Source organism: Sphingobium sp. RSMS (assembly GCF_005406185.4).
Classification (GTDB): Bacteria; Pseudomonadota; Alphaproteobacteria; order Sphingomonadales; family Sphingomonadaceae; genus Sphingobium; species Sphingobium fuliginis.
The window spans coordinates 3,468,925-3,526,595 of the sequence record NZ_CM191257.1; the positions used below are offsets into that span (position 1 = coordinate 3,468,925).

Here is a 57,671-nt window from a genome sequence, read left to right on the forward strand (position 1 = left end):
GGGCAGGCCCGCTACATCAACCTGCGCGGCGCGCCCAAGACCTGGACCACCCTGTCGTTCGACGGCATCAATGTGGTGAGCCCCGAGGGCCGCGACGCCCGCTTCGATTCCATCCCGTCCGCCATTGCCGGCAAGATCATCGTGTCCAAGGCGGTGACGCCCGACATGCCGGGCGAGACGGTCGCGGGCAATGTGAACGTCATCACCCGTTCGGCCTTCGACTATGACGGCTTCCATCTGGCGGGGAAGGGCGGCCTTGGCTTTGCCGAACTGGGCGACAAGAAGGAATATGAAGGCGCGCTGGTCGTTTCCGACCGATTCCAGACGGGCATCGGTGAAATCGGCGTGCTGCTGTCGGGCAGCTATTATGAGCGCAACATGGTCACGGACAATTTCGAGACCGACTATGAGCGGGTGTCGCAGGACCAGCGCCCCGGCAACGCCACCCGCTTCTGGGCGCATGAGGCGGAGAACAAGCTGTACCGCCTGACGCGCAAGAACTGGTCGGTTTCGGGCCGGGTCGACTGGAAACCGGACGAGGCCAACAGCATTTCGCTGCGGTCGGTCTACACCATCTTCACCGACGATGAAGCGCGGGACAATTACCGCTTCGACCTGGACGACCGCCAGTCGGACCTGTCGAACGGCTCGGCCGCCTGTCCGACCGCGGTGAACACCATGCCGACCACCACCGGCTATGCGGATGTCTGCATCGGCAACACGCCGCAGAAGGGCACGATCTATGGCATCGACATCCGCCAGCGTTCGACGCTGCGGGCCTTCCGCCAATCGATCTTCACCAACACGCTGGCGGGCGATCATGAATTTGCCGATGGCTGGAAGCTGAGCTGGGTCGGCAACTACACCGAATCCAAGGATGACCGATCGATCGTCGGTGAAGCGACCTGGGACAGCCCCAGCACGCGCACGCTGCGGCCGACCGTCGCCTATGACTTCAGCGATCCCAATCTTTCGCGCCTGACGCTCTATCGCACGCTGCAACTCGCCAGCCCGACGCGCTACACGGCGGGCGCGCAGGTCACGGCGGTCGACGATTTCACCAAGCCGCTTTCAGGCTTCACCGTGTTGGATGCGGTCGACACGACCAAGGCCTATACCGGCCGCCTGGTTGTGGCGCGCGAGCTGGAGCATGCGACATTGAAGGCGGGGTTCCAGTATGACCGCCGCACCAAGACCGCCGACGAGCAGCAGATCACGCTGAATGCCGCGCAGGCCGCGACCGTCCTGCCGACCGACTACAACCAGTTCTCGATCGACCGGAAGTTCCTGGGTAAGATCCCCATGGGCTACACCTTCCGCTATTTCGATACCGACAAGATGCGGGCGGCTTCCGAAGCGGCGCAGGCGGCTTATGCCTTCGCACCCAACACCGGAAACAACTACAGGGTACGGGAAGAGGTGCTCGCCGGCTTCCTGATGGGCACTGTCCACTACGACTGGGGCTCGGTCGTGGGCGGCGTGCGTGTCGAGCATGTCAAGAACCATGGCTTTGCGATCGCCACGGTCACGCCTGTCAGCGGACCGGCGGTTTCCACGCCGGAAACGCGGGAATCCAGCCAGACGCTGGCATTCCCCAGCCTGCACATCAATTACAATATCGACGACAGCAAGAAGCTGCGCTTCTCCTTCAACAGCGGTGCGGCGCGCGCCGATTACGATCAGATGCGGCCGAACTTCGTCGTGAACGACAGCGACCGCGTGATTTCGGGCGGCAACCCCGATGTGAAGCCGGAACGGGCCTATGGCGTCGATACCTATTTCGAATGGTATGTGAAGCCTCAGGGCTATTTGATGGTCGGCCTGTTCTACAAGCATGTCGAGGACGTGCTGTATAATCAGCGGCGCATCTATGGCCTGACCGACCTCAATTCCGGCGGGATCGACCGCTCCGACTATGGCTATACCCGTATCACCAATGGCGGTTCGGGCCGCATCTATGGCATGGAAGCCGCCGCACAGTTCCAGCTCGAACCCTGGACGGAGAATCTGGGTCTTCCTTCCTTCATGGGCGGCTTCGGTATTTCGGCCAATCTTACCCTCAATGACAGCAAGGTCGAAAAGCCTGCCGTCGAGGGCATTCCGGCGCGCAAAGTGCGCCTGCCGGGCACATCGGACTTCGTCTACAATATCGGCGGATATTACGAGAAATACGGCCTGTCGATCCGCCTGCAATATCAGAACCGCAGCAAATGGCTGGACACGGTTTCCGATACGCTGGCGGACGCTGGCGACACTTATTGGGACTCGGACGACGAGCTGGATTTCTCGGCGCGCTATGCGATCACGAAGAATTTCGAGATTTACTTCGACGCCTCGAACCTGCTCAACCATCCCGGCCGCCGCTTCTCCGACCCGGGCAGCCTGCTGCGTGCCAGCGGCGTGCAGGCGCCCGACAGCAGCAACCAGACGATCGAGTGGGAACGCTTCGGCCGCCGCTATACGGGCGGCATCCGGTTCAACTTCTGATCCGGCGGAGGCTTGAGGGAGAGGGGGCGGCCTTGAGGCGGCCCCCCCTTATTCTGTCATCCCGGTTCCCATGGGCGGGGGTAAGCTTCACCCCAAGGGGGCACTCGCCCACCGCCGCAAGCGCGCATATAGCGCTGTGATGATGCCGAAGAAGGCGATCACCGAAAGCACCACGGCCCACGGATTTTCCCCCACCAGCGCCATGGGCGCGTCGCTGTCCGTCGCCGCGACGATCCCTGCGAAGGCGACACCGAACAGGCTTTCCCCGACAATGAAGCCGGTCGCCATCAGCACGCCCATGCGCTCGGCAAATTCGGGGTTGGACTGGCGCAGCGCCCAGCGAATGTAGAGATGCCCGATCACCGCGCCGACCGGGATCAGCAGGGTGAGCGCCATCGGCAGATAAATGCCCATGCCGACGGCCAGGGGCGGCAGGCGCAGCTTGCCCGCCTTGCCCAGCAGTTCGTCAATGGCGACCACCAGCACGCCGATGCCTGCGCCGAAGCCGATCAGGCCCCAGTCGAGATCGCCGCCCAGCACGCCCTTCGCCAGGGCGGAGATCAGCGCGGCCTGCGGGGCAGGGAGGGCGGTCGCCTTGGCGCCCGGCGCGCCCGCGAAGCCGAAGGCGCTGTTGAGCAGGTCCAGTACGGGCGGGATCACCAGGGCGCCGAAGATCACGCCCAGCACCAGCGCGATCTGCTGCTTCCACGGCGTCGCGCCGACAAGCTGGCCGGTCTTCAGGTCCTGGAGATTGTCGTTGGAAATGGTTGCGACGCCAAAGACGATGGCGGTCACGAACAGCGCATAGGCGATCAGCGCCTGCGCCTGTTTCGGGTCGCCGCCCGATCCGTAGATCGCCGCCAGTATCAGCGAGGCGCCCAGCACCGCCAGAATGCCGACGCCGGAAATCGGGCTGTTCGACGCGCCGATCAGCCCCGCCATATAGCCGCAGACCGAGGCGATGACGATGCCTGCCACCAGGATATAGGCCAGCGTCAGCACGATGATCGGCACCGGGTTGGCCGCGATCGGCCCGCCCTGCGCGAAGATCCACAGCAGCACCGCGATCGGCAGCAGCGAAGCTATTATGGTGCCGCCGACGATGCCGATGGGAAGGTCGCGTTCCGTGAGGTCTAGCAGGCCGGCATTGCCCGATTTGCGGACCTTCGCGGCGGCCATGGCCGACCGGATGCCGCTGACGATCGGTCCCAATATCTTGAGCAGGGTCCAGATCGCCGCGATGCCGATGGTGCCGGCGCCGATGAAGCGCGCTTTCATCCGAAAGGTGGTGCCGACCAGATCGGCCAGATCGGCGCCGGCCGCGAGCGGCGCGGTGAGATAGGGGACAAGCCCGACCCAGCTGATCAGCAGGCCGAAGAACATGGCGATGCCGACCGACAGGCCGACCAGATGCCCGACGCCGATCAGCGCCATGGAAAAGCTGGTGGAGACGCTGGACGCGCCCGCGCCGAATTTGAAGAAGGTCGCGGCCTCCTCCGCGATCAGCTTCGTCTTGGCGAGGATGGCGAAGGCTGCGGCGGCGATCGAGCTGGCGACGATGGCGGCCAGGCCGCGCCTGTTCTCCTCCAGCCCCTCGCGCGATCCCGCGCCGACCTTCAGCACTTCGGCGGCAGCTACGCCCTCGGGATAGGGCAGGTCGGACCCCGTCACCAGCGCCCGGCGCAGCGGCACCGAATACATGACGCCCAATATGCCGCCCAGCGCGATGGTGAAGGCGCTCAGCCAATAGGGAAAACCCTGCCACCAGCCGATGATGACGAGGCCGGGCAGCACGAAGATGATGGCCGACAGCGTGCCCGCCGCCGACGCGATGGTCTGCACTATGTTGTTTTCAAGGATCGTGCCGGTCGCGAACAGCCGCAGCACGGCCATGGAAATGACGGCCGCGGGGATGGAGGTGGCGAAGGTCAGCCCGATCTTCAGGCCCAGATAGACGTTGGCCGCCGTGAACAGCAGGGTGATAAGCGCGCCCAATATGACGCCGCGAAGCGTCAGCTCCGCCATGGGGGCCGCCTTGGCCGAATCACTTGTCACTCGTCTGTCCCCTTGCCTGCGGCTGTTTTATCAGCGTCCGGTAATAATGTTGCTTGGCCTTGGATCAATCGGAAAGTGCGCGCAGAGGCGTCAGGAGGAGGCGCCGGGCTTCAGGTCGGCTGCGGCGGCGGCATCCAGATAGGCGTCGACCAGCCGCGTCCAGAGCGTGTAGCCGCGCGGGTTCATATGCAGCCCGTCGGGTCGGAACAGCGACGCATCGGGCAGGCCATCCGGGGCGAGCAGCACGCGACCGACATCCAGATAATCGAAGCGGCTCACCCGCGCCCGTGCCGCGACCGTCATGTTCACCGCGGCCATTTTCGGCCACAGCGTCCAGCGGATCGGGCTGGGCTTCAGGGACAGATAGGCGATATGCGCCTTGGGATAGTCGGATCGGAGTTGCCTGAGCAGGGTCAGGACGTTGTTCGCGACCTCGGCCGGGGTGGCGCCTGCTGCCAGGTCGTTTTCCCCGACATAGACGAGGATGGAGCGCGGCTTCGCCTTGGGCAGCAGGCGCTTGTAATAATGCAGCACATCCGGCGTGGTCGCGCCGCCGAAGCCCCGGTTGACGGTGCCGATGTCGGGGAAGCTGCCGCTTATGTCCCACAGGCGGATGCTGGAGCTGCCCAGGAACAGGGTGGCGTCGGTGATCGGGGGACCGGCCTCATTGGCCCGGGCGAATGCCTCGATCTCACGCGAGAAGGGAAAGCTGGGGTCAGGATTGACCTTCAGCGCCGGCGCCTGCGTGGCGGCGTGCAGCAGGCCGCCGGACCCCAGCAGCAGGGCAAGGCCGATCAGCGCCCGGCCCGCCTTGAGGCCGCGCCTAGTGCCGATGCAGCGGGCGGAGCTGATATTTGCCGTTCGCATAGGTGCCGAACATGCCGGAAATTGCGGGATGGTCGACAGGTTCCTCACTGTCGTCCGCGACCAGATTCTGCTGGCTGACATAGGCGACATAGCTGCTTTCGCCATTTTCAGCGAGCAGATGGTAGAAGGGCTGATGCTTGTCCGGCCGGATGTCCTCGGGAATGGCCTGATACCATTCCTCGCTATTGGCGAAGACCGGATCGATGTCGAACACGACGCCACGAAAACCGAAGAGGCGGTGCTGCACCACGTCCCCGATGCTGAAGCGGGCGTGGACGATCGGCGGGGGGGTCACATCGGGTCCGAAAATCTGAATCATATCGTTCATATGACGCAATTTAGGATGCTTGCGGTGCGAAACAAGAAAAATGCTCGTCGCTGCTTGGCAAGGGTGAAATCATTCGCTAATGGCCGCCGCTCGACCGGAACGGCATGCGCCGGACCTTCTGCGGAGAGGTGGCAGAGTGGTCGAATGCACCGCACTCGAAATGCGGCGTGCCGGCAACGGTACCGAGGGTTCGAATCCCTCCCTCTCCGCCAACTACCCTCGCCAATTGGTACCAGCTGTGGCCAGAATCCCCGGTTCTCAGCGACTTATGGCGATCATTCCTCTCCAATCATAACCACCGATATTCGGTTGATGCCACCCTAGTGGGGGTAGCGGTCGGGGTATGATGCCTCGGGTATGGGGGTATTGTAGAGGACAGCAGCGCGTGTGCTGATTCCGCGTCGCCGCCACTGGCTGCTCCCGCACGGCTGAGCAACTTTCGCCAATCAATGTCAAACGATCGCATCTGCGCTGGGGGTGATTGAGCCCAGCGAAGAGCTGAGCCTAGCTGGTCTGAATCCTGCGCAATCGCAGGCTGTTGAGGAAAATTAGTTCAATGTTGACGGACGCACAGTGCCGGGCTGCTAAGGGCAAGGACAAAGCATACAAGCTGGCGGACACCGGGGGGCTATACTTGCATGTTTCGCCGACGGGCCACCGGTCGTGGCGTCTTAAATATAGGTACGGCGGCAAGGAGAGGCTGCGCACATTGGGCACCTATCCAGAGTTGGGCCTCCGGGATGCTCGCGAGCAGCGGGATGCGGACAAGCGCCTACTCAGGGAGGGGAAGGATCCCAACACTGAAGCGAAGCGCGTCGTGCTCGCCAATCGTCTGGCTGCGACTGACACGTTCGAGCTGCTCGCCCGCGAATGGTATGCAAAGCAGACGCCGCGCTGGAAGCCCGTCCATGCCAAGGACGTCATCGAGAGCCTTGAACGGGATGTGTTCGGTGACCTTGGTGCGCTGCCCGCAACCTCCATCGATACGGCCCATATCCAAGCCACACTTAAGAAGGTCGAAGATCGCGGCGCCATAGAGACGGCGCACAGGTTGCGCCAACGCATCTCAGCCATTTTCGTTTATGGCATCGGTGAAAAGCGTGTCACTGCCGATCCTGCAGCACCTCTCGCGAAAATCCTCAAGGCCAAGCCGCCAACGCGTCGGTGGCCAGCCGAGACTCAGATCAGAAAGGTGCGTGAGGTGCTGAAGATCGTGGAAGAGGCAGAGGTGACGCCAATTGTGAAGCTGGCGTCTCGCTTTCTGGCTCTTACCGCCCAGCGGCCAGGCATGATCCGCTGGCTGCGTTGGGAAGAGATCCACGACTGCAATTTGGAAGCTGACCAAAATCGAGATGCGATCTGGATCGTGCCTGCCGAAAAAATGAAGCAGGAGATCACGCAACGGCAGGATGACAGCTTCGATCACCCTGTGCCGCTTTCGCCTGCTGCAGTTGATGTTCTGCGAGAAGCCTGGAAGTTTAGCGCTGATAGCAAATACGTTTTTCCGGGCCAGCATTCTATTCAGAAGCCGCTGAGCGAAAATGCTCTGAGCTATCTATATCTACGCGAGGGCCTTCGCCGTCGCCACGTTCCGCACGGCTGGAGGTCGGCCTTTAGCACGATAATGAACGAGTGGGTCATTGAGAATGGTGGGCCGCGTGACCCCATGATCGTTGACCTGATGCTTGCACACATCCCGACGGGCATCAGCGCCAGCGAACTTCGTTACAATCGCGCAGGCTATATAGAGCGCCGGCGTAAACTCGCGACGATCTGGTCCGAGATGTTGCTAGAAGGCGCAAAGCCGGCCCAGGACATCGTCCAGGGCCGGCGGCGACGCAAGATTTGAGCGATCAGGCCCGGCGCGAGCGGCGGCAGCTCATCACCCAAGCCATAACTTCCGCTTCGACCCACATTTTGCTTCCGCCAATATAGAAGGGATCGGGGAAGCCGTTGAGCTTGGCGTAGCGGGTCGCGCTGGTCTGGCTGCAGTTGAGCAAGGCCGCGATCTGTTTGAGGCGAATGAACTTCTGTATGGTATGCGACATGGTGTCCCCCTTTTTAATGAGGACAGACTGGTTCGCTTTGGATCAGCTGAAAACCGGCATTATTGATTTGGAACGCGGATCACGCGACCCGCGCTGCAAGGATGGTTCGCACCGTGGCTGATGAGGGTGGCCGATACCTTCTAGGATCAACATCGTGGGTAGCTGGGAATTCCTTAAATACGCAATTGACGAAGCGCACAAATGGTGAAGGCATGCCGTTTTTGGCGTCACGTCCCGAGGGTTTGCGTGCGAACACGCGCTCGTAGATCTCAGCGAGATCTCTGACGAAAGCATCACGCTCATGATCCGCTCGGTTGCCGCCGACCATCACGCTCATGCCTTCCCGCTGCATCTCCTCATTGATCCGTTCATAGTTCCTCAGGATATTGTCAGCCTCGTTGTACAGTCCGGCAAGTGAAAGGCCGTGCTGCCATCGACCATCTGAGAGAGGATTGTCGTCACGCTTCGGTATTGTCTGCAGCATAAATTCGGCCGGAGGTACAAATCGGGCCCAGCGTCCGTGAACGGCTAGCGCCATATGATGTAGCGCTCTGCCTCTCAGCTGCTCGTAGTAGCCGGTTTCACGATCATGCTTGACCAGCTGATCAGTCAGTTGGTCAGCAGCCAGTGTGATGGTGGCAGCGGCGTCACGGATCTGCCGGATCAACGCGAGAAAGCCCGTCTCTTCCAGTCTCTCGTGGCCGCTCTCGATGGAAAGGAGATAGGCCAGGCACGACCAAGCCAGATCAGCATGACCTACCTTCCCGATGAGGTCAGCAGCACTTTGCGTTATAGCGACCTTACGGTGGGGGCTCTTCCGCCCCGGTACGCCGGCACCGAAGGCGGCTAAAGCAAAATCTCTATCAAATATCATCTTGGCAGTTGCGGGGTCTACGACCCTCTTGCGGAGTTCGTAGGCTGTCGGTGCGTGCAGTGGCTTCTGTGAAGGCATGGTTTCCTCGCCGTAATCGGGGAGGCCCAATTACGGCGACGAACGTAAATCAATGATTACATTGCGGAAATCCTTTCGACCCAAGCCGCATGTGCGAGGCGATAGTCTTCGGCCGCAGAGAGCAGTCCGGACGGATTTAAATCGGCCGCAACCAACCTCCGATGAGCCTTAGAAAGTCGAGCGTTGCGCCCGATTCGATCGTCCGTGGCATCCGCGAGCTGGTCGATAGTATAACGGAGGCGTGGAACGCCTGCTGCTGCGGCTTCAAGTGTAGCGAGGCGTGCCGGATCTAGCAGGGATGCTGCAGCGAGTTGGCATGCGAAGCGGTACACTCTCGCCGCGATCATCTTCGTTGCTATTGAGTAGCCCTGCATCGGCTCAGCGATGAGGGCGCTCAACGGCGCCTTTCGCAGCAATCGAACGGCCTGAAGCCCGGGGGCGAGATGATCCAGCTTCAATTGACGGTTCTCGCGACCAGTGATGTCGGCCGGGAAGGATGCGGAACGGTCCTGATCATTGCACACGATCAAAACTTCGGCAATCCGACCATAGTCTTTTAGAATTTGGCCGATAAAGCGGCTTGTCGGGGCATTTGTGGACACGATGCAGTGGAACACAATTTTCGCCCCCTGATTGTAGAGCAAACGCCATACCGAACTTAGGAAGTCGAGAATTGGAAGGTCAGCGCTCATGAGTCCGGCGCCGAGATCGAAGATCATCGGGGCGTCACCAGAGGCGTAACGGCGGACCCAATCCGGAGCGTCTGTAGGGCCGCTGGCCCAGTTGAGCGCAACCACATGATCTTTCCCGATGCCGCGGGTCAGTCCACGATTGCCGTCATCGACGTCAATCAACACGGGACGATGACCACTCAGCGAAAGGGCCGCCTCGAGGACGTTCGCGACTTCGGTCTTGCCAGCCCCACCCTTCGGGGTGATGGTGATATGAACCGTGAAGGCTTGCGCAGGGGCTATCATAGCGCCTTTGATGAGAGGGCTGTCAGTCATCGCCACCATCCACCCAGCGCTGACCGAAGAACGTCCCGTTAGATTGTGATGGCGGCGTTGCGACCGAAACTTTAGCCGATTTCTTCCTGGAACTGTTGGGCGTCCGGCGCGGCGGGACGGCCCCGCGCTCATCGCAAAGACGGCGGAACGCGCTCTCGACCGACTCTTCCTTTACAGAGCCATCGTGTGCCAGCGCAGCCGCGATGACTGCCCAGGTCATACCGCGTCGGCGTGCTGCCATGATCGGCTCGAACCTATCGTCCACCTTGCCGATGACGCTGTTGAGTGAGCGCTTGCGCTCGACTGGCGCCGCGAGGAGGCGATCAGCATCCCGCCGCCATTTGTCTATTTCCTTCATATGACTTTCCCCTTTCGACACTGGCGTAAGTCACACGGCGGGGCGGTGAATAGTTACCCCGGTTGAGGTGGTTGCATTTGGCGGCGTTCGTTGAATTTGGTGATCACTCTCGTTGACCACTACCCCGGCGGGGATCACCTCGGCTGCATGCCCGGTCTTTCGCCCGATCCTTACAACGCTGTGTGCAACTTTGTTCGACTGACCGAACGGATAGTGCGCAGGTGCTCTGACGGCGACCAGGAACTTCTTGGCGACGGCTCACATATGGCGTTACGCGGTGTCGAGTCGTGTAGCGCTGCCCGCACCGTTGTTGCCGCGTCAGTGACGCGCTCTAGACAACGGCCTGGCGTAGAGGCCGAATGCTCGGCCGACTCTCCGCTCGCGAATGCGCGACAGCCGAATGGAGCGCCTGTTGTCTATCGGGGAGCTATCTTTCCGAGCAAGCAGCTGCCGGGAGACGCGGCGCGAGTGAATGCCTCATGCTGCAGCGGGTTTGCGGATCGTCAGACTCCCAACCCGACGGATCCGCAAGCGGGCCGACTGGCGGCACGGCGGTACGCGCATGGCGGCCGGCATAGCCTCGCTAGTGGGAGAGCGGTAACCGGAGACTGGCTGATCTCCCAGCACCTTCATGAGGCGTTGGAGGAAGTGGCGAGGACCACTCCACGAAGTTGGCAACGCATATTTAGCGCCAGTCATGTGACTTGGTATTTCGCTGATACGCGGTGCCGTTCCAAGCCGACCGGCAGCGGGCGAGCCGCCCCATATCACGCCGCGTCGGCTGATGTCCCCTTGAAGGCGAAGCTGGCAGGGCCCGAAGCGGCCCATAGACGGCTTTGCAGATCCTTCGCGTCGGGAAATGCGTCGCGCGGCCATGTGGTTGCGCGGATCAAGATTGGCGGCGTCTTAGCCCTCCCCGTGGATCACGAGAAGAACCGTCCATCGCTAGGCTTTTGCAAGGAGACCGCACGGCGCGTGCCAATGCCGGTGAACTGCAATGCGCAGATCAAAGTAGCGACGAGGGGCCTGACAATCTGGCCGCATGGCCGGCCCCGGTATGAAGGTGGGAGCGGTAGGAGCTTTGTCGGACGCCCGGCGGACGGGCTGCCGACATTTGTGGAGGAAATAGGTGAGCAGGATGGGGCCTGTAACCAGACCCATGCGCTCGGCGGGGAACCTTCTCGCGCTGAAGGGGGATTATGAGCAAGAACAAAGCTGTCGATACGCGAGTGTCGATTACCATTCACGTCACCCCGCCCGAGGCGCGGCGCCTTGAAGTGGACGCTGCGAATGTGGGCAAGACACGAAGCGCCTTGGTTCGGTCGCGCGTCTTGCGCCAGCCCGAAGACGGGGCGCCGCTGATGGCTTGTCTCGCGCAGCTTCTGCGCATCCATCACCGTCTAGATGATGTCTGCCAGCTGGACGACCCAATTCGCCGTGAGCTGCTGGTCACGGTCCGGGCGCTGACCGAGGCGGCGCGTGCCGAGGCCGCGGAATGATCGTCAAGCTCATCAAGATCGCCCGCCAGCCTGGGCTGCCGACGAAGCTGCGCGACGATGTCTATGCACTTACCAGATATGTGGTTGATGCCGATCCCTGGGCGCTGGCGATCGCCGACAAAGATCGGGTGCGGTCGCTCTCCGAATATCTCCATCATGCGGCCGAACTCGGCGTTGAGCCTGGGGAGAAAGCCGGACATGTGGGCGCGCGAAATCTGATAACCGGCACTTTGCGAGAGCAACAGATCGAGATGCTCGCCACAGCTTCCGCCGCCCCGCGTGTCGAGTACCCGATGGTTCACATCATCGTGAGCTGGCGCAGTGGCGAGGTGCCAACAACAGAACAGGTCGACGAAGCGGTAGACATTCTGCTCGAGACCGCCGGGCTGGACCGCTGCGCTGCTATTTACGCCGAGCACGTCAACACAGAAACTCGGCATGTCCACATTGCCGCGCTGCGCATCGACAAGGCTACCGGTGCCGCCGCCGGCAGCGAATGGCTTGTGGACGATCTGCACCAGGCTATCGCCCTGGTCGAGGAGAGACAGGGTTGGTCGCCAGAACCCAACGCGCTTTATTATGCACGCGGGGGTGCCGTGTTTGACGCCAAGGCGCGTCGTTGGTCCGCCGGTCAGGATGGCGTCGAGCCTCCAATACTCGATTCCGAAGTCATGATCCGCGACCCCTCCGGCCGACGCGTCCGGACACGCGACCGAAACGCCATTGCCCCTGCCATGCTCGATCAGCGCGACAATATCCTGGGGGCGCTCTCAGCCAGCGCCAGCTGGGAAGAGTTTCATTGCCGCCTCTATGCGGCCGGTCTGTCGTATGAAAAACGGGGAAGCGGGGCTCGCATTCATCTGGGGGAGCAATCGGAGAAAGCATCACGTATTGCGCGCGAGCTGTCGCTCACGCCTTTGGAGAAGCGTTGGGGCGCCTTCGTGTCAAGCGAGCGCGGTCGCAACGGTCCATTCGAAGCTTATCGCGTCGCCCACAAGGCGCAGCTTGCCCGGCTTCGAGCAGATCGCCGGGCGGCTGTCGCGTCGATCCGCGACTGGGCGGAGGCGATGATCAAAGACTTGCCTCGCCGATCGGTCACCGCAGTCGCCGAAGCTGTTCGAGGAGAGCGCGATGCGGCCATTCGCCAAGTGGATGAGGCGTTCAGAGCCGCCATTCGGTCCTGCACCGATGCGCGCTTTATCAAGTTGGAAGAATGGAAGAAAGCTGGCGCGCCGCCGTTCCCTCCAGAAATCGCCTCACCCGCCATCCTGCTTCCTTCGTCCCCTAGCCGCGAGGCCGACTGGAGGGCTCCCGCAAGCCTCCGCCCTGAGACTGAGAAGTGGCAGACCCGTTACTATGATGCCGAGGATAGGCTGATGCTGACCGACCATGGCAGCATCATCATTGTTCATCAGCCCGATATCGTCGATGCGGTTGACGCGGCGCTTTTGATGGCGGCGGAGCGATGGGGATCAATCCGGGTACGGGGATCGGACGCGTTTTTGCAGAAGTGCGCTGAACGAGGCGCTGAACTTGGTCTGTCATTAGTGGGTCCGGATGGACAGCCGCTGGTGAGCGCATCGCCTGCCGAGTCGCGCCCGGAAATCGGCGCTGAGCCAGATCAACCGGTAGAAATGCCATTTGTCAGCCACACGGAGGATCCGGTTCGAAAGGCGACGATCCGGCAGCTAATGTCTGACCTTGACGACTTCGGTTATGTCCCGGTCCGTCGGCTTGCTGATGGAAATCTAGAGGTTGAATATGAAGAGGATCAGTTCGACCCCCAGCCGGCCTTGCATATGGCGGCGCTGTTCAACGAGGACGAAGATATCCAAGCGCTTCTCCGCCGCCAACGTGAAGCCATGCTCGATTTTGTTGAACGTGAACTCTGCGTTTGGCCGGTAGCGCTTGTGAAAGACGATGTCGTGAAGTCGTTCAGCGGCAGGAAGGATCGGCTTGGCCGCGCCGTTTTCCTGGCCTTCGATGATCCCGATTTTGCTATGATGTTAAGACGGGTCGAACAGGCTCGACGTGAACGCGAACGTGAACGTGAACATGAGCGCCGGGCAACGCGAGACGCTAGGCGACAGTTTTGGCAGGCTGCTCAGTTCGAGCAGCAGCGAGATAGATCTGATAGGTTCGCAGCGATCGAACCGGAAATGCCCACGCTGCCGCCCGTCCGGGGCGGCATCGGCGATTGAGTGGGAGAAAGGGTGGAAAACATTGTCTGTTCGGGACGAATGGGTTTGCCTCTACATGCGCGCAAAGGTCGGATGAGGGCTACCAAACGAAGCGCTTGCCAGTTGGAAAGCTTTCGAGCTGCACAATCAAGAGAAACCTCGTGAGGCATTTCGTTGGTTCTGCTGCCCGATCCTTTTAGACGCGTCCGCAGGGTATACGGTCAAGTCACATCGTCCAGGAACTCGGACCCGGGCGAAACGCCAGAGAGCATCAGGTGATCGCGTGCTCGGGTCGCCGCAACATAAAGCAGATGGCGCTCGGCATCTTGGACGGCTTCTAGCTCGGCCATGTCACCGATGCCGGCCAGCCGTTCGGGATCCGGGAGGACGTCCTCATCCAACGCCATGACCACGACTGCCCTAAATTCCAGACCTTTGGCGTCGTGTATGTGAATGACGGGCAGTTCTGTGCCGGCCGCCTTGACCGCGGCGCGGCCACGGGCAAGTTGGTGCTTGCTGCGAACTAAGATTGCAATTTCGGATTCGGAGATGCCTTCTGACAATCTGGCGCGCAACCAATCCGAAACACCCGTGATCTCGTCTTCGTGAACATCAAAAAGTTTGATCAGTGGCTCTGGACCGTCAAACACTGACACCGTTCCGCACCGCTGTTCCTCATTTCCGTCTTGATCGATGATTTCTGGCGTCAGCAGGCGATCAGCGGTGCGGCGGATCTGGTGCGACGTGCGATAGCAGACCTTCAGTACCTGCGCGCGGCCGCGCACGTCTAAACCGAGCTTTGCCCAAGAAAAGGGCAGGTGGAAGATGCGCTGTCCGAGGTCGCCGGTGAAGAATAACGCATCCGGCGAACCTGACCGGCTGACGGCGGCCAGAAATCGCGCTTGGGCGACGGAAAGATCCTGCGCTTCATCGATGACCACATGGGTGAAGGGCAGTCGCCCACCTTCGCTGATCCATTGGGTGAGGCGACCATATATGTTCGCAGCTGTTACGACACCGCGCAACCTTAGTCGTTCGCGCACGAAGGCGAAAACCTTCCACGCGCTTTCTCGCTGCTTTGGACCCAGCCGAGTGCGACGACCGACCCTCGGCACTCCTGCGTAGCTTTCCAGATTGTGTAATCCCCAAGCATCGACCAATTCGTCCCACTCTTCCAAGAGGAAGGCGGGGCTATGGCCGGCACCAAGTCCAGCCTCCACTGCGGCGTTAATTGCTGCCATAACCTGAGACGCAGTCGCCAGGTTAGGTTGCCCGAAGGCATGGGTATAGAGTTCGTGGGCGGCCTGATCGATAGCCCGCACCGTCAACCGCGCACGAATTTCCGGTGATGCGTCTGCCATCAGGTTGGCCTTGTCGGCGAGACTCGCAGCGAGCGGCTTCGAGAAGGTCGTGAGTAGCACACGCGCATTCGCCCCGCGCGCCAAATGAACGGCGCGATGTAGTGCGACGATCGTCTTCCCTGTGCCAGCCGATCCGGAGATGCGCGCAGGCCCGTTCCAGTCCCGCGTCACCGATGCGCGCTGTGCGGGATGCAGAAATACCACCCATTGAGCGAAGGGTGCGTCCAGCGCCGCCTTAAGTTCGTCGATCCCGTCGACCACACGGAATCGACGTTGTGCATCCGGATGCGTGAACGGATCTGCGCCCGCGTCAGCCTGAAGCCCGACATGGTCCTGCAGCCGGCCACCCGTTGCAAAGTCGAGCAGAGCCTCGGCCGCTTCATCCGGAAGGGACGCAAACAGACCATCTACGCTCGCTTCGTCAGCAGATCTGACCGCGTCCAGCCAATCGCGAGGTACGCCGACATTCAGCAGGTCGTCTTCGGACAATTGAGCAAATGGGCAATGCACCGCAACCGTGGCGGGTGCGGAACCTTCGACCATTTTAATAAAAGCGAGGCGCTCCTCTTTCCGCTCAACTACCTCGACTAATTGCATTGCGCCGGTGCGCTCGTGCGGTACCAGCTTGCGGCGTTCGGCCCAGCGATAGGCGCTGTCATGATGTCCGACCCACGCCAAGAGCGTGTGCTCGCCATCCTTGTGCAGAACGATCCGGATGTCCTGGCTGACGCGCGCCGTCCAGAAACCGGGTGCCGCCTCGACACGATGAATCGACAGGCCATTGCCGCTTTCCTCCTGGGCCAGATCGAAAGCGGTGATCTTCACCTGCTTCTGCTCGGCAGCAGTGAGGCGATCTAGCGCCTTAGTGAAGGTCGAAGCGTAGAGGAGTGTCATTTTAGATCAACGGCGTTCTCGACTGACTCCACCGCCACTTTGATGTCGTCCAGAGATGCGCCGCCTATGCCACCAAAACCCCCCGCGATGCGATCTCCCAAATCATCAACCGCATCACGCATCTTGGTAGTATTGTAGCCCGTGAACTCATTAAAATCGTTCCTGACGCCGCGGATCTCCTCGATCAAATCCTCGAGAAGGTCTGCTATCCTGTGCAAGTCAGCCATCGATCATACCCCCACCACCTTCATCACCTCATCTCCGAGGTGGTTGATCACCTTTACCGCTACCTTGCCCCCCTTGGGCTTGGGGAACGGCCTCGACCTTATGCGCTTCAGGCTTTCCCAGGCGTCGGCGTCGATCTCTGCCTTCAGCGTCGTTTTCAGCGCCTTGTAGGGATCGTTCGCGCCAGGGAAATAAGCGTGGCGGACGAAGAAGCTCTCATAACTATAGTCGGTGTCGATGAACCAGACGGCGATGTCATCGGCATCGCCGCTGACGATCTCGCCGCCCTTATACATGTCGACGCCGGCCACTTCGATGCTGATGCAGCCGTCGGGTTCCTCATGCACCTGAATGTCCGGTTCGCCGAAGACGGTAAACAGGTTGCCTGCGCCGGTGTTGGCGAGATCCGGCATGTGTAGGTCGGGGTTGATCCGGGCCTGCAATACGGTGAGCGCGCCCATCCGGTCGAACTCCGACGCATGGGCATCGAAGTTGAAGGAGGCAGCTATCAGCAGGTCGAAGCCCGCCTCCATCGCCTCGCGCGCGGCGGCGGTCAGGTCGGCACGCGCGACGGTGCCATATTCTGGGCCGATCAAAATGGCGGCGCGGCGGGTGGGGCTGTCGGCCAGCGTGTCGCTCTCGCCCTCGCTCGCCTGCCGCACCGCGCCCTCGGCGCAGATGAAGCGGCCGGGCCAGGGTTTCAGCGAGGAGAAGACTAGCCTGTCGGCCTTGTGCGGTTGCTGCACACCAGATCGTTTGAGATTTTCCAGCACCATCGCGGCAAAGTCGGCGCTTTCGGTTGCTGCGCCAGCCTGACGCCGACCCTCGGCAGCTTCCAGTTCGTCGAACAGACTGTCGTCCACATCCATTGCGGGGACGCGATGGGGCGACAAACTCTCGACCGTGAAGGGTCCGGCCACTCGGACGCGGCTCTTGTCCTCATAGGGCTGGTCATAGAGATATTCTGTGTCCGCGTTGGCGGCGATGGAGGCGTCGATCTCCTTCTGAAGGGCGATGCGCGTCTTCCACCATCGCGCATGCAAGGCGCCAACTGTTACGAAGCCCTCACCGCCCCCATGTGGAATGCCAGCCTTATCTATCTCGAGTTCGCGCGGGATTTGCCATTCTTCCCAAGCCGTGCCCAGCGCCTCATTTAAAGCCGCACGCAGAGGCTCAAGCATTCCCTGATGCGCTGCCCAGATTGTATCGATTTCGGCATTGTTGGCGATAGACTTGAGCGTGATGTGCGGCACGCGCTTATAGACGAAGCCCTGCCGAATACGGCCGTAGGTGGGTGCATTTGCGGGGACGGAGCGCGTCACTTCGCCCTCCTTCATCTGGCCTTCGCGGCTGTCGGCCAGCAGATACCAAGAATAGCGCGCCCCCATGATCCGCGCGCGGGCAAGCGCCAGCGCGACGCGGCTGGTGTCTATCGTGATCCAGCGTCGGCCCCATTGCTCAGCGACATACGCGGTGGTGCCCGATCCGCACGTGGGATCGAGGACAAGGTCTCCGGGGTCAGTCGTCATCAGCATGCAGCGCTGAACTACATTTGCCGAAGTTTCGACGACATACTGCTTTCCTAGGGCAGCTCGCGTATCTGTCCACAGATTATTATAAGGCTGAACTGGAAAGTCTGAGTGCCTCTGGACGTAATATGGAAGTTTTCCAATCTTTATAAGGCGATTTGCCTTGATCAATGTTTCCATGCCGCTGCGATTGGTTCTCCAGCTCTTTTTCGAAGTTTCAAAATTTTCGCCTTGAAACGTGAAAGGATATACGCAAGTCGGTGTAAAACCAGAAGAATACAAGGCTCCTCTGGCGAAAACATCGTCGCCATCTGGAACGAGAGCAGGATTTATCAGCTCTTCATTGGTGAGGCGGCGCGGTGTTCCGTCATTTCGCATCGCCCACGTGTATTCACTTCCGTCTCCGGTACCTTTGAAATTGAGGAGTTGCCTGTATTTTACTTGATCTTTTGATTTTGCATACCAGAGTATGAAATCACATACGGTCGGCAGTCCGCTCGCTCCCAGCGGACTGCTGGTGCGATAGCTAATCATCGACATCAAATTTTCGGAGCCGAACACTTCGTCCATAAGGGCGCGAAGCCTATGGACGTTGTCAGGGCCGATCTGGACGAACACCGACCCGCTTTCGACAAGAAGATCTCGTGCTACCGTCAGCCGGTCACGCAAATAGGTCAGGTAGCTATGGATGCCGTCCGCCCATGTGTCGCGGAACGCCTTCACTTGCTCCGGCTCGCGGGTGAGATGGTCGGCTTTACCGTCCTTTACATCGCGGCTGGTGGTGCTCCACTGGAAGTTGGAGTTAAACTCGATTCCATAGGGCGGGTCGATATAGATGCACTGCACCTGTCCCTTGAGCGCTTCGCGTTCAGCTAGGCTCGCCATCACCTTAAGGCCATCGCCGAGAATCATGCGGTTCGACCAATGCTGGTCATGCTCATAAAATTCTGTGCGCTGGGCTGGATCGATCCCATTGAAGTCGGCGAAGAGGTCTGGGGCGTCCTCGGGTTCATGGCGGCGCATGGATGCGCGCTTCAGGTCTTCCACCAGCGCCTTGGGGTGGATCTTCTCCTGAATGTAGAGCGGCGGCGCCTCTACGATCAGGTCGGACCAGTCGGCGACATCCTTGCCGCGCCAGACGAGCTGCGGGTCCAGATCTGGGTTGCGCCGCTCATAGGCAGCGCGGATCGGCGTCTTAACCTCCGGCGGCACGAACGCCTCAAGCTCCGCCGTCGGCGCGTTGAGCCGCGTCGCCTCATCGTGGGTAAGCGTTTCAACGGTAAGCGGCTTCTTGGCCATCAGGCGACTTCCTCAATTACATCTTCTTCATCGAGAGTCAGGCCGTCATCGTCCGCGTAACCCTCCATGGGTTCGTCTTCACTGAACGGCACTGGTTTGCCTTGGGCCCCAGCGGCAAGCTCAGCCAACGCAACTTTGCGCGCTTTCCAGAAGCCTTCGAAATCGTCAGCGCGGAGCGTCGTGGGTTCGATCAGATGCGACCGGAGAATGTCGTCGAGTGCGTCGGGGGAAAGGCCATGTTTTTCCTCAATGCGGGCGAGATAGACGCTGGGCGCATTGCCGCCGATGGCGATGTTGGTTCCCTTCGACAGTGCGGTCTTGTTGATGATGCTGTTATAGCGCTGCGGAGGTATTCCCTCCTTTTCGCACCATGCCCGAGGGAAAATATGGTGGATGTCCAGCGCGTCTGCGTAGACGGTCATCGTCTCCACGCCCTTGCCAGTGATGAAGTCACGGCAGCCGCTCCGCATCAAGAGAGCGTGAAATCCCTTATAGGCAGCTGAGAGGCGCGATCGGAGTGTATCTAGCCGCCTCGCCTGAAACGATGTATCGCCCACGGTGCGAGGAACCGGGCCGCCTTCCAACCAAGCGAGGAGGTCCGGCACGTCGCGCGCAATCTTCGTCTCGGTCGCTGAGCCGTAAAACTCTCCCAACACGCCTGCCCAATACCATTGCGCCAGCTTGTTCAGGGCCGCGGCGTTACGAAGATGCGACGGCAGCAATGCAAAGGTTGCGGCGAGCGAAACCATTTGTGGAGGATACGGCACGTCGCGACCCCAGAGGATTTTCTGCTCGTTCAAAAATTTGGCGACCTCGATGAAGCCAGCCTCAACCGCGTCCGCATGCTTTTGGTAAGCCGCGAGAGGAAGGCCTAATAACGCCTCGCGGGTACAGGTGATCGCGGGCACATCTTTGCCAGTGGCCCCGTTTGCGGCAGCTTGTAAACGCAGTTCGCGGGTATGCAGGACGGTGCAGGCTTGCAGGAAATCCGTAGACGCCAAGTCTGCAAAAACGCCCTTTGACGGCACCTTTTCCCGCAACCGACCGAGGCGGCCATGCTTGCGCTGCGTACCGGCCCAATCTTCTCGGAGGTCAAATCCCGCCGCAGCGTAGATTGCCGTGACCAATTCGAATGCGTCTAGCTTCTTGCCACCGACATTCACCTTTTCAAAGACGGTGCAGACAGCTTCCCTGCTATTGTCTTTCGACAGTTTGATGACCGGCATCGCGTATGACTGGATGCGGTTCAGCACTTCGTTCTGGAAGCGCTGGATTTCCTCCATCCGCTGTTCGCCCTTGGCACTCCAATGACTGATGCAGCCCAAGATCCAGGTGAGTGGGTCAAGCGTCTGGTTGAGCGGGAACAGCATCTGCTCATATTCCCGCTCAGCTGTGGAAAGATCGAGTTCCACATCCTTGCCGAAATTAATCATTCGGATGCGATCGGGCGGCACCATCTCGATCGCTGCCTCAATATCGGCCATCGGCTCCAAAGCGCCTTCGATACTCAGATAAAAATAGCGTTCGACCACTTGGCCCTTGGCGGTGCGGACCCGCGCCGGCTCCTTGGAATAGATCGTCTTGTAAAGGGAGGTCATCCGCTGCTGTCCATCCAGCAGTAGATGCTCCGGCGCGATCGAAGCGACCGAGGTTCCTTCGATCCCGCGCGGTTTGAATTCGATTGAGCCGCCCCGTTCGAGCGTTAGCAGCGCACCGACCGGAAACCCCTTGGCGATGCTTTCCAGCAACGACCGAACGTCGCCCTCATTCCAGACATAGTCACGCTGAAATTCGGGCAGTTGCAGCTTTCCGTCATGGATATGGCCCAGCAGCTCTTTCAGGCTGGTCTTGGTCGTATCGAAGCTCATGCGTTCACCCCACCCATTGTCATTTCATCAAGCCATGCTTCCACCTTCGCCGCGAACTCGGTGGCGATGGTCCAAACATCGGTAAATTCTGCATATCCCCAGCGACCGTGCTCAGTGAGCGCGTTAACGCCCGGCACCCACAGGGTCCGCATAGTTTCCGCCTTGTCCTTGTCGTCTTCGTCGCGGGCGCCCTTGATCTCCACGACGACGTTGAGCGGATCGTCGGCACCACATCCATCATCAACGCGCAAGATAAAGTCCGGCCGATACCGACGCGCTTCGCCGCCTGCGCTATACGGCACCTCGAAACCGAGATTGTGGTTTTTTACCCATGCCCGGACGCGCGGGTGTTTGTCAGCGACCCGGCAGAATTCCGCCTCCCAATCGCTGTCGATCACCGCATAATTGATGTGGCAGCGATCACCCGTCTCATAGCGATCCTTACTGGTCATGAAGCTGACGTGGCGGGTGCTGCCTTCGCGATTATACGGGTCGAGCATGGCGAGGATGCGCCCGCCGCCTTCCTGGCCACGAGTGATAGCTGCCATGATCCGGTCAGCCACGCGATCCGCGATGTTGTAATAGAGAAGCTGAGCGGGCTGAGTGCCGCCGGCCAGGACAAGGTATTCGGCCATCCATTGTCGCACGATCGACTTCATCTGGATGATCAGGCCGACATTGGGCCGTTCCCCGGCGTTGGTCATCTTCCGTTTCACGATCCATTCGGCGAGCTTTAGGTGGATCGTTGCTGCGCGCGTGTCGGCAAGGTGCTCGATCGTGAGGTCAGCCGTCTCGCCAATGATGCCAGAGTTGATGGTTTCGGTCGCTCCGACCAATTCTGGGGTCAGCTCGAGCGAGGAGTCTTGGGAGAATGCCGCTGACAGACGTTCGCTCGGTAATTCAGTGCGATATCCTTCAACACGGGGGTATCGGATTTCCGATCCATCGCGCGCGGGACTGATGGCATGCACCCGCTCCATATTTTCCGGCCGCTTCGGTGCAGCAACGACGGGTTGTGCGGTAAAGTCGAAGGGGATACCGAGCACGTCCGCATATTCAACAGCGAAGTGCCCGTCAGGCTGGATCTGATAGGATTGGCGCCGGAGGGCTCTGCCAATGACCTGCTCACATAGAAGTTGCGTTCCGAAGGCCCGAATGCCCAGCACATGGGTGACGGTATTGGCGTCCCAGCCTTCGGTCAGCATGGATACGGATACCACGCAGCGAATGCGCTCGCCCAGCTGCCCTTTTCTTCCTACAGTGTTCATCACCTCGCGCAGGATAGCGGCGTCATCAATCTTTTCGGCGGCGGCGCGGTCGCCGGTGCGTTGGATCAGTTCATCCTTGAATCGGGCGATCTCGTCTTTGGCCGCGTCCCGGAACTCAGTGCTGATCGATTCGCCACTTTCAAGCTGCTGGCTGTCGATCAGCAACGTACGCATTTTCGGTAGAGCCGTGCCATCCGGATCAAAGTTGCGGAAAAGGGCGCACTTTCCCGTGACCGGCGTCACATTGCCTTCGGCATCCTCAATTTCGTAGCCAGCGATGTAATCATGGACCAGCTTCGATGTGGCGGTGTTGTTGCATACCACGATGAACACCGGGTCGACGCCGACGCCAGCGTCCCGCCAGAGGGCGTGGGTTTTCTCATAGTGGCCATAGAGAGCGTCGATGGCGGTCAGCAGTTCGTTCGGCAGCTTTTGGGGATCAAGGCCCTTGGCGTTGCTTCGGCCTTTTTTCGGGAGCTGCTTTCCAATATGATCCCACAGGTTACGGAACATGGGCGTGTCGCCACCTGGCACATTGTCCATGACCGGTACGCGCGGAAGTTTCACGATGCCGCATTCGATCGCGTCCATCAGGCTGAAATCCGACATGACCCACCCAAACAGCGAACCTTCGCGATAGCCCGATCCACGCAGGAAGAAGGGTGTGGCGGAGAGGTCATAGACCATCGAGACGCCCAGCTCACGCTTGACCGCTTCGATGCCCGAGATCCACAGTCGGGCGGCTTCGTTATTCTCCTTGGCTTCCGCCAGTTCGTCCCCTTTCAGTTCCTCACCCGGAAGAGGAGGGCGTTCGCGATAGCAATGGTGCGCCTCGTCATTGAGGACCACGATGTTCTTCAGGCCCATCAATTGACCGGCCACACGCCGGATCATGGCCCCGTCGCTCTCTGGCTTTGGGGTGGTGCGCAGCGCGGCCTGCTGCACCTTGTTGAGGGGTAGCTCGTCCTTCTTCTTGAAGGCGTGATAATTGGTGATGACGATCTTTGCTCGACCAAGGTCGAGCAGCATGTCCTCCGGGACAATCTCGCGACTTTCGTAATAGCTGTCCGGATCATTCGGCTGAAGGACGCGCAGGCGATCTTTGATCGTAATGCCCGGTGCAACGATCAGAAAGCCCTTGGAGAAGCGCTTAGCGTGGGGGTGACGTACGGCATTGAGGGTCTGCCAGGCGATCAGCATCGCCATGACTGTCGTCTTGCCCGCGCCGGTCGCGAGTTTCAGCGCCATGCGCATGAGTTCAGGATTAGCCGCTTCGTTAGCGGCTTCCAGATGCGTCCAGAATCGGCGTCCCTGCGACGATGATCGCGGTGCCACCTCAGTCAGCCAGATCACCGTCTCCACCGCTTCAACCTGGCAGAAGAAGGGACGCTGATTGGCGAAGGGGTGCATGCGCCAATGGCGAAGCAAACGCGCGGTGGTGGGCGTAACCTGCCATTGGCTTTCCGGCAGGGTCCGCCAACTCTCTACCGCCGATCGGATGCCGTTAATAACCTCGGTGGGGTTGTATTCCTGACCCGTTTCATCTGCGAGCAGATCGGCTTGGATCGCCTTGCCGCGAACCTTTTTGGCCTTCGGGATGGGCGACACCAAGGCGCTCTGGCGGCGGCGGGAAACGACGACGCTGGTCGGCTGCCCGTTTGCATCCAATTCCCAGTGACGAGTCGGTTCGTCGTAGGGCGAGTTCAGAATAGGCGATTGAAAAAAGACTTCACTCAACTCAACGCCCCCTAAAACCGTCACGATTCACCTGCCCCCAGGTCCTAGTCCTGCATGGGTTTCGGAACCAGTCTCCGTCAAGCATCTTGCTGAAGAATTGGAAATATTTGATCACCGGATCGCCTTCTTTCTGTGGATTATGAAAGGGCACCACGGCGCGAAAAAGTGCCGGGCCGAACCGCTGGCCATCGCGCAGCGGTCGGGAGTTGCCTACGGTCAGTTTTGTCTCGCTTGATCGCAACGGCCGTCACACCCCGCGAATTCATCCAGTTGCGAGGAAATGCCTCAACTGAAATTTGTCATGGTTAGTCCTACGTCGTCGCAGTCGGTCTGAGGCGCGGTTCGCACTTGAGTCTGATTAGGCGCTGACTACTGTAAGCTCGCTACGGCCTCGTGCGACGGGCGTCACCTCAATCTTCACGGGGATCCGTTCCTTTATCTCGTCGACATGGCTGATAACGCCCACTCGGCGCCCGGTCGCATGAAGATGCTCTAGGACGGACAGGGCTTGGCCGAGGCTGGCGCCGTCCAACGCGCCAAATCCCTCATCGATGAACAGGCTTTCGATCTTGAGGCCCCGGCCGGTCGACATCTCGGCAAGCCCGAGTGCCAGGGCAAGGCTGATGAGGAAGCGCTCGCCGCCTGAAAGATTGTGTACCCCGCGGATCTCGCCAGCCATGTCATGGTCAATGACTTGGATAAGCATGTCGCCACCAGGAGCGCGTTGCAGTTCGTACCGAGGTTTGAGATCGCTGAGCCTTAAATTTGCGTGCGCCAGCAGGCGATCGAGCGTTAGCCCTTGGGCAAAGCGCCGGAACCGAGCGCCCGTCGCATCGCCGATGAGTTCATCAAGCGCGAGCCATACCCGTGCCGCGGCTCGCTCGCGTTCCAAGTCGGCACGAAGCTTTGTGGTCTGCGTCCGAACCTCATCATCCCGGCGCAGGACAAACTGGGCATCTTGGAGTGCCTGCTGGGCCGTCTCGTCAGTTTGTTTGGCTTCGTTGACTGCTTAGGCAAGGGTTTCGCCAGAGAGGGGAAGGAGGGTCAGTCTGATCGTGGCGGCTCAGATCCTGCTGTCGTTGGGTCAGGAGGGCAGCAGCCTGTTCTGCGGCCCTGTCGATGTTGGCAAGAGCCGCAGCCTCCTGATCGATGGCCTCCTGTCCCGCTCGAGCTGCGTCGGCGACGGCGTCTTCTTCGATCGCCAACTCAGCAAGGCGCGCGTGAAATCGACCTTGGCGATCGAGATGGTCCTTGATCCTGCGCTCTGCTTCTTGGTCCGCGGACTCTTTGTGAGCTGTTGCGCCCGCCTGCTGCTCTCGCGCCTTGCTGGCCTCTACTTGGGCAACTTCCAAAGCGCGGCGGCTCTGCGATAGGCCCGCTTCATTGCGAGCGACGACGATATCCACCGTGTCGCCGTCAAGCAGGCTTTTCCGAGCGTCCGTTTGCCGAAGCTGATCTTCCTCCCACCCCTTAGCTTGAGACTCGATTTCGTCGAACCGGGCGGCGGCTGTGGCGGTCTCTGTACGCGCGTCAGCAACCGATTTCTCCAGCCCCGGAATTGCGGCGAGAAGCCGTGAATGTTCAGCAGAGTGGGCGCGCCAAGCCTCGGCAGATTCATCGAGCCAGGCTGCGGGGTCAGGTAACTGTCGCCAATCTGCGCTTCCGCCGAACCTGGCGTCGATCGATCGCGCGAGCCGATCTCGTGTTTCGGTAGCGTGCGATCGTCGCTCCACTATGCCGCTCAATTTCTGTTCGATATCGCGCGCTGTCTGAGCGGCGAGACCGGAGGCTGCGCGGCATTTTTCCCACTCGTTTCGAGCCTTTTCATCCGCGACCTGCGCGATCGTGACCGCGGTCTTCGCCTCCGTCATCGAAGCGCGCTGCTTATCCAGCGCGGCGAGTTCGCTTTGCAGAGTGGCTTCGAAGTCCGGCCCGGCCGGATCAAGGTCCACCGAACTGCACTTTTCTGACAGGACTGCAAAGGCAGATTGGGCATTATTGCGGGCCGCAGCCAATGCAGCGGTCTGACTTTCTATGTCGTGGTCCAGCCGGAGGATTGACTGGTCAGTAGCCTGGATCCCTGTGGCCAGAGCGGCCTCTTCAGCGGTCTTTGAAGACAGTGAGGCGTCCAGCTGGGCGATGCGCTCCCGCTGCTCCCGAAGCTGTAGGCCCAAGAGCGAGTCGATCGCACTCAATGCGTGTTCGGTCGCCCCGCAAACCGGGCAGGCCTGTCCATCCTCAAGCGTGGCGCGAAGTTGCATTGCCGCTTCGCCCGAGGCCGTTTCGGCTAGCTCGCCGGCACGCCGTGCCTCCTGCAATTGCGCTCGCAGAATAGGAAGGGAGGAGCTGACCTGGGAATGCCGGACGACCAGATCTTTGCGGTCGGCCTTAGCGTCATCGAGATTGCTGCGCAGACGAACTAGGAGGTCACGGGATGTTTGTACCTGAGCTTCTTGATGCTTCCAGTCTACTAGGAGAGGAGAAAGACCTCCCAGGCGATCCCGTTTTTCAATGAGCGCTGAGAAGGCAGCATCGGATGGTGCTGATGCCTTAGCCTCGTCCAATATGTTGCGAGCCCATGTGGCAGCGGCGCCGGTTCCCTCTTCCGCTGCCTTGGCGGCTTCCCATGTGGCGTTGGCCTCTATTTTGGAGGCCTCTGCTTCCTTTGCGCTCTCTGAAAGTTTGGACAGCGTTATATCGACGGCTGCGATCTCGACGAGCTCTGCAGCGAGTTCCTTCTCCTGTGCAGCCAATGTGGCAAGCCCGGCGTTCGCCGCAAGCCACGATGCCTGGCCGTCACGAGTTTCTGCAGCCTCTGCCAACGAGATGTTGGCGGCCTGCTCAAGCTCCCGACATCTGGACAGGGCTTGCGCGCGCGTAGCGCGGACGCCTGCTATGCCATCAAGCGATGCGTTTGTTTCGGACAGCTTCCGGTCGAGCACACGGGCTTCTTCGATCTCAGGAGATTGAGCGGCGACCCGTTCCGTCTCAAGCTGGAGTCGAGCTGCTGCATGGCTTTCTTCAGCTGCCGTCTGTGTCGCGCGTTCGCTCGCCTGCTCAAGTTCACTTTGCCGCACCAAAACAGTTTGGCGCGCTTCCTGCGCCAGCGTGGCCGCATCCTGGACGGCGGTCCATTCTCCTGCGAGGGCGAACGCGGCTTTACGCAGGCGCAATGTCTCATGCCGAGGGGCGGCTTCTTCGCGGACAGTGTTCGCGGTCGATACGGCTAACTCACATTCCGTCACCTTGTCGGCCAAGGCCGTACGATCGCTTTCCCAGCGAGCGGCTTTGGAGAGTTCTCCAATCGTAGCCGCGGTTCTTTCCGCGACGTCCTTCGCGGCACTGTGCTGCTCTTCGGCCGTCCGGCGTGCTTCGTCGTCGAGGCCGTTCTGCGCCTCAATGCGATCTAGGATTGCCTGCTGCTGGGCCCGGAGTGTCGTTGCCTTTTCATGAGCTGCGCGGCCAAGAGTCGCATAAATATGCGACCCGGTCAGCCGTTCGAGTAGCTGGGCGCGCTCGTTATCGTCAGCCTTGATGAAGGCCTCGAAATCGCCCTGTGCCAGGAGGACGGCCCGACGAAACTGCTCGGCGGACAAACCGACGAGACGGTGAATCTCCGCTAGCGTTTCAGTTTTGGTCCCACCCAAGATCTCGCCGTCAGCAAGGCGAGTGAGGTTGTGCCGGGTGGCCTGCATGCGGCCATCGGTCTTCTGACGAGCGCGCTGCACGGTCCACCGGGCGCGGTAGCGCTCTCCGTCTCGCCCAACAAAGTCGAGCTCGGCGAAACCCTCGCCTGAGCCATGCCGAAGGATGGCCCTTGGGTCTCCGGCCGACAGCTCGTCACCTTGGGCAGTTTCGAACTTGGCCCGTGCCGGTGCTGCGCCGAGACGTGGTACCGAATCGAACAATGCCAGGCACATCGCGTCGAGCAGGGTAGATTTCCCTGCGCCTGTTGGGCCGGTGATTGCAAAGATGCCGGCGTCGCTCAGTGGCTCGGCTTCGAAATCAACTTCAAAGTCGCCGTTCAGGCTGGCGAGATTACGGCCGCGGATTGCCAGGACACGCATTAGGCGTCCTCCCTCGATGTTTGTGTCTCGATGAGAAGGGTTTGAAACGCCTGCTTCAAATCGTCCGGCGGTTCGCTGCCGTGAGCCCGCTCGAACAGCTCTGCGAAAACGGCATCAGGAAGGAGTTCGGCCAGATCTAGCTCGCGCTCGGCGATGGCTTGGTTGGTGGCCTCACGAGCCGAGATCCGTGCAATGCGCGTCAGCCGCACAGCCTTCCCATCGAGCGCCGCCATGATTCGAGCTTGTAGGTTCGGTTCAGGGCCATCAACGAGGACTGAAACTTCCACAAACGGATGCAGCCCGCGAGGAAGATCGGGATCGAAGCCCAATCCCTGGATTTCGATCTCAACCTCGCCGATCGGCTTTGGACCGTCGGCTGGGATCGTCAGAAAGGGGACGAGGCGGGGAATTTCTTCCTCTCGGACGCTCGCGCCGCTCGGCGCCAGATCGACTATGCTGACTGAATGGCGGTAGAGCCTTTCCGTTGCGGACAGTGGGAACGGCGAACCCGCATAACGGATCAGCGTGTCGCCCTTGATCATCTGAGGGCGGTGAAGATGGCCAAGCGCAACATAGGTTGCTCGGTCGTCAAAAAGGGCTGTGGCTTGGGCTTCCTCCCCGCCCACGGTGATTCGACGTTCTGAATGTTCAGAGATGTCCCCTTCCGCGACGTGAAGGTGGCCGGTCACTATGAGAGGCAATCCGTCTGCTGATGCAGCGCCCGCCGTCAGAACATTGGCGTACAACTCTGGGAGCCCGCCAGGACCCATATCTCCAGGCCGGCAGTAGGGAACGGCTGCCAACCATGCTGCGGGCTTACCCGTCCGATCGGTGAGCGGGATCAGCAACCGATCGAGGTCTGCCACGCCATTTGCGCGGGGCAGGGAGTCCACAAGGTGAATACGCCCAGGTCCGAGAAGTGCGGCAGGTAGATTGATTCTCGCTGCGCTGTCATGGTTCCCGCCAATGATGACGATCTGCAGATTAGGGCAGCGCGTCGTAGCATCCCGAAGAAACGCGTAAAGGCGTGCCATGGCTGACGCCGGCGGGTTCGCCACATCGTATATGTCGCCCGTGACGAGCAGCAGATCCGCTTCTTCGACTATTAGACGATCAAGGAGCCAGGAGAGAAATGCGTCATGCTCTGTCTCTCGTTCATGGCTGAAAAGCTCATGCCCGATATGCCAGTCAGAACTATGGATCAGTCGGAAGGCCGGTATCGATTCGGTCATGGGTTGAGCTTCGCAAAATGGGCGACAGAAATGGACGTAACTCGATTGCGAGGGAGATGTTCAGGGTTGGCTTAGAAGCCATCTCCGCTCTGGCAGAGGTGTCTGGCAAGGACGATCATGGCTTCTGTGTCCCGCCCGCAATACGCTCGTAGCGCCGTATCGAGTGCCGCTCGGCGGTCTTCCGTCGTTGCGGGGGATATGGCCTCCAGATATGCGGTTTGGGCGTTCCCGCCGTCTTTGACCTCCAACTCTGAATAATCAAGGTCTGGGGCCACTGTGGGCAGAACGGCCTTGATCGACCAGCTGCCGCGCTGGTCGCGGTGATACCAGTTGGCGCGCGTGACCGGCAAAAGGTCAACGACCCGCTCAATGATCGAATTGAGATCGTCCGCCAGATCGGGAAAAAAGTCAGCAAGTTCGCGAAGGCGCCCCTTTTCAAAGCTAGCGTTGTAAGCGACTACCGCGCCCGACCTGGGGATCATCGTCACCAGCGCTTCGGCACAGGACTTGCGTGGGTCCGCCCCGTCCAGGCTCAGAAATTCATGGTGCTGGAGGCTTCCATCCTCCGCTTCAATATGAGCGGAAAACTGGAACGGCACCTGTTGATATGGACGGGTGCCCACCCAACGCGGAATAGCGAATGCGATCGTCTCAAAGTCCAACCACGTTCGGGGGAAGGCCCAATCCGACATGGCGGATCGGGCGCCTTCAACGTTGTGGTCAGGCTCGCCGGTTAAGGTGGCTTGAAACACCCGTTGATGGGTCGGATTGGTCAGCGCCGCAGGGTCGACCTCGAAAAGATCCTCGACCCCGCGCTTTAGCCACTGATTGCCGCCCCCGTATGGAAGCACGGTCACAGGCCATTCCGGGCCGGGAGGAAGCGCTGCTTCGCAATATGTGGCGAAATTGCACGGGAGCCCATTGCAATGGGGGCCAGGAAGGATGCTTGGTTCGCTACCAGTGAGCGTTTCGCGTGCCGCTGCGACCACCGCGGCTCGCGTTTCGACGCGGTCTTGGATGTTGGACGTGAGGTCGCTATCGAAAAACAGCCCCTCGAGCGATCCATCAGGTTTGAGGACGAAATCGGAGTCCAGATGGCGGATCGCCGCGCTGTCGATGGGCACACCGGCTTCACGGGCGACCCAGACCTGCGTAGCCAGATCATTGGTGTGATAGTCCCTGGGCTTCGTCGAACTTTTGACCTCAGCCATGTGCCAGCCACCGAGGCCATTTGGCTCAAGGATATCGACGCGCACCAGAACGCCATCATGCTGAAAGGTGGCTTCGAAGATCGGATCCTCGTGACCGTTCTCCAGCAAAGCCTTCGTCGTCGCCAACGCAGCGGACAGATCGGGCTCAGCCTCCACCATGACACCGCCCGGCAAGAGCGAGCAGGCAGCCGCGCCAACCTCGTGCCCGGCAGCGAACCAGGCTTCTGCGCCCTCATCGTCTTCAGCGAGTTCAGGGCGATGAACCGATAGCCATAGCCGCTTCGGGCATTGCTCGAAGTAGGTGATCCTCGATTTCGATAGACCATGCGGGCGCGGCGAGATGCTCATGCTGCCACCCACATGATGAGATTGAGGAGGGGGCTGAAAAATCTTGGAGAGCTGATCGTCATGGTTCAACCATGCATCGTCGGTACGACAGAAATGGTCGCTTCGGTTGGCTGGGCCTGAGACGGCAACATCGTCAACGCAGCCACGATGCGCTGTCGCATCATCTCAATCAGGGCATCAGGCTGCTCGATGACGAGCTCATTGCCCCAAGTGAATAGGTGCTCCGCCAGCTCCCGCATGCCGCCGCTGGTGAAGCGGATGAGAAGATCTCCATTCTCGAGTTCTTCTATTTGCTGATGGCGATGGAAGCGCCATTCTCGCGCTCGCGAGGCTGCCGATGCGTGGACGCGAAGCACGACGTCTTGCTTCTCGTCTCGCCAGACAGCGAAACTGTCGGCCAGCCAGGCGTCGATGTCCCAGTCATCTGGGGCGCAACCGAGCTTTTCGCTGAGCCGGGGGTCGATCATGCGATCCAGTCGGTAATAGACCGGATCATTTTCTCGGTCGGGCATCTTTCCGACCAAGTACGACAGGGGGCCGTGAACGATGCCATAGGGAATGACCCGTCGCCAGCGAGGCTCCTGCTGCTGAACTGCGGCATAGCTGAATTCGAGGCAGCTACCGGACAATATCGCAGCTTGGACGGTTGCGATTGTCTCGGGGGGCACGGTCGCAACAGGGCCCGCGGTGACCATCGTCCGCTGAAGCCGAGTGAGCGCTTCTAGATCAGGATCAATGCGGCGCTTCTCGCGATCATCGAACGCCCCTTTCACCTTTGCCAGAAGGTTCGCCAATTGGTCGGCACGAACCGTCTGGCCAGCTTCTTGCCGTCCATCCACCTCGGCCTGTAGTGCTGCGACTTCAGCGGCAGTGGGGCGGGTATAAACGCGGCGAAGGCTGTCCCGTATGAGAAAGCGCTTTCGGCGATCTTCTGTCACTTCCTCAAGGTCAAAGTGCCGAGCGATGACGTCGCGCATGCGCTCGGCGGTCCTGCGATTGACGCCGAGCGTTTCCGCCATCTCATCGAGAGTGAGGCCCTCTGTCGATTCCGAAAGCGCGTGAACGAGCGCTAACAATCGATCAAGTTTGGCCATACGATCGGTCATGCTGCACTACCCCCCATTTATGTCCAACTACGACCGCACCCGTCGTTTTTTCAAGAGTCTAAAGGCGGAAATTGAGACCTGCGGCTCGTGGAGGTGCGGCGGTGTTGGCTGGAGGAACAGCGCTGGTTTGAGGATCTACCGAAACAAAAGCTGATCTGCCATTTCGCCGATGCGTTGATACCCGACGATCCGATTTCGCCAAGCTTCCGGGATGCCGTCCTCGCCATAGAGGGCGCCCGCGAGCTGGCCCGTAATGGCAGCTGTCGTATCGGCGTCCTCACCGAGATTGGCGGCAGTAAGGACAGCCTCGGCGAAACTGCCGGTCCGGCCGATGCACCAGAGTGCGGCTTCGAGCGAATACGCCACATAGCCTGACGCGCGGATATCCCGCCTCAGTTTACCGCGCCAGGATCCACCAACGATGTCGAAGATTCTCCCAGTTACGCTGTCTGTGTGGATGCTGAGAACATCGTCGAGGCTGCTGCCGCAAATTGCCATCGCGATCATTCGTGCGTAGATGACGCAGGCATCTACGGCCTCAGTCGCGCCATGCGTGACACGGCTTTGACGTGCAGCTGCTTCTTTGAGGGAAGGGGTGTTGTCATGATACCGCAGAGCGATTGGCGCCAAGCGCATTAAGCTGCCGTTCCCCGCGGTGGAGGGGTCGGTTGATCCCGCGATGGGGTTTCCCGATCGCTCCCAGTGGGCCAATGCCGCACTGACGGTCATGCCGATGTCGAAGCAGTGCCCATTTGATGAATAGGCTCCCTCATCTCGCCATGCGACGAAGCGCTTCATCAGATCGACTTCATCGATGCCTTTGCAAGATATGAGGCTGTCCGCCAAGGCGAGCGCCATTGACGTGTCGTCTGTCCATTCGCCGGGCTTCAGGCCGAAGGGGCCGCCACCGATCATGTCGGTTAGAATGGGATAGGTGTCCCGGCGCGCAAACTCCAATGTCGTTCCCAGTGCGTCGCCTACTGCCAAGCCGATCAAAGCGCCTCGGCCTCGATCACGCGTGGCCGCGAGCGTCATAGCGGGGGCCACCTCTGCGACTGCGACTTTTTGCTGGACGTAGGTGAGCTGCTCATGCGTTTCGATCGCTCCAGGACGAGCCATTCGCACTTGGCCTATGGCAGCCCTGGGCTCGGTTCCCAACTCGACGAGCAGGCGTGCGGCTATCATTCCAGCGCGTCCCAAGCCGCCCTTGCAATGTACCACGATGTCGAAGCCCTGGCGTAGCCGTGAGCGCAGATTTGCGCCGGTGGTGGTCCATTCCTGCTCGAACAGCGGACCCGGGATGCTCACGTCAGCAATGGGCAGATGGAACCAGTCCATGTGACGCGCGCGTACTTCTTCCCCGAGCCGATCCACGCCGAGGCTCTGGAATTCTGAGGGCTCGAGGAGAGAAACGACCGCCGCCGCTCCGCTAGCTTGAATGGCGTCTAGGTCGACGCAAAGGTCGCGGTCCCAGGCGCCCGTCAGCGCATCGTGCTGCTTTTTCCCCGGGCAGAATGTGATTCCTATTCTGCCGCCGTTGGCGCGTGTTTGGACGAACGCGATTTGCAGTGGATGGCTCGAACTGGTGCGGGGGGTATGGGCAGCGTCTCTTTGTTCCATTCTTGTCCTTTTCGAGCCACCTTAATGGCTCCAGCTTGAAGTTGGAGAGAGTTACTACGACCGAATCTGACAGATACGGTCGTACCTACTTCGCCATGGCGTTTGTGAGGCCAAACTGTCTTGACCCAGCAGTCACGATAGGGTGGTGAAAGCATCATAGGGGGAAATATCATGAAGATTGATCGAGATAAGTTGAAGAGGCAGGAGCCAGCGCCGCAAAGGTCAGCCAGAAAATTGGCGAGAAGACTGTCGATGGGGTGAAGAAGGCTTGGGAAACGGAAATGGGGCGCACGGCCATCACCGGCGCTGCAGCCGGTGCCGCTATCGCTGCGGTCGTCCCGTTCGTTACGGTTGGAGCCGGCTTGCTGATCGGTGGGGCGATTTCCGTGTTGGCGAAGAACGTCAGGTCGGGTCAGTAAACTTCGTCTGGGACCGGAAGCCTGCCAATGGCGAGACGGTCTCAACCTGCCATTGGTCAGCCCCACCTCAGTAGAGGCTGCGGGGTGATCGAGAAACGCTGAACGGAACCTAACATGTTTGGAATATTCCTGTTGGCGGCTGTAACCGTCGTTGATGGCGATACCCTGCGCTTGGACGGAGAACGCGTGCGTCTGGTCGGTATCGATGCCCCTGAGATACATGGGTGTCCGGCGGGCCGCGCCTGTGCTCCTGGCGATGGCCAGGCGAGCAAACGCAGCCTACAAAATCTGATGAACGGATCCCTCAGCATTCGGCGCGTCGGACACGACCGTTATGGTCGTACCCTCGCGCACGTATATGTGAACGGCGTGAATGTTGCCTGTGAGCAGATCGGCCGCGGGCAGGCGGTTTACATGAGGAAGTGGGACAATGGGCTCGAATTGGCGCGGGAGTGCAGGTGATGGCTCGGCGCTGGGATGAGAAGGGTACAGAGGCGGATGGTCCTGCATTCCCCTATCTAGTGGCTTTGGAAGCAATCATTATTGGAGGGCTTATCCTGCTGGGCACGGGCATGATGTTGGTATCGGGCGTTAGGTGGCTCTTTGGTCTCTTCGGTTAAGAGGAAACGGGATGGCGGCCGACAGCCAAAGCGATAGCGCTGTCATGCATGCTAATCGCATCGCGATGGCTCGCGATCTGGTAACAAAATCGCGTTCCGGTTCGACAAACCGATTAGCCCGAGAATTGGGTATTCAATATGCCTACGCACGCCGCATTATGCAGGATCTGGAGGAGTCCGGGTTGGTGAGTGCTCCGGACAAACGCGGCGCGAGAACGGTTGCCTCATGTGTATCTGTCTCGGAGAAATGAGTTGGCGCGGCTAATTCTTATTGCCTTCTTGTTGGTCACCGGCGCTGTTTTTCTGCGCTTGGCTTGGAATGCGGCGCTTAAGATTTTGCGGAGCATCGCCAAAATCGCCTATATCTCAGCGAAGGTGGCGGGAGCGGCTCTGGTGGCGGGATTGGCTGGCCTCGTCGGGTTCTTTGTTCTCCCTATCACTGTCGTCGGTGACTGGTTTGGAATAGCGGTTGTGACTGTCGCGATCGCAGCCTTCGTCCTGTGTTGGAGGAAATTCGCGGTTCGAGTCGGACGCGCCGCTCGTCCGCTGTCCCCGATCGAAGAGGATCAGTCGACGTCCTTCCCAATCATCGAGGAAGCGATCAAGCCTGAGGCGGATCCCCGCATCGCTGAGGCGTGGAAAATGGCGGGAGAGCTTGCACCGGAATATGCTCAGCGTCTTTCCGCAGCTAGGCGCCGCTGCGCTCAAGTGTTGGAGATGGCAGCTGGGAACCCGGTCGAATGGAGCATCGTCGATTGTTCGACATTCATCTCGCGCACTGTGCCAGATGCGGTTTCAACGGCAGCCGCACTGATGAGGGACGCGGACCACTCAGAGCGGAGCAGCCTTGCTGGTGAACTGGTCGTTGACCTTGAACGGATCGCGAGCCGCGCGCGTGAGGAAGTCGACAGTCGCCGCCGTCAGCTTCGCAACAGTTGGCACGTTGTCCGAGCCCATATTGCAAGCCGGACAGCCCGCGACGTGTCCTGATGGTGCGGCGGCGGATTCTGACTTTGTGGCATGCTGCACGTCAACGACGCTGATGCTTTAGGACATTGAAGTCCGGGACGGCCCCGAGCCGTCAAGCCGGTGAATCGACCACCGGATAGTGCGGCATCGGCCATTCGTGATCCGCGTTGTCCATCATCAGGTCGATAAACAGGGGCAGAAGGGAGCCCAGCAGGGCGCCGCAATCTCGAACTTGAGTGCGATTGACCTCGCTATTCCAGGTTGCCCCTCCGTGGACCAGTTGATTTCGCAAAACGTACAGGCGTCCAAACAATATCGACAGCAAGGTGGCGGTGTCGTGGCGACGAAGGGCGTTCGCCGTAGCAACGCGCTCCCGTTCCAGCATTCCGCTCCAATCCTCGAAACCGGCAACCTCATTGTGGTGATGCCAGAAGGGCGCGAAGACATAGCGGTTGTCTAGCAGCAGCCTAATTTCTTGACTGAAGCGCTGCCAGACCAGGTCATAAATTCGATGTTTGCTGTCGAAGCTAACTAAGGTGGAGAAAAAGCGCGCGAAGGCATCGCGTTCGCGCTGACTCTCTCCACCCAGCGCTAATCCAACGTCACCTGCATATGCTGCGTTAAAGCCGATCCACAGCAAGATGAAGCGTATATCTTCATCTTCTTCATCTGCTTCTGCGCGGCGAAGCCAGGAAAGCGCTCGGTGAACTCGAAGCGTGAGAGGCATCGCGAAGCCATCACGTAAGCTACGTTGCTTCCGCTTGAGCGCCTCAGGATGAAGCGGACTAGAAGATGGGTAGCGGAAAGACATTGCTCAACTTCTCTATCTCAGGTGTCTAGGGTTGAGACTCAATCACAGCCAGAAGGCCACGGCGGCTGCGAGGCTTACGGCTGACAGGAAGTTTCTGGCGAGCTTGTCGTAGCGGGTTGCGATACGGCGAAAATCCTTGAGGCGGCAGAACATGGCCTCGACCCTCCAACGGTCCTTGTAACGGCGTTCGTCATACTGGATCGGGCGCTTGCGGTTGCGTCGACCGGGGATCACGGGGATTGTGCCCTGTTCGCGCAAGGCGGCCCGGATGCGGTTGGCGTCGTAGCCCCGGTCGGCGATCACCCGCTTCATGCCGATGGTCTCGCCAATCAGTAGGTCTGCGCCCTTCACATCCGACGTGTTGCCGGGCGTCAGGACGAGGCGGAGTGGTCGCCCGAGGACATCGACGAGCGCGTGGATCTTCGTTGTCCTGCCGCCACGCGAAATGCCAATGGCATTGGCCCGCGCCCCCCTTTTGCACCACCGGCAGAGCGGTGGGCCTTGATGTAGCTGCTGTCGATCTGGCCAGTCTCCGCGATCCAGCCTTCCTCGGTCAGCGCCGCCAGGATACGGGTCCAGATGCCCCGGCGGCTCCACCGGTTCCAGCGATTGTAGACCGTCGTCGAAGGGCCGTATTCAGAAGGGCAATCCGCCCAGCGGCCACCGCACTTGAGCATGTGAATGATGCCCGAGATCACCCTGCGATCATCGACCCTTCGCGCTCCGGGCTGGTTCTTCGGCAAGTGCGGCTCAATCGCTGTCCACGCTTCATCCGACAACCAGAACAACGAACGCGACATTCCAAACAGCCTCCAGCTTCAGCGGAGACCCCCTGAATCAAAGTGAACGCAGATTTTCAATAGGCTGATTGGGTTTGGACCCTAAGATAATTCTGCGATGTAAAGATCGCGCAACCGGCCAAAATTTATCATGAATGAGGGGCGTCTTGGTTCGAGATCAAGAGTGGAGGGGCCGCGGGTTCTTCGCCATCTGCGATATATCCATGAATAATATCGCCCGCCTTGAAGGTCGCATTGCCGCCTTTGTTAAGGAGGCCGAGGAGACCAAAGCCTAACACGCCCAAAATGACTCCGCCTGTGTTTGAGGCACCTTCAGCGCCCTTCGTACCGGTCAACGCGACGGACCCCCATTGCGTGTCGACGTGGATCAAGCGCAGGCTCAGTTGGCCTTTTCCTCCCGCCGCGCTGGTGCCCGAGACGGAAACGATTTCGCCCCAAGCGACAGATCCGATCGGGATTGCGATTGTCCCGTCAACTGTCACTGGTGAGTTGACGCGCAGCCGGAAGCGTTCGCCGGCTTTCGCTGATCGGCTGTTTACTTCCCGAACAACCATCAGTTCGACATCCGTTCCTTTTACCCAACGTGGATGGGACGGGGCCGGGACGACCGAGGCTTCTGAAGTGACGTCCTGTGCGGCCGCCAACGGGCTGCCGACTAGGAGAAGTCCTGCCGTAAAGGCTGCGCGCAACATGAATTAGTGGGAGCCCGCAGGGGTAGCTGCCGGCGTGATGCCTCCAGCCGACAAGAAGCGGACCGCCGTGCCAGTCGCATTCGACTTGCCCCAACTGAATGCCGACACGTGAGCATCGCCATATTGCGCTTTGACCACGGCATCAGCGCCGAGCTTCTGCGCGCGTTCCCAAAGCTCCTTGTAGATTTTGTCTTGCGATGGCGACTTGCTGAAAACCGTTGCTTTGCGAACGCCCGCCTTGACCTCTCCCAGGACCTCATAAGGGCGGTCAGTGATGTCATACGGGAAAACGGGTACGCCGACTTCCTCGTTCACAAGCAGCTGGGCTTGCGGCGCTTGGCCAAAGGCAGGCGCTGCGATACCCATCGAGAGGGCGGCAATCAGAACGTAACGCATAAAGTGTACTCTCCCTGTTGGAGCCGGCTTACTTCGCGGCAGGAGCTACTGCCGAACCTGGCTGAATTGCGGTTGCAACAGATGAGGAAGCTGCAATGGGAACGGTCACAGGTTCAGAAGGCGCAGCCGCGGCGAAGACCAAAGGCACGTCTTCACCGATGAAGCCCTTGACCTGCGATCCCGCAGCGATTTTGGCGCTTGTTCCTGTGGTGAAAAATCCAACGACAGGAACGAAGGCCACAGCAGCTACGACACCTGCCGTTCCGGTAACGCCTTTGTCATCAAACGTGCCGGTCAGCCGGATCTGGCGCCCGTTCACGCTCACATTGAGGAGCGAGGCGGTCAAATGGCCTGACTTGCCCCACATCCCTTTATTACGAACCTCGGTGATCTCACCGACGGCTGGCGAACCGACCGGAATGACGACCTGCCCCCAACAGAAACCGGCTCGATCACGGAGAGCCTGAAGTGCTGACCTACCCGAAGTTTCTTGCCTTCGGTCGTCAGGGGCTCTTCCATCTTGAGTTGGATTTCAGTGCCAGTGCGGAGAACATTGTTGGCCGTCGGTCCGACAGCGAGTGCAGGCGCTTGAACCTGAGCATGTGCAGGCGTTGACGACGCGATTGCGCACGCGAGCGCAACATACATCAATCTCATTGATTTTACCCCCATATTTGGCCTTCCCCAAGGCCAGTGAACGTGTTGCAGAGCGCCGGTCGGGATGTCAAGCGAACGGCCTCAGGGTTCGAAATACCTTGCCCAGCGGACCGTCTTACTGGACCGAGCCTGTTTGAAGTATTTGGTCCATTTTGGATGCTATCAGCTTCCAGAAGGCTAACCCGTCCCAATCAGCCTCGACTGCAAGTTCACCGATCCGCTCGGCTACTTTGACCGGCGCTTGGTCACCATGTCTTCTCAGCAGCATCATGGCTGCGCCCTGTGCGATATGATCGTTGGTCATCCTATCGCTCTCCTGGATTAGCTCTTAACGCCGGACGGCATCTGGACTTCCACCGTCATCTTGTAGCGATAGCGCTGCTCGCCAAGGTTCCGTAGCCGTAGGCGGTAAGTACAAGTGCGATACCCGCGATCGGCACTCCCAAAGTAATCAAGCACCCGCGCACGACATATCCCCTTTTGACGTGAGCCTTCTTGTATGGAGATATTTCGATCAGGCTAATAGCTGAGGCGGTGGCCTAGTCGTCTTATAAACGCTGGATTTCGAGCGGATTAAAGCTGTCATGCCTTCGGAAAATCGCGAGGGGTGCGGACATCGAGCGTCGGGAATAGGCCGCGCATATGACCGATGTTCCAGGTCACGATCGTGGGGATACCGTGTACCACCGCTGTTTCGCCGATCATTCGATCGTAGAGGCGAGCCCCGATCCCGCCATCGGCTGCATAGCTGCGCACCGTGTCGAACGTCTGCGCCGGGGTCAAGCCGATCAATTGGGTGACGGTTCTCACGCTTTCAAGCGCGGCCCAGGCTTCCTCTGCCGTGAAACGAAATGGCGCGTGTGTGCCGCGACGGGTCAGGGTGCTATAGACTTCGGCATAGCTGTGTGCGGCAACGCCCAGCACATGACCGCGACCAGCGTCGAACAGGTCGGCCGACGAAGCATGATGCTCATGATCGCCTGCCAACGCCGCTATAATCACATTGCTGTCGATCAGCGCGTCAATCGTCAATGTCATGCTCACGGGATCGATCGAGAGCCTCATTGGCGCTTTCGAGGCTGACCGGCTTGCCGCTCGACGGACGAACCAGCAGCGCGCCGCGCCGCACCAGCTTGCCGGTATTGGCTGGAATACCTGGCGGGACATAACCTCGCAGCGCGTCCTCGATCACCTCACTGGCCGTCATGCCGGTGAGCTTCGTAAGCGCATGGACCCGATCGCGCGCAAAAGCCGAGCGAACGTTGAGCTGGATATTTTCGGCACGACCCATGACCGACTCCTTTGCAGCTAGATATATCATGTAGACGCTCGGCGGGCTATCAAGATTCTGTTTTGGCTAGCCCTGGAATCTGACACCGTTGTTTTGTCCTGGTAGAAAAAGAGGACTTGAGGGAATCGACTTCACTGGTCCAGTTTCCAATCATTATCTGCAATGATGTTTCGCATGTTCCAAACCACCCGTGGTGAATAGCCCCTAGGGTTGAGACTCAATCACAGCCAGAAGGCCACGGCGGCTGCGAGGCTTACGGCTGACAGGAAGTTTCTGGCGAGCTTGTCGTAGCGGGTTGCGATACGGCGAAAATCCTTGAGGCGGCAGAACATGGCCTCGACCCTCCAACGGTCCTTGTAACGGCGTTCGTCATACTGGATCGGGCGCTTGCGGTTGCGTCGACCGGGGATCACGGGGATTGTGCCCTGTTCGCGCAAGGCGGCCCGGATGCGGTTGGCGTCGTAGCCCCGGTCGGCGATCACCCGCTTCATGCCGATGGTCTCGCCAATCAGTAGGTCTGCGCCCTTCACATCCGACGTGTTGCCGGGCGTCAGGACGAGGCGGAGTGGTCGCCCGAGGACATCGACGAGCGCGTGGATCTTCGTTGTCCTGCCGCCACGCGAAATGCCAATGGCATTGGCCCGCGCCCCCCTTTTGCACCACCGGCAGAGCGGTGGGCCTTGATGTAGCTGCTGTCGATCTGGCCAGTCTCCGCGATCCAGCCTTCCTCGGTCAGCGCCGCCAGGATACGGGTCCAGATGCCCCGGCGGCTCCACCGGTTCCAGCGATTGTAGACCGTCGTCGAAGGGCCGTATTCAGAAGGGCAATCCGCCCAGCGGCCACCGCACTTGAGCATGTGAATGATGCCCGAGATCACCCTGCGATCATCGACCCTTCGCGCTCCGGGCTGGTTCTTCGGCAAGTGCGGCTCAATCGCTGTCCACGCTTCATCCGACAACCAGAACAACGAACGCGACATTCCAAACAGCCTCCAGCTTCAGCGGAGACCCCCTGAATCAAAGTGAACGCAGATTTTCAATAGGCTGATTGGGTTTGGACCCTAGTTTTCTAGACGCCCTCGGTGCTCATCATCTGCTGCCGTTCGAACTCTACGGGTGACAGCATCCCGTTTCTCACATGCTTGCGTATCGGGTTGTAGAACATCTCGATGTAATCGAACACATCCTGTCTGGCCTCGTCTCGTGAGCGATAGGTCCGCCGCCGGACGCGTTCGCGTTTGAGCAGGTTGAAGAAGCTCTCGACCACTGCGTTGTCATGGCAGTTGCCACGGCGGCTCATCGAGTGCTCCAGATTGTGGGCCTTCAGGAAGGACGCCCAGTCTATGCTGGTGAACTGCGATCCCTGATCCGAGTGGATCAGAACCTTCCCCTTTGGCTTCCTGCGCCACACAGCCATCAGCAATGCCTGCAGGACCAGGTCGGTGGTCTGGCGGTTCTGCATCGACCAGCCCACCACGCGGCGGGAGTAAAGGTCGATCACCACCGCCAGATAGGCAAAGCCTTCCTGTGTTCTTATGTAGGTGATGTCGGTCACCCATGTCTTGTCGGGTGCCGCGACATCGAACTGGCGGGCCAGCGTGTTGTCGACCACCCTAGATGGCTTGCCGCCATAGCTGCCCGGCCTGCGCTTGTAGCCGATCCTCGCTCTAATACCCGCCAGACTGGCGAGACGCGCCACGCGGTTCGGACAGCAGGTCTCGCCCTGATCGAGCAGATCATCGTGCAGCTTGCGGTAGCCATAGACCTTGCCGCTGTCTTCCCACGCCTGCCGGAGCAGCTCGGTCTGCCGAGCATCTTCCTTCGCCCGTCTGCTCAACGGGTTCTTCACCCAGGCGTAGAAGCCGCTGGGCTGGATGCGAAGACACCGGCACATCGCACGCACCGAGAACAGCGCGCGATGCTCGGCTACGAACGCGTATCTCACTTTGCATCCCTGGCGAAATACGCGGTGGCTTTTTTTAGGATGTCGCGCTCCTCGGTGACCCGCGTCAGCTCGCGCTTCAGCTGACGGATCTCGGCATCCTTCGACCCATCTTCGGGCCGTCGTGCGAACTGCCGCTTCCATGCATAAAGCGAATGCTGGCTCACCCCGAGCCGCTGCGAAACCTCCGCCACCCGGTAACCGCGCTCGGTGATCTGGGCCACCGCATCGCGCTTGAACTCGTCACTGAAATTAGCCTTCCCCATCATCGCCTCCTGTCCTCAAATTTAGGAAAGAAGGCGTCCACAAATCTAGGGGCTATTCATGGATTAGGTCCTCCTGCGCCGCTGAATTGGGGATATACCGTAAAATGCGTGCGGAAGCCCGGCTTCAGGTCGAGCGACAGATTATCTTGGCTTTCGCCGACCGGAGTGCACCGGTCGATCGGCTGGTCGGGTGTGTCGCATTCGTAAAGGCGACCGACCAGAGCCGCGCTTTCGAGTGCCTCCCTCCCATGGTTTTGAAACCATCCTTTCACGGAATAGCGAAGCTGCTGATCGTCAGCGTTGGATTGAAGAGCCTGCTCCTCGATGGTCCATTCTGCGATGGGAGAGCTTGCGGGTAGCTCATGTTCGCTCCACCAATCTTGAAACGCTAGAAATCCCAGCCATGCGACGAGCGCGTAAACGGCCCAACGGAAAGGGGCTACCTGCATCATTAATGCGAAGGCGATGCCCGCGCCCAGCCAGGCTAGAAGATCATTCTCGCGTTCCGCCACACCTGCTCCCTGCCGTTGTTTGGAGTCCGATGACGTGATCTTGCGTCAAAATCGGTCATAAGAATTGTAACTGGATGTCGATCTTGACCACCCACATTCGGAAAAGCTGATATGCGAGCCGTCTGCAGTTGGTTGGCGCTGAGCGATTCCGCAACCGCTGAGACACCTTCAGCATTTCAAAGCTTATCAAAAACTGATCCCATTCGCGGCGCGAAAAGGCGTTCATAGGTTCGCAGCAAATGGGCGTCGGTCATGCCTGAAACATAATCACAGATGATCCTCATCGGATCGGGAGCGCTGGCGAATTTGGCGTACGCATCGCTGGGCAGGAATCTCTTGGGCTCAGACTTCATGACCTCGAATACGGCGATTACCATCATCTGCCCTTTGAACTCGAGGTGCTGGACGCTTGGGCTACAAATGACTTCCTCGTAAACCAGCTTCGTTACCGCAGCCAGGAAATCCGCTACGGGATTTGGGACCTCCGCACGATACCGAAGCCTCGGCTCCTCAAATTCGGCTTCGTCGCGGATCTGGATGCTCGGGATGACGAAGTTGAGGATCCGGTTGATCTGGTGTTTGCGGTCGTTGCCGTCACCAAATAGGCGATCGAGTAGGCCCCCATATACGTCGTTGCCATACTGCCCGCGGTATTGGCTATTAAGATAGTCGAGTAGGCCTTGGCATGCCGCGGCGGGTACGTGCGTTTGAAACTGCTTTTGATCTATCAGTTTGAGCTCAAGCGCGTCCTCTAGGTCGTGGATGCCGAAGCTGATATCATCTGCAAGGTCCATGATCGAGCAAGCGAGGGATTTATGGCGTGCCTTGGCATGCCTCCCCGCTCGAATGTCAAACTGGCGGAAAGCATCCTGATCGCCCTTGGAGAGCGGGGAGAGGATCCAGTCCACGACATCCTGTTCGCTATCCATGAAGCATTTCGGAGGTTCGGATCCTCTGCGATCAAGCAGCGGCGTGCCGCTTGTATCTGCTAACATTCCCGGACGGAGGTCTGGGTTGGCCACTTCGCTGAACGACGCGGGATATTTGAGAACGCCGAGCAGCGTCTCGCGCGTCAGGTTAGAGCCGGCAGCCTCAGAGAATTTCTCCAGGCGCGATAGGATCCGAAGCGTTTGGCCGTTCCCTTCAAAGCCGCCATGATCTCTCATGCAGTAATTGAGGGCAATTTCGCCGCCATGGCCGAATGGAGGATGCCCCAAATCATGGGTGCAGGCGATCGCTTGAAGGAGCGCATGTTCGGGAAGGTGCCCGAGGGCTGGATGGCCGGGCAGATTATGGACGAGCTGTTTGGCTAACCCGCCAGCGATCTGCGCGACTTCAAGCGAATGCGTGAGGCGAGTGCGGTAGAAATCGCTTTCCCCTAGGTTGAGGATTTGGGTCTTGCCCTGCAGCCGTCGGAAGGAGGCCGAGTGAACGACGCGGCCATAATCCACGTCACCCTCAGACCGCGCATCGAAAGACTTTCGCAACTCTGGTGTTCTGCGATCGAGCCAGCCCATCATGTCTCCAGTTCCTCAGCACAATATCTGCCCGCTAGCATGGAGAATGAAGTGCGGGAACTGACGCTGTTTCGCCACTGACGCGCGGCTGCTGATATACGTCGCAAGGAGGGGGAGTTCTATCCTCAAACCTCACCACGGATCAAAGAACCTGCTTCTGCGGCACTGGTTGGAAGGAAGATGTTGCGGGCAACGCTTCCACAAAAAATTAAGAGCTTAGAACGTAACGACTGCGGAATGATGACTTCTGGAACGGCAGGGATCGGCTAAATGCGACCAATTTTGTCGTGTAATCAGATATCATCCCTCAGCAGTCCTTGGGATTGACGCATTCGTCAGAGGGTCCTGCGGGCATTGACAGGAGAAGTTCGAAATTGATGCAGCGTAATATCACCCCGGTGGATATCGAGATTGCAGAACTCCTCTATCCTGTGCTGGTTGAAGCGGCACGGGGCGGGGAGAAGCTTACTTGTCTTCAGTTGATTGACCGAGCGAAACAGCGTCATCCGGATAATGCGGCGATTCAAAAACAAGTGCCAGTCGGGCTCGGTCGCCGGCTGGCTACAGTACGTGCGTTTACAGCGCCCCTTGGCTACCCGGACCTCACCTGCCTTGTAGTTCAACCGCGGACCAACCTGCCTGCTGACGTTTTCCCGAATCCCGAGGCTGAACAGGCGAAAGTCGCTGCTTTCGACTGGAAAAATGTGGAACCCGCATTTTTCGTGCAGTTGGGAGAATGGCGCAAAGTCAATGAACGCAAAGCGAAATGTGATCGCGGGACCGCCGTGCAAATCGTATGGGACTATTACTCAGCCAACCGCGCTCGGATGCCCTCTGCCATCCAGCAGTTTAGGGAACTTCTGATTGATGAGGTGATGGGTGGGGAAGACGTCGAGCAGGCGTTCGCCGCCATCGTTTCAGAGCTTGCTCCCGAGGTGGCGTGATGACTAAGCATTTCGCGATAAACCAAAAATACGATGCAGAAGGAAGCCGGGCTGCTGCAGAGGAGCCTTCATTTTCCGCTTTGCCAGCCTTAGTTCCACCGGAATGGCCAGCGTGGCTGGATCGGGGTTGGCACGGAGTACGAACCGGGGAGTGGGCGGGGCTGTATTTGCCAGCAAAGCTCGACGCGGATTTGAGGTTTCTTAGCCACCTGGTCAAGTTGATGCCCGATTTCGATCGAGTTGCGCAGCGACTACAGCGAGAAGTCGTCGGAGATCTGATCCGTATGCAGCATCTCTTGCCCTGGCACGACAAGAAGCGCCCTCAGTTTTTTAGAGAAAAGCGCGGCAGCGAAGCCTTGCTGCTGAAGGATCGTGAGCACGCCTTTCCTGTATCCCAGGTAAAGTCGCTCGTGCTAATGGCTATGCAGGATAATGATGTCGAACAGGCACGCAAACGACTGATTTACTTCTGGCTCGTGCCGACGGTGCTATGTACCTCTGAGACCCACAAGCGGCTGCCGAAGCGGTGCTCGGATTTTCGCTACCCTTATCTTCGATACGCCTCCGTCGAAGGGTTGCGCCTTGAACGTTTCGATGGTGCTGAAGTTGATCCAGCCACCTACGACGCATATCAACTGCTCGATGAGCTACAGCTGATTGATCAGCTTAAGCCCATTGTCGCAGCACTTGATGGCCTTACTCTGCCTACTCCCGAGGCGGAAGAGGAGTTTACTCGCAAAATGGTTCACAGGGGTAAAAGTAAGGGTTGATGCAGCCGCGGAATTGGTCGCCTGCTGGGCTCCGCTGTGTCCGCCGGAGCACGACGTAGCGTAAGCGGCGTCGCTATCATGCTCAGGCTTCGCTCAATGCAAATGCCTGTTTTCGCCTGGTAGGTGCATGCTGACCAACTTGTGTCGTCAGCGGCTTCCGCATGTGGGTACGCCTGATGCGGCCGGTCCTTTGGCGTCGGGACCTCTGTGGTCACGGCACCAGCCAGTGTTCCCCATCGGCAAGGCGCTGGATCGGCGGAAGGTCGATGCCCGGTGCATCCCATGATAAACCGTGGACTGGGACTAAGGCGCGCGGGTTCACCGCTCTGGCAAAGCGCGCGATGTCGGTAGGGCTGGCGTGGCCGCTGGTGTGCAGGTGCAGGGCCTTCGCACCGGCCTGCCGGGCACGGCCCCAACCCGTGTTTGGTGCCGCTTCGTCCAAGTAGCCGCGCCAATTAGAGAAGACGTATGCATCGCGGTCTGTGAAGCCGAGGCCGCCGTGCTCAAACTCTGCCACCATGGAGTCCCGCGTCATAATTATAGCTCGACCGCCTGATAGGCGCTTACGGGAGGTGGCATAGGGTTTCCTAGCAAGAGCGTCGACCCAGTCATCCCGTCCTTGCCTTGCATAGAGGCGCATTCCGGAGCCCGTAATGATTACCTCCAACTCGGGGAAGCGCGAATCGCCGGGGAAGGGGATTCCCGTGCCAGGTGCAATCCTTTCCAGCACGTCTGCGCCATAGAGGTCCACCACCAGAGAACGCCCGGTACGTTTCGCGGCGCGGAACAATGTGACTGTTCGGTCGAGATTCTGAGCGGACCAGTTTACGAAGATGTGTCCCGGCACCTCCTGGGCAAGCTGGGTAAAATCGTGCTCCAGCTGCGTTTCGGTGACGACAGGCTTGTGAGTTCCCAGGTTCGTGCCTTCGATGATCAGCGCGTCCACATCTCGGGGCGGATTTGCGATCATCGCCTCAACGAGTGCGGCCTTACGCCCGTGGCAGCGAAAATCTCCAGAATAGAGTATGCGGCGGCCCTCTGCTTCGATCAGGAGCATGTATGCGTCAGCGGCACTATGGTCGGTGAGGAAAGGTGTCACCGTGAATGCCCCGATAGCGAGAGCACCTGACTTCGCCGGCCAAGTAGAGATTCGGCGCGAGAACGGCGTTCCGAACAGTCCGGATGTCAGCCGCATCAACTCCGCTGCTTTTTCACCGGTCCAAAGTGGCCAATGCGCGGGCAGTTCGTCGATCAGGCCCCAGTGATCCATGTGCGCGTGGCTAAACAGGACGGTGGCGGGACCGTCGCGATCAAGTGTCTGGGGTAGGAGGCCGCTCGCCTCGCGCGGTGCGTCGAGCGGCCGGCCGGCATCCAGGATCAAGCGCGCGCCTCCTGAGGCGACGAGTTCGATGCACGAGCCGCCGATCGCGCGTGTGCCGCGATGGACAATTACCTCAAGCATCAGGCGCGCGGTTCCACTTCCGCGATCCTGCCTTGGCCCAGAACGCCAAGGCATGATGCCGTTGGCTTGCAGCCAATTGGCAGGACGTTGATGCCAAACCGTTTGAGACGCGCCTCATGCTCGTTTTTCAAGAAGGAATTCGCATGGGCCAAATAGCGCTCCATCTCTGTATTGCGCGGCATTCCATCGGCTCGGGGCGAACAGTAATTGCCGACGACCACTCCGGGAGGAAGGATCACGGATGCTGCATCGCCGGCGTCGGCAAATGTCTGCCAAGCCGCGATGGCCGGGCCGGTCTTGCCGAACATTTCGCCTAGCGCGAGAAGAATCCGTGCAGCTTCGGAATAGGCTGAGCGTACCTCGCTGGGACCGCCGTCGTGATCCATCCAGCCCACATACTTGCGAAGTTGATCCACGACGTGTGGTGCCGCTGGTTTATTGTGGTCGGACCGTAGTTCACCGTTCACGGCGCATTTCGCTTCCCAGAACCCGATGTCTTGACCCTGCGCGACCACTAGATCCATGCGCGGTGCGACTCTTCCCCTGGCATTGGGACGGGCAGGAAGAGCCATCTCCAGATCCAACGTGCCCGCAGTGACTGCGACCAAATCATCTACGAAACGCTTCTCATCACCTGCATAGGTTTCGGCGGCGTGAACCCATTTAGCGATGTCCATCATGGGTATCGCCGTCCCATGATCGAGCGAGAAGGACGTGTATTTTTGAGCATATTTGCTCTCGTCTTCATGCCCTCTAACGACGCCCGCCACATATTTGTCGTGAACTTCGAAGCGAGGCGAGCCAGAACGTATGCTCAGCTTAGCTACGGACTGACCCTTTACATAAAAGTTCAAATATCCATTGCGCACCGCAACGCGTAGTCCATGTGGACCCGCATCTTCGCCCGGCAGCACCCAGCGGTCGAACAGAGCTTTAATGACGGCGACATCCCGGTAGTTGCGCAGGACATCGACGTCGAATTTGCGTTCAAAGAGTGGCATGCAGGCTCTCTACTCATCAGTTGCGACAGATTTGGTCATGGAGATCATTGGATCAGTAAGGGCAGTGTCAGCTCGGCCGGGGACGTGGCGTCCGTTGCCTGCTGTGCCATCAAGACCGTTCGGCCGCCTTCCTGCAGAAGGTCGATAACACCAGTTCGGGAGAGCTTATCAACGCACTGCTGAATCCGCCGACTTGCCACCGGAGGGTTGTAACCTTTCGGCCAATAGGCGCTGACGATTAAACCCGGACGGCCGATTATGGCTGGAGGTAGATGCGTGGCTATTGCGCGCCACAAAGAAGCGCTGCGAGGGCATGTGCCGCTACGGAAAAGCTCGTCCAGATTCACCAGTGTCTCGGCCGCTTGACACAATTGGGCCGCTGCGGCGTTGCCGTCATCCTCATTCTCAATGGGCTGCAACAAGGCCGGGGCGCCACCATCTCGCCCGTGCAAATTGTGGGAGCAGGCAGTCATGACGTCCCACAGAGCTATGCCGGCCGGGTAGTTAGTTCCTACCTGAGCAACGGCAATGCGACCTCCATATCGGCGGTCTCCGGAACCAGACTCCGCGGTCACGCCTATTACGCCAGGGTTAGCTGCGATGACCTCTTCGAGGAAACAGGAACCCTCGTATCGTGTCGTACACGCCTCCTCTATGCTGCTGATTATCTCATCCGTTCGCTTCGGGGTCGCAAGTGCTGCAGGGCGATAGGTCCGCACACCGCCATCGGCGGTCACGGTAAGCAAGGGTGCGGCATCAGCCGAAAGCAAAGAGCCCACTTTCCTACCGTAATGATAGATGGCGATGCTGTCCTTAAAGGGCATCATCCGCAGTGGCGTCTCTGGCGAAAGTGGACAACCCGGCCGAGCCCATCGCTCGAAGAGGGCGCGCACAGCGTTACCTGGATGTGCCGCGTCCCACCGAGCCAAAGAGCTGACGTCGTAAATTTGAAGCATCTTTATCCGATTTCCGTGGGTTGACTGCATCCCTCAGGATTTTGGATGTCCACATCCAGACGTCATTCTGGTCGCTGAATGGGGGGTATAGGGAAAGGAATTTATGGCTGCTGCGGTGAGCCGGAAAGCAGGCATCAGCATGAACTGGTGCCCACCTGCAGAAGGCCTCCGACTATCGGCATGTGGATGAATAGTTCGCAGGGAACACCAGGCCGCGCCTTGTCGAGCGCGTCAGCGTAGAGCTGGATTTGCGGGCCGTGCCCAACCGCTCGTGCATCCCAGCTGTCCGGCGAACCCGGGAAGGATTTGTGATCGATGATGGCGAAGCCGCTGTCATGCTCGATCAGTAAGTCGATGCGACCCGTTACAAGCTGATCTCCGATCCGGGCTGAAACAGGGGCCTCACGATGAATTCGGCCGCCCGGCCATCGCTTCGAGATCTCGGCGAACAGTCGGTCATTGGCCCCAAGGACGTCCTTTGCGGCAACCTGATGCACCCCCCAGCGATCGAGGATCGCTTGTGCTTGATTAAGCCGGGTATCATACGGATCATCAGGCTGATCGGCCGCAATGATAGCGTGGACGGCTTCGCCGAGCAGGTTCATGTCGGGGCTGCCTGCGAACGGCAAACGCGGGCCAATCGTAGATTTCTCCACGATGATGAAGGTTTCGCCGCTGGAAGCCTCGCTAGGGCGACGATGAAGCGGTGCTCGGTGCCCCGTCGGTCGCGTGATGCGCCCGAATGAGACAGCCGGAGGTTGAGCCTCCACGCCTTCGCCGCATACCAGCGTTGTGGTTCTTGCCGGAAAGGATTTCGTCCCAGCACGGATATCTTCACCGGCGGTACGTGGTAAAGCGAAATGCTCCGTTTCGTTCCCATCGAGAACCTTCAACCAGTGGAGTGACCCTTTAGCTGGGGGCGCAAACACAAGATGATCGCGAGCGCGGGTCATGCCGACGTAAAGAAGGCGGGCCTCCTCATCCCTCGATCGGATCGAAGCCTGCTTCCCAAGTGTCGAACTGGGCGCTGAAGCATCGAGATATACGTCCTTTTCTTGGCTCGCATATGGCCAAGGCCAGTAGCGGATCCAGCGTCCGGCGAGAGGATTTTGCCAATCCACGTCACCATCAGCCTCGGCCATGGGTTCGAACAGTCGAGGCTTTGGTTCTTTGCCTAGCCCGGTCAGGATTACGACGGGCCATTCAAGCCCCTTCGCTCCATGGTAGGTCATGACTTTAACAGCATCGTCCCGAAGGCTTCGCGGGCGGGCTGGGTTCTCTGCAGCCAACGCGAGTGCCAGCCCAGAAGGCGTCGCAGGAGATCCCTCGCCCGCGCAGCTTTCCTCATAGCTCCGAGCGAAGCCGCGAAGCGCTTCGAGATCATCGAGACGAGCCGGCACGTCGCCCCAACTTTCGATGTGGCGATTGAGCTCAGGGAGAAGGATGATCGCATCGACGAGGTCGGCTGGCGTCAGCGATAGAATGCCCTCACGAATCTCTTGGAGGGCCGCGGAGATGGGTACGATGGCGAGCAGTGCCTCGGAGGCATTTTCAGCGCCAAGCGCCTCAAGCCAGGTTTCTGATTCTGGATCCTCGGCGAAGAAGCGGGCAAGTTCGGCAAGCGCGAGACGGTCTGTGGGATCTGCAACCCAGCGGAACGCGGCCATCACCAGTTGGACGTGGGGTGTTTGCGCCAATCCTTCACGCTCGACGGCTGCCTTGACGCCTTGCTGGCTAAGCGCAGCCGATACTTTGGCGATATCGGCTTTGCTACGGCACAGAATAGCGATGTCTCCGGCGCGTAGCGCCCGAACGCCTTTGGGCCTGGCTGCCACTTCCCATGGTTGGTCGGCCGTCACCATCTCGCGGATTTGGGCGGCCAATGCGGCATATTGAAGCTCAAGCTTTCCTTCGAGCCACCAAACCGCGAGCGGCGCCTGCGTGAATCCTTCTTCGCTGCGACCCGTTCCGCTGAACGCATGTTCTTCCGCTTGAAGACCCATCGCGCTCAAAGCCGGCTCAAAGGCAGCGCTGACCAGGTTTATGATGCCCTCACGGCTCCGGTATGACGTCGCTAGCACAACTTGCGGTTCGCTCGACGACGCCGCTACCCCCGCGAACGCGGCTTGGGTGAGGGCGCTGTCCGCATTGCGGAAGCCGTAGATGGCCTGCTTGGGGTCTCCCACCCACGTGCTTGCGTCGACTAAGCCGGACATTGCTGTGAAAATGGCGACTTGAAGCGGGCTGGAATCTTGAAACTCATCGACAAACAGCCGACCAATGCGCTCACCGAGCCCCGCGGACATCGCTGGGTTATGAAGGACGTCGAGCGCGAGCGCCTCTTGGTCGGTGAAGTCCAATAAGCCGCGCTCTGCTTTATAAGCTTGGAAAGCGGTCAGGGCTTCGGCCGCACAGGCGAAGACCGACCTGATGAACTGGCTGCAATCTTCACGAAGCCGCGGATGTGCAGGATGGCGGCCGGCTGCTTGAGCAACTGCCTCAAGAGCGTCGATGAAAGCCTGACCATCTTTCTTAGCGCAGCTCACCTTCGAGAGGCGAGCCCAGTTGGGCCAGGAAATCCGTTCTCCTCGACGAATGCTTGAATCGGTTTGGCGAAGCAACGCAATGTGGGATTTGGCAGTCGCGCTCGATTCAGCGGGAACCGCATCCACTGCCGAACTTACGGCCCTTCGCAAATCTGCGTCGAGATCGTCACTGCTCTGGATCGACACCGGTGGTAGCAGTTCGAGGAAGGTTGCGACTGATCGCTCCGCCGAAACGGATAGATCTTGGGCGGGAATTCCATTCGCTCGAGCTAGCTCGATCAAACGCCTGACGGTCGTCCGCCAATCACTTCGTTCAGCGTCAGCGGCTCGTTTGGGCTCGAAGAATCCCATGACATCGGCGAGCGAGTTCAGCGTCGGCGCGTGACGCTCGATCGCGGCATCGGCGGCGATCGCGAAAATTCGGGGCACGCTGCCTTCGGGAATGACCTCGGCTCGCGGAGATCGCCCAAGAGCGATGGCGTTCTCCGATACAATCTGACCGCAAATGGCATTCACCGTTCCAAAGCGGGCTCCAAGCAATCGCGCCGCCTTATCCGGCATGCCCAATTCGAACAGTTTGGCTCGGGAACGCTCGATCAGTTCGTCCGCTGCTTTCACGGTGAATGTGGTTGCGACGATCGTCTCGGGATCACGGGATGTGACCTCCGTCGCGATGTTGCCGACAATGCGGGTGGTTTTGCCGGCGCCGGCAGACGCCACGACGGTCGTGATATTGGGAGCGGTCATCTTCAGTTAGCCTCCACGCCCACGCGACAGAGCGCTGTGAGTTCGCAATAGCGACACGGTTCGGTCCCCGGCTCGATCGGGAGATCGGCCGGTATGTGGGCCTCGGCCTCATCGGCACCCGTCGCAACCGCAATCCCCTCCCGGGCTAGATCGCGCCACACCTGCCACGTCGACACGAGATTCGACCATGTGTCGGGCAGGCTATGGTCGGATTCGACCGATTCCTCCGCCAGGAACGAACCGCTCAGTCCGATCAGCTGTCGCTGGTTCAGCATATAGAATGCGCCTGGAGCAGGCGTGGTGCTGTTGGAATTTGCTATCGCACCGTATGTCGCGAGCTGAATCGAACGACCTTCGGCGAGCTCGTTGCGTCGCGTTTTAGCGCTCCTCGACCATTTCAGATCAATTACGCCTGTGCCGTGAGCCGGATGCTCTATCAGCATGTCGATGCGGCCCTTGACATCCGGTCCATCGACGAACGTCCTTGCGCGTTCAATTTCCGTCCCAATTACCTTTACGTCCATCGCCTGTAGAAGACGTGCGAGTTGCGCCAGAGCAGCTGGGACTTTGACCCGGGCCGATGCAAGCTCGCCCGCATATTCTGGCTGCTGAAGCGGCGTCGCGATCGCGCTAAGCAATTCGTCAAATAGATCGTTGGCTTGCAAGAAAACGGCTTCAGGATCCGGCACAGGACCTGGCGGGAAAACGCGATTCGCTAATTCATGAGCGAGGTTTCCAAGCAGCTGGCTTGTGCCAGGGATCTCGGCAACCCGGCCGCCTGAGAGTCGCAAAACGTCGAGGAGGAGCCATCGCATATGGCAGTCCGCAAGATGCTCGAAGCTGGTGGCGCTTTCGACGCGATCGTCGAGTTTGGCGATCACAGATGCCGGCAGAGACCAGCGAGGGCGCTGTGCTGGCAGGAGGTTTGGAGTGATCGCTTCACGGAGAATCTCGCGCCCTGCGAGCTCATGAGACGGCCCGTGCAATAGCTGTTCTGCTGGCCATTGGATTATGTCCTTAGCAGGTGTCGTCAATGGGTTCAGCTGATGGGCGAGGGGATGGCTCGTCGTCTCCTCCCCCGCCGAAAGCGCCGGTGAGAAAAGAATGACGCGCTCGCCAGCGCGATTCACTGCGTTGGCGTTATTCCACCCAATCCGGGCGGTTATCGCGGCCGGTGATTCGATTTCGCAGCCATGAACCTTAAGAGCAGCAACCTCAGCGGCGCTCCATGGCGATGAACTTACGCGTTCTCCAGGACCTTTGAAGTCCCACCAAAGTACATTCTTAGCATCGCCCCAAATGGCGCCTGGATGACGCACGGCACGCAAACCCCCCGATGTCGCTATGTGGTTGGGGTTTTGAGCGCCGTCCGCAAGCACCTGGTCGGTCATACGTCCTAGCAGCAGCGGAGAGAGCATCTCGACGTTCAGAACATCGATCGCTTGCACGAGGGCCTGCGCGGCACCAACTAGCGTCAGAAGAAGCGGATCAGCATTTCCAGCATTCGTCTCGAGCGCCCATTGCGCGACGCGAGAAGCGATCGACTTGGCCGCCTCCGCAGGCATGCCTTCGTGCCGCGGGTATAATTCTCCAGACGTCCATTGCCTCCACGCCGCAACCTTCGCATCGCGCTTTTCTTGAGGTTCTGTGGACATCCTTTCGGCAAAATCTGACTCGATATTAACCCATGCAGCGAGCCATGCTGGCCCGCCTGTGCCAGGCTCGCGGCTCAGTGCATAGGCGAGCTTGCGCGCCGCACGTCGCGCAATGGGGGGACGCGGTAGCATGAGCAAGTCAAGCATCGCCTTCGCATTGTATGGTGCCCAAGAAGCGGCGAAGGCGAGCGGGAGCACCTGAAGTGCTCCACGCCACGGCGACGAGGCCGACAAACCCAGAGCGGGAAGCCCGCGAGCTTGAAGCGCGCGGTCCAGCAGCGCGGTGTCTCCATCAGCGCTCACAATGACCGTGCCATGCAACTCGACTTCAGAACAATGGGCGAGCCAATCTGCAGCTGCTTCCGCCGCCGCCAAGGCTGTGTCCGCGTGGACGATCACGAAGCTACCATCGCCTGTTAATGTCGAGGGTGAGCCGCCCGCGAGAAAGGCTTGCACGTGGCCCAGGTCATTGGAGGAAATTGCACAGGCAGGAGCCTGCGAGATTTCTACCCCCGATCCCTCCAGCGTATCGGTAAGGCGCTGCCAGAGAGGCGGCAGCAAATCTCGGGGCTCGACCAGCTCGATTGAAGCGAGCGGCAGGCTTGCACGGGCCTTGACCGCAACGCAGAGCGTGCGCGTGCGATCTGCGATCCCGGGGGGAAGGGGCGGACCAGCCTCTTCCACCACCGCGAATGCATCAACACGTGCGGCGCCAATAGGGCTGCCGGACCAGCCGCCGGCGATCAGTTCATCTCGCCAATCGAGCAATGATGCGGCAGTGGCCCACGGATCAAGGGTGAACGACTGACCGAAGAACAGGTCCGGGGCTGTGGCCAGCGCGGTACGCAATTTAGCAGCGTAGCTGGAAACTCGAACCGCATGTGCCACCCGGGGAGCTGTGAGGCCAAGCTGCACCTCGAGCATCTCTATCAGGCCTTGTGGCCCCACGACGGCGGCATTGAAGACGCCTTCATTCGGGCCCGGAAAATCCGGAAAGGAAGGGCCATCGCATGAAAGGCCGAAGATAAGCTTCATTCTTAACTATCCCCCATCCGCGAGCTGCCTCGTCAGCGCACGGCATCGCTGGCCGTAAGCGCAAATGCTTTGTCATGTCATTAATGAATGCGCCCACGACAAAGTCGGTCGTCACAGTTTCGGCTCATGAAAACAGAGCCTTGGCGCCTTCCTCTAGTATCGCCAAGCTGTGCCAAATTGCTCGGAAAGGCGGCAAGAGATCAATCCCGCAAGGCGGCTGCTGGAAGCAGGATGTGTGAGAGGTTGAGCGGGGGAATTTTGGCTGACGCTGAGAAGTGAAATGTTCCTCGGGCGTCGGAGGGCAGCCGCCTCCGCGCCAAGTCGAAGAGATCAGATATGATATATATGAATGACGAAGATCGGCAGCGGATCTCGGACGGCGAAGATGCCGCACGCGCTCTTTCCAAGATGGGGGGCTGGGCCACTCAGCCCTGCGATGGGCTATTCCCGCAGATTCTGAGCCAATATCGTTACAGTGAGCGGGCCGGGCTCGTTCTTGGTCACTGGCGTCGCGAAATTTCGTTCAACAAATTGATAGAGACAGTCCGTCAGATACGAACGGACATCCTTATCCTTGAGCCAGGGCGCGACACCTCGGCGCGGAAGACATATTATCTTTCGCTGATCCTCGCTCGGGCCGGTGAGGTCCGCCTCCACCGGGGCCTGCGGCTCTGGTCTGCCGACTTCGATTCGCTGCTTTGGGTAGTCGCAGATCCACGGGATAGAGATCTCGATCCCTGCTTTTTCAGCATTCGGTCGACCGGCTTTAAAGAGGAAGCTGGAGCACCTTTTGTTGATCCGGTCTCTGCTGAGACAGGCTTGCGGATCGCCGATCTTCGCTGGGTCGCGGAAATCGGAGGAAACTTCGTATGAGCCACGACGAGAATTTGCATTGGGAAGCATACCTTCCCGCTGGATGGCGACCGCTGTTTCGCCAGCTGTTGGCCGATCTGCATTCGGCTGGCATTTCGGTGAGAGTGACCCAAGCCAAAGAGAAGTTCGGGGAACTGAGAGTCTATATCGATCGGCCTGACCAAGCGGCAGCGCCGCTCATTGCAGCCGCTGAGCAGCGTTCGACCCGCATGTGCCAAGAGTGTGGGGCTGCTGGCGAGCTCATGGTCGGTAATTATCTCTATGCCACCCTTTGTGAGAAACATGGGGCCGGTTTCACAAAACCGCTCGGGCGGCCGATGATATCGCTGAATCTCCGGTACCCAAAAGACGATTGAAGACGAGCACTGCCGACACCAAGCGGCAGCGGTTTCGATCGGTTGAGAAGAGCTCAGGTGACTGAGCAGATGAGATGAAAATCTTGGGGTGATGCGCGTCCAAGCTCAGCGGATCGCGCCCCTGAAAGGAAGATAATAAATATGTTTAGCTCGATGAGCGCGCACTCCGGCTCGGGTGCGCCAACAATCCCGTTCGTCCGTGACGCAGTCCAGCGCGCGATGATCAAGGTCGCTTGGGAAATCGGCGGGCCAATCAGCGTCGATCCGGCCTTTGGGGGTGGAGCGCTCCTGCTTCAGGAAGCCAACCTCTTGATCCTTGGTACGTCAGCATTTCGGCCCCTTGGCGAGCAGCTGTTCGGCCAGATCGGTGACCTCTACGGCATGGACACTCTGCTCGTCCGGTTCAACGCATATCAATGCAGCTTCGATATTCTTTTTCACGGCGAAGGCGAGTGGCTGTCGGATTATCGGCAAAGCCTTTTGGGCGGACAGGTCTGGTTTGTTCCCGCGCATGAAGATCAATCCTTCACCGTCAGGGCTGACAGTCAGGGGCTCTTCCTCAATCCCCCCATGCTGCCGAAATCATTTCATCGGCCTAGTGCGGCCGAGATCGAGCCGACCGGGAGGGATGTTGCATGACCCAGAAGAAATCGAAGTCGGGCCCTGAGGAACTGTCTTGCTTCTATCTCGATTGGCCCGCCCATCCCCAGTTCCGCTACATGCGTTGGTATTGGAAGACCGACGGCGCGCGCATCGGGATCGCCGCCCCCGTGTTGGCGAAGCTCAACCCCTCTGGCCATCAGGCGGCTCGGCATGACCTTCTCCTTCCGAGCAATGCGCCAGGGGAATATGCGGACCTGCGCTATTTGCTTGAACGCTATGATGCTAC

The 57,671-nt window shown here is 59.6% G+C and carries 48 protein-coding genes and 1 tRNA gene (2 of these 49 only partly in view); 14 read left to right on the plus strand and 35 right to left on the minus strand.

Features of this window, described 5'->3' with window-relative positions; all coding sequences use genetic code 11:
- Positions 1-2,487: the 3' portion of a TonB-dependent receptor gene (locus EGM87_RS17015; RefSeq protein ID WP_137709501.1), read on the plus strand. 315 nt of this gene lie to the left of the window's left edge; only the last 2,487 of its 2,802 coding nucleotides appear in the window; its start codon lies beyond the left edge, outside the window; it ends in the stop codon at positions 2,485-2,487.
- Positions 2,488-2,574: 87 nt separating this feature from the next.
- On the opposite strand, the gene EGM87_RS17020 is transcribed toward EGM87_RS17015, so the two are convergent.
- From EGM87_RS17020 to hspQ, 3 genes are all read right to left on the minus strand, one after another.
- Positions 2,575-4,512 (minus strand): OPT family oligopeptide transporter, encoded by a 1,938-nt coding sequence (locus tag EGM87_RS17020; RefSeq protein WP_410483118.1) that lies wholly within the window; start codon positions 4,510-4,512, stop codon positions 2,575-2,577.
- Between the two features lie 120 nt (positions 4,513-4,632).
- A complete protein-coding gene (locus EGM87_RS17025) occupies positions 4,633-5,409 on the minus strand; it encodes a GDSL-type esterase/lipase family protein (protein ID WP_044661426.1) in 777 nt (258 codons plus the stop codon).
- The gene (gene hspQ, locus EGM87_RS17030; RefSeq protein WP_025549362.1) at positions 5,366-5,737 is read right to left on the minus strand and encodes a heat shock protein HspQ; all 372 of its coding nucleotides are present in this window, start codon (positions 5,735-5,737) and stop codon (positions 5,366-5,368) included. Before hspQ ends, EGM87_RS17025 begins: the two co-directional genes overlap by 44 nt.
- 122 nt (positions 5,738-5,859) lie before the next feature.
- Between hspQ and EGM87_RS17035 the strand changes: the two genes are divergently transcribed.
- Positions 5,860-5,949, plus strand: a tRNA-Ser gene (locus EGM87_RS17035).
- 344 nt (positions 5,950-6,293) lie between these two features.
- Entirely contained in the window at positions 6,294-7,586 is a 1,293-nt protein-coding gene (locus EGM87_RS17040) for a tyrosine-type recombinase/integrase (protein WP_031286278.1), read from the plus strand.
- A gap of 4 nt (positions 7,587-7,590) precedes the next feature.
- Here EGM87_RS17040 and EGM87_RS17045 read toward each other — a convergent pair whose 3' ends face one another.
- The 4 genes from EGM87_RS17045 to EGM87_RS17060 all read right to left on the minus strand — a co-directional run bounded on the left by EGM87_RS17045 (position 7,591) and on the right by EGM87_RS17060 (position 10,102).
- Entirely contained in the window at positions 7,591-7,785 is a 195-nt protein-coding gene (locus EGM87_RS17045) for a helix-turn-helix transcriptional regulator (RefSeq protein ID WP_020819346.1), read from the minus strand.
- A 79-nt stretch (positions 7,786-7,864) separates the two neighbouring features.
- Positions 7,865-8,659, minus strand: a complete 795-nt coding sequence (locus tag EGM87_RS17050; protein WP_137709499.1) for a hypothetical protein — start codon at positions 8,657-8,659, stop codon at positions 7,865-7,867.
- 134 nt (positions 8,660-8,793) lie between these two features.
- Complete coding sequence (locus EGM87_RS17055; protein ID WP_125445813.1) at positions 8,794-9,744, minus strand: P-loop NTPase family protein; 951 nt, start codon at positions 9,742-9,744, stop codon at positions 8,794-8,796.
- Positions 9,737-10,102, minus strand: coding sequence for a hypothetical protein (locus tag EGM87_RS17060; RefSeq protein ID WP_020819343.1), 366 nt, complete (start codon positions 10,100-10,102; stop codon positions 9,737-9,739). Before EGM87_RS17060 ends, EGM87_RS17055 begins: the two co-directional genes overlap by 8 nt.
- Positions 10,103-11,301: 1,199 nt before the next feature.
- Between EGM87_RS17060 and EGM87_RS17065 the strand changes: the two genes are divergently transcribed.
- Positions 11,302-11,601, plus strand: coding sequence for a hypothetical protein (locus EGM87_RS17065; RefSeq protein WP_020819342.1), 300 nt, complete (start codon positions 11,302-11,304; stop codon positions 11,599-11,601).
- Positions 11,598-13,802 carry a relaxase/mobilization nuclease domain-containing protein gene (locus EGM87_RS17070; protein ID WP_137709498.1) on the plus strand — a complete coding sequence of 735 codons (2,205 nt, stop codon included), beginning with the start codon at positions 11,598-11,600 and terminating at the stop codon, positions 13,800-13,802. Before EGM87_RS17065 ends, EGM87_RS17070 begins: the two co-directional genes overlap by 4 nt.
- Positions 13,803-14,002: 200 nt before the next feature.
- Here EGM87_RS17070 and EGM87_RS17075 read toward each other — a convergent pair whose 3' ends face one another.
- From EGM87_RS17075 to EGM87_RS17130, 12 genes are all read right to left on the minus strand, one after another.
- Complete coding sequence (locus EGM87_RS17075; protein ID WP_020819340.1) at positions 14,003-16,036, minus strand: 3'-5' exonuclease; 2,034 nt, start codon at positions 16,034-16,036, stop codon at positions 14,003-14,005.
- A complete protein-coding gene (locus tag EGM87_RS17080; protein ID WP_020819339.1) occupies positions 16,033-16,263 on the minus strand; it encodes a hypothetical protein in 231 nt (76 codons plus the stop codon). Before EGM87_RS17080 ends, EGM87_RS17075 begins: the two co-directional genes overlap by 4 nt.
- A 3-nt stretch (positions 16,264-16,266) precedes the next feature.
- Complete coding sequence (locus EGM87_RS17085; protein WP_137709497.1) at positions 16,267-19,089, minus strand: site-specific DNA-methyltransferase; 2,823 nt, start codon at positions 19,087-19,089, stop codon at positions 16,267-16,269.
- Positions 19,089-20,957: a GmrSD restriction endonuclease domain-containing protein gene (locus EGM87_RS17090; protein WP_137709496.1), complete on the minus strand. Its 1,869-nt coding sequence runs from the start codon at positions 20,955-20,957 to the stop codon at positions 19,089-19,091. Before EGM87_RS17090 ends, EGM87_RS17085 begins: the two co-directional genes overlap by 1 nt.
- Positions 20,954-23,962 carry a BPTD_3080 family restriction endonuclease gene (locus tag EGM87_RS17095; protein ID WP_031286275.1) on the minus strand — a complete coding sequence of 1,003 codons (3,009 nt, stop codon included), beginning with the start codon at positions 23,960-23,962 and terminating at the stop codon, positions 20,954-20,956. The genes EGM87_RS17090 and EGM87_RS17095 overlap by 4 nt, the downstream gene beginning before the upstream one ends.
- A 358-nt stretch (positions 23,963-24,320) precedes the next feature.
- Positions 24,321-24,854, minus strand: coding sequence for an SbcC/MukB-like Walker B domain-containing protein (locus EGM87_RS17100; RefSeq protein WP_253719093.1), 534 nt, complete (start codon positions 24,852-24,854; stop codon positions 24,321-24,323).
- 91 nt (positions 24,855-24,945) lie between these two features.
- A complete protein-coding gene (locus EGM87_RS17105) occupies positions 24,946-28,029 on the minus strand; it encodes an AAA family ATPase (RefSeq protein WP_137709494.1) in 3,084 nt (1,027 codons plus the stop codon).
- Entirely contained in the window at positions 28,029-29,261 is a 1,233-nt protein-coding gene (locus tag EGM87_RS17110; RefSeq protein ID WP_137709493.1) for an exonuclease SbcCD subunit D, read from the minus strand. Before EGM87_RS17110 ends, EGM87_RS17105 begins: the two co-directional genes overlap by 1 nt.
- 71 nt (positions 29,262-29,332) lie before the next feature.
- Complete coding sequence (locus EGM87_RS17115) at positions 29,333-30,820, minus strand: DUF2779 domain-containing protein (RefSeq protein ID WP_031286274.1); 1,488 nt, start codon at positions 30,818-30,820, stop codon at positions 29,333-29,335.
- Positions 30,821-30,885: 65 nt separating this feature from the next.
- Positions 30,886-31,926, minus strand: a complete 1,041-nt coding sequence (locus EGM87_RS17120) for a helix-turn-helix transcriptional regulator (protein WP_137709492.1) — start codon at positions 31,924-31,926, stop codon at positions 30,886-30,888.
- A 135-nt stretch (positions 31,927-32,061) separates the two neighbouring features.
- Positions 32,062-33,546, minus strand: a complete 1,485-nt coding sequence (locus EGM87_RS17125) for an ADP-ribosylglycohydrolase family protein (RefSeq protein ID WP_020819328.1) — start codon at positions 33,544-33,546, stop codon at positions 32,062-32,064.
- Positions 33,547-33,715: 169 nt separating this feature from the next.
- On the minus strand, positions 33,716-33,844 hold the full coding sequence (locus EGM87_RS17130; protein ID WP_262857024.1) for a hypothetical protein: 129 nt from the start codon (positions 33,842-33,844) through the stop codon (positions 33,716-33,718).
- Between the two features lie 235 nt (positions 33,845-34,079).
- Here EGM87_RS17130 and EGM87_RS17135 point away from each other — a divergent pair, with 235 nt between their 5' ends.
- The 3 genes from EGM87_RS17135 (at position 34,080) to EGM87_RS17145 (ending at position 35,575) form a co-directional block, all read left to right on the plus strand.
- A complete protein-coding gene (locus EGM87_RS17135) occupies positions 34,080-34,427 on the plus strand; it encodes a thermonuclease family protein (protein ID WP_020819326.1) in 348 nt (115 codons plus the stop codon).
- A 169-nt stretch (positions 34,428-34,596) separates the two neighbouring features.
- A complete protein-coding gene (locus tag EGM87_RS17140) occupies positions 34,597-34,836 on the plus strand; it encodes a DNA translocase FtsK (protein ID WP_084511049.1) in 240 nt (79 codons plus the stop codon).
- 1 nt (position 34,837) lies between these two features.
- Positions 34,838-35,575 (plus strand): hypothetical protein, encoded by a 738-nt coding sequence (locus EGM87_RS17145; RefSeq protein ID WP_171010003.1) that lies wholly within the window; start codon positions 34,838-34,840, stop codon positions 35,573-35,575.
- A gap of 91 nt (positions 35,576-35,666) precedes the next feature.
- On the opposite strand, the gene EGM87_RS17150 is transcribed toward EGM87_RS17145, so the two are convergent.
- The 12 genes from EGM87_RS17150 to EGM87_RS17205 form a co-directional block, all read right to left on the minus strand.
- Entirely contained in the window at positions 35,667-36,365 is a 699-nt protein-coding gene (locus EGM87_RS17150) for a HEPN domain-containing protein (RefSeq protein ID WP_031286271.1), read from the minus strand.
- A gap of 42 nt (positions 36,366-36,407) precedes the next feature.
- A protein-coding gene (locus EGM87_RS17155; protein WP_137708757.1) for an IS5 family transposase occupies positions 36,408-37,165 on the minus strand; the annotation gives its coding sequence in 2 pieces (ribosomal slippage) (positions 36,408-36,832 and positions 36,832-37,165; 759 coding nt in all).
- A gap of 128 nt (positions 37,166-37,293) precedes the next feature.
- Positions 37,294-37,857, minus strand: coding sequence for a hypothetical protein (locus tag EGM87_RS17160; RefSeq protein ID WP_137709490.1), 564 nt, complete (start codon positions 37,855-37,857; stop codon positions 37,294-37,296).
- A 3-nt stretch (positions 37,858-37,860) separates the two neighbouring features.
- Positions 37,861-38,253 (minus strand): heavy metal-binding domain-containing protein, encoded by a 393-nt coding sequence (locus EGM87_RS17165; RefSeq protein ID WP_020819322.1) that lies wholly within the window; start codon positions 38,251-38,253, stop codon positions 37,861-37,863.
- A 28-nt stretch (positions 38,254-38,281) separates the two neighbouring features.
- Positions 38,282-38,599 carry a hypothetical protein gene (locus EGM87_RS17170; RefSeq protein WP_316252052.1) on the minus strand — a complete coding sequence of 106 codons (318 nt, stop codon included), beginning with the start codon at positions 38,597-38,599 and terminating at the stop codon, positions 38,282-38,284.
- Positions 38,600-39,025: 426 nt separating this feature from the next.
- Positions 39,026-39,214 carry a DUF6961 family protein gene (locus EGM87_RS17175; protein ID WP_137709489.1) on the minus strand — a complete coding sequence of 63 codons (189 nt, stop codon included), beginning with the start codon at positions 39,212-39,214 and terminating at the stop codon, positions 39,026-39,028.
- Positions 39,215-39,492: 278 nt separating this feature from the next.
- Positions 39,493-39,942, minus strand: a complete 450-nt coding sequence (locus EGM87_RS17180; RefSeq protein WP_171407204.1) for a type II toxin-antitoxin system VapC family toxin — start codon at positions 39,940-39,942, stop codon at positions 39,493-39,495.
- A complete protein-coding gene (locus EGM87_RS17185) occupies positions 39,932-40,201 on the minus strand; it encodes a hypothetical protein (RefSeq protein WP_171010001.1) in 270 nt (89 codons plus the stop codon). Before EGM87_RS17185 ends, EGM87_RS17180 begins: the two co-directional genes overlap by 11 nt.
- A 221-nt stretch (positions 40,202-40,422) precedes the next feature.
- Positions 40,423-41,180 (minus strand): IS5 family transposase gene (locus EGM87_RS17190; protein ID WP_137708757.1). Its coding sequence is split into 2 segments (ribosomal slippage): positions 40,423-40,847 and positions 40,847-41,180, totalling 759 coding nucleotides; the frame shifts between segments, so codons are not numbered across the junction.
- A gap of 89 nt (positions 41,181-41,269) precedes the next feature.
- Positions 41,270-42,408, minus strand: a protein-coding gene (locus EGM87_RS17195) for an IS3 family transposase (protein WP_137709723.1) whose coding sequence is annotated in 2 segments (ribosomal slippage) — positions 41,270-42,171 and positions 42,171-42,408 — 1,140 coding nt in all. Because the reading frame shifts where the segments join, the coding sequence is not laid out codon by codon here.
- A gap of 56 nt (positions 42,409-42,464) precedes the next feature.
- Positions 42,465-42,920, minus strand: a complete 456-nt coding sequence (locus tag EGM87_RS17200) for a hypothetical protein (protein WP_137709487.1) — start codon at positions 42,918-42,920, stop codon at positions 42,465-42,467.
- A 176-nt stretch (positions 42,921-43,096) separates the two neighbouring features.
- Positions 43,097-44,440, minus strand: a complete 1,344-nt coding sequence (locus tag EGM87_RS17205; protein ID WP_171010000.1) for an anti-phage deoxyguanosine triphosphatase — start codon at positions 44,438-44,440, stop codon at positions 43,097-43,099.
- Between the two features lie 374 nt (positions 44,441-44,814).
- Between EGM87_RS17205 and EGM87_RS17210 the strand changes: the two genes are divergently transcribed.
- Positions 44,815-45,381, plus strand: a complete 567-nt coding sequence (locus EGM87_RS17210; protein WP_137709486.1) for a hypothetical protein — start codon at positions 44,815-44,817, stop codon at positions 45,379-45,381.
- Positions 45,381-46,151 (plus strand): hypothetical protein, encoded by a 771-nt coding sequence (locus tag EGM87_RS17215; protein WP_137709485.1) that lies wholly within the window; start codon positions 45,381-45,383, stop codon positions 46,149-46,151. The genes EGM87_RS17210 and EGM87_RS17215 overlap by 1 nt, the downstream gene beginning before the upstream one ends.
- 211 nt (positions 46,152-46,362) lie before the next feature.
- On the opposite strand, the gene EGM87_RS17220 is transcribed toward EGM87_RS17215, so the two are convergent.
- From EGM87_RS17220 to EGM87_RS17235, 4 genes are all read right to left on the minus strand, one after another.
- Entirely contained in the window at positions 46,363-47,613 is a 1,251-nt protein-coding gene (locus EGM87_RS17220; protein ID WP_253719094.1) for an MBL fold metallo-hydrolase, read from the minus strand.
- The gene (locus EGM87_RS17225) at positions 47,613-48,614 is read right to left on the minus strand and encodes a hypothetical protein (RefSeq protein WP_137709484.1); all 1,002 of its coding nucleotides are present in this window, start codon (positions 48,612-48,614) and stop codon (positions 47,613-47,615) included. The genes EGM87_RS17220 and EGM87_RS17225 overlap by 1 nt, the downstream gene beginning before the upstream one ends.
- A 1,090-nt stretch (positions 48,615-49,704) precedes the next feature.
- Positions 49,705-52,863, minus strand: coding sequence for a UvrD-helicase domain-containing protein (locus EGM87_RS17230; RefSeq protein WP_137709483.1), 3,159 nt, complete (start codon positions 52,861-52,863; stop codon positions 49,705-49,707).
- Positions 52,864-52,865: 2 nt separating this feature from the next.
- Positions 52,866-55,553, minus strand: coding sequence for a PD-(D/E)XK nuclease family protein (locus tag EGM87_RS17235; RefSeq protein WP_137709482.1), 2,688 nt, complete (start codon positions 55,551-55,553; stop codon positions 52,866-52,868).
- A gap of 345 nt (positions 55,554-55,898) precedes the next feature.
- Between EGM87_RS17235 and EGM87_RS17240 the strand changes: the two genes are divergently transcribed.
- The 4 genes from EGM87_RS17240 to EGM87_RS17255 form a co-directional block, all read left to right on the plus strand.
- The gene (locus EGM87_RS17240) at positions 55,899-56,426 is read left to right on the plus strand and encodes a hypothetical protein (RefSeq protein ID WP_137709481.1); all 528 of its coding nucleotides are present in this window, start codon (positions 55,899-55,901) and stop codon (positions 56,424-56,426) included.
- A complete protein-coding gene (locus tag EGM87_RS17245; RefSeq protein ID WP_137709480.1) occupies positions 56,423-56,782 on the plus strand; it encodes a hypothetical protein in 360 nt (119 codons plus the stop codon). Before EGM87_RS17240 ends, EGM87_RS17245 begins: the two co-directional genes overlap by 4 nt.
- Positions 56,783-56,923: 141 nt before the next feature.
- Positions 56,924-57,421, plus strand: a complete 498-nt coding sequence (locus tag EGM87_RS17250) for a hypothetical protein (protein ID WP_020819307.1) — start codon at positions 56,924-56,926, stop codon at positions 57,419-57,421.
- Positions 57,418-57,671, plus strand: the 5' portion of a protein-coding gene (locus EGM87_RS17255) for a MobA/MobL family protein (protein ID WP_137709479.1). The gene runs 322 nt beyond the window's last position; 254 of the gene's 576 nt are visible here — the first part of the coding sequence; its start codon is at positions 57,418-57,420; the stop codon falls past the right edge of the window. The genes EGM87_RS17250 and EGM87_RS17255 overlap by 4 nt, the downstream gene beginning before the upstream one ends.

What these genes read in the sequence shown, in the direction of transcription:
- EGM87_RS17020 (WP_410483118.1), bottom strand. Translation starts at nt 4,512, where the DNA reads ATGGCGGAGCTGACGCTTCGCGGCGTCATATTGGGCGCGCTTATCACC.
- EGM87_RS17025 (WP_044661426.1), bottom strand. Translation starts at nt 5,409, where the DNA reads ATGCGAACGGCAAATATCAGCTCCGCCCGCTGCATCGGCACTAGGCGC.
- hspQ (WP_025549362.1), bottom strand. Translation starts at nt 5,737, where the DNA reads ATGAACGATATGATTCAGATTTTCGGACCCGATGTGACCCCCCCGCCG.
- EGM87_RS17040 (WP_031286278.1), top strand. Translation starts at nt 6,294, where the DNA reads ATGTTGACGGACGCACAGTGCCGGGCTGCTAAGGGCAAGGACAAAGCA.
- EGM87_RS17045 (WP_020819346.1), bottom strand. Translation starts at nt 7,785, where the DNA reads ATGTCGCATACCATACAGAAGTTCATTCGCCTCAAACAGATCGCGGCC.
- EGM87_RS17050 (WP_137709499.1), bottom strand. Translation starts at nt 8,659, where the DNA reads ATGATATTTGATAGAGATTTTGCTTTAGCCGCCTTCGGTGCCGGCGTA.
- EGM87_RS17055 (WP_125445813.1), bottom strand. Translation starts at nt 9,744, where the DNA reads ATGACTGACAGCCCTCTCATCAAAGGCGCTATGATAGCCCCTGCGCAA.
- EGM87_RS17060 (WP_020819343.1), bottom strand. Translation starts at nt 10,102, where the DNA reads ATGAAGGAAATAGACAAATGGCGGCGGGATGCTGATCGCCTCCTCGCG.
- EGM87_RS17065 (WP_020819342.1), top strand. Translation starts at nt 11,302, where the DNA reads ATGAGCAAGAACAAAGCTGTCGATACGCGAGTGTCGATTACCATTCAC.
- EGM87_RS17070 (WP_137709498.1), top strand. Translation starts at nt 11,598, where the DNA reads ATGATCGTCAAGCTCATCAAGATCGCCCGCCAGCCTGGGCTGCCGACG.
- EGM87_RS17075 (WP_020819340.1), bottom strand. Translation starts at nt 16,036, where the DNA reads ATGACACTCCTCTACGCTTCGACCTTCACTAAGGCGCTAGATCGCCTC.
- EGM87_RS17080 (WP_020819339.1), bottom strand. Translation starts at nt 16,263, where the DNA reads ATGGCTGACTTGCACAGGATAGCAGACCTTCTCGAGGATTTGATCGAG.
- EGM87_RS17085 (WP_137709497.1), bottom strand. Translation starts at nt 19,089, where the DNA reads ATGGCCAAGAAGCCGCTTACCGTTGAAACGCTTACCCACGATGAGGCG.
- EGM87_RS17090 (WP_137709496.1), bottom strand. Translation starts at nt 20,957, where the DNA reads ATGAGCTTCGATACGACCAAGACCAGCCTGAAAGAGCTGCTGGGCCAT.
- EGM87_RS17105 (WP_137709494.1), bottom strand. Translation starts at nt 28,029, where the DNA reads ATGCGTGTCCTGGCAATCCGCGGCCGTAATCTCGCCAGCCTGAACGGC.
- EGM87_RS17110 (WP_137709493.1), bottom strand. Translation starts at nt 29,261, where the DNA reads ATGACCGAATCGATACCGGCCTTCCGACTGATCCATAGTTCTGACTGG.
- EGM87_RS17115 (WP_031286274.1), bottom strand. Translation starts at nt 30,820, where the DNA reads ATGAGCATCTCGCCGCGCCCGCATGGTCTATCGAAATCGAGGATCACC.
- EGM87_RS17120 (WP_137709492.1), bottom strand. Translation starts at nt 31,926, where the DNA reads ATGACCGATCGTATGGCCAAACTTGATCGATTGTTAGCGCTCGTTCAC.
- EGM87_RS17125 (WP_020819328.1), bottom strand. Translation starts at nt 33,546, where the DNA reads ATGGAACAAAGAGACGCTGCCCATACCCCCCGCACCAGTTCGAGCCAT.
- EGM87_RS17130 (WP_262857024.1), bottom strand. Translation starts at nt 33,844, where the DNA reads ATGGCCGTGCGCCCCATTTCCGTTTCCCAAGCCTTCTTCACCCCATCG.
- EGM87_RS17135 (WP_020819326.1), top strand. Translation starts at nt 34,080, where the DNA reads ATGTTTGGAATATTCCTGTTGGCGGCTGTAACCGTCGTTGATGGCGAT.
- EGM87_RS17140 (WP_084511049.1), top strand. Translation starts at nt 34,597, where the DNA reads ATGGCGGCCGACAGCCAAAGCGATAGCGCTGTCATGCATGCTAATCGC.
- EGM87_RS17150 (WP_031286271.1), bottom strand. Translation starts at nt 36,365, where the DNA reads ATGTCTTTCCGCTACCCATCTTCTAGTCCGCTTCATCCTGAGGCGCTC.
- EGM87_RS17160 (WP_137709490.1), bottom strand. Translation starts at nt 37,857, where the DNA reads ATGTTGCGCGCAGCCTTTACGGCAGGACTTCTCCTAGTCGGCAGCCCG.
- EGM87_RS17165 (WP_020819322.1), bottom strand. Translation starts at nt 38,253, where the DNA reads ATGCGTTACGTTCTGATTGCCGCCCTCTCGATGGGTATCGCAGCGCCT.
- EGM87_RS17175 (WP_137709489.1), bottom strand. Translation starts at nt 39,214, where the DNA reads ATGACCAACGATCATATCGCACAGGGCGCAGCCATGATGCTGCTGAGA.
- EGM87_RS17185 (WP_171010001.1), bottom strand. Translation starts at nt 40,201, where the DNA reads ATGGGTCGTGCCGAAAATATCCAGCTCAACGTTCGCTCGGCTTTTGCG.
- EGM87_RS17205 (WP_171010000.1), bottom strand. Translation starts at nt 44,440, where the DNA reads ATGATGGGCTGGCTCGATCGCAGAACACCAGAGTTGCGAAAGTCTTTC.
- EGM87_RS17210 (WP_137709486.1), top strand. Translation starts at nt 44,815, where the DNA reads ATGCAGCGTAATATCACCCCGGTGGATATCGAGATTGCAGAACTCCTC.
- EGM87_RS17215 (WP_137709485.1), top strand. Translation starts at nt 45,381, where the DNA reads ATGACTAAGCATTTCGCGATAAACCAAAAATACGATGCAGAAGGAAGC.
- EGM87_RS17220 (WP_253719094.1), bottom strand. Translation starts at nt 47,613, where the DNA reads ATGCTTGAGGTAATTGTCCATCGCGGCACACGCGCGATCGGCGGCTCG.
- EGM87_RS17225 (WP_137709484.1), bottom strand. Translation starts at nt 48,614, where the DNA reads ATGCCACTCTTTGAACGCAAATTCGACGTCGATGTCCTGCGCAACTAC.
- EGM87_RS17230 (WP_137709483.1), bottom strand. Translation starts at nt 52,863, where the DNA reads ATGACCGCTCCCAATATCACGACCGTCGTGGCGTCTGCCGGCGCCGGC.
- EGM87_RS17235 (WP_137709482.1), bottom strand. Translation starts at nt 55,553, where the DNA reads ATGAAGCTTATCTTCGGCCTTTCATGCGATGGCCCTTCCTTTCCGGAT.
- EGM87_RS17240 (WP_137709481.1), top strand. Translation starts at nt 55,899, where the DNA reads ATGAATGACGAAGATCGGCAGCGGATCTCGGACGGCGAAGATGCCGCA.
- EGM87_RS17245 (WP_137709480.1), top strand. Translation starts at nt 56,423, where the DNA reads ATGAGCCACGACGAGAATTTGCATTGGGAAGCATACCTTCCCGCTGGA.
- EGM87_RS17250 (WP_020819307.1), top strand. Translation starts at nt 56,924, where the DNA reads ATGTTTAGCTCGATGAGCGCGCACTCCGGCTCGGGTGCGCCAACAATC.